We start from the raw sequence: 57,671 nt of genomic DNA on the forward strand, positions 1-57,671 counted from the left end.
CGTATACCAAGGTCGTCACCGTTTCGTTTCCTCTTACGATCGTTTCCATATTCACAACATGCGTGTCTCCCGCTGCGTCCGTGTAGATGAACTCATTGTTTGTTGTGTTGTACGTAACGTTTCCTTCCACGTTTCCTGCAATCTGCGTGATGAACTGTTTTACATCTGTGCTTTCAAAAATCGTCGAAGCGTTATGGATCACATCCCCGACAACATCAATTGTTGTAACCGTATTGTCCTCGCTTGTGTAAACATACTGCCCGTTGTTTGATGCGTCTTTATCCAGAGTCGTTACCGTTTCGTTTCCTCTTACGATCGTTTCCATATTCACAACATGCGTGTCGCCCGCTGCGTCCGTGTAGATGAACTCATTGTTTGTTGTGTTGTACGTAACGTTTCCTGCAACGTTTCCTGCAATCTCGGTGATGAACTGCTTCACTTCAGTGTTTTCGAAAATCGTCGAAGCGTTATGGATCACATCCCCGACAACATCAATTGTTGTAACCGTATTGTCCTCGCTTGTGTAAACATACTGCCCGTTGTTTGATGCGTCTTTATCCAGAGTCGTTACCGTTTCGTTTCCTCTTACGATCGTTTCCATATTCACAACATGCGTGTCGCCCGCTGCATCCGTGTAGATGAACTCATTGTTTGTTGTGTTGTACGTAACGTTTCCTGCAACGTTTCCTGCAATCTCGGTGATGAACTGCTTCACTTCAGTGTTTTCGAAAATCGTCGAAGCGTTATGGATCACATCCCCGACAACATCAATTGTTGTAACCGTATTGTCCTCGCTTGTGTAAACATACTGCCCGTTGTTTGATGCGTCTTTATCCAGAGTCGTTACCGTTTCGTTTCCTCTTACGATCGTTTCCATATTCACAACATGCGTGTCGCCCGCTGCGTCCGTGTAGATGAACTCATTGTTTGTTGTGTTGTACGTAACGTTTCCTGCAACGTTTCCTGCAATCTCGGTGATGAACTGCTTCACTTCAGTGTTTTCGAAAATCGTCGAAGCGTTATGGATCACATCCCCGACAACATCAATTGTTGTAACCGTATTGTCCTCGCTTGTGTAAACATACTGCCCGTTGTTTGATGCGTCTTTATCAAGAGTCGTTACCGTTTCGTTTCCTCTTACGATCGTTTCCATATTCACAACATGCGTGTCGCCCGCTGCGTCCGTGTAGATGAACTCATTGTTTGTTGTGTTGTACGTAACGTTTCCTTCCACGTTTCCTGCAATCTGCGTGATGAACTGTTTTACATCTGTGCTTTCGAAAATCGTCGAAGCGTTATGGATCACATCCCCGACAACATCAATTGTTGTAACCGTATTGTCCTCGCTTGTGTAAACATACTGCCCGTTGTTTGATGCGTCTTTATCCAGAGTCGTTACCGTTTCGTTTCCTCTTACGATCGTTTCCATATTCACAACATGCGTGTCTCCCGCTGCGTCCGTGTAGATGAACTCATTGTTTGTTGTGTTGTACGTAACGTTTCCTGCAACGTTTCCTGCAATCTGCGTGATGAACTGCTTCACTTCAGTGTTTTCGAAAATCGTCGAAGCGTTATGGATCACATCCCCGACAACATCAATTGTTGTAACCGTATTGTCCTCGCTTGTGTAAACATACTGCCCGTTGTTTGATGCGTCTTTATCCAGAGTCGTTACCGTTTCGTTTCCTCTTACGATCGTTTCCATATTCACAACATGCGTGTCGCCCGCTGCATCCGTGTAGATGAACTCATTGTTTGTTGTGTTGTACGTAACGTTTCCTGCAACGTTTCCTGCAATCTCGGTGATGAACTGCTTCACTTCAGTGTTTTCGAAAATCGTCGAAGCGTTATGGATCACATCCCCGACAACATCAATTGTTGTAACCGTATTGTCCTCGCTTGTGTAAACATACTGCCCGTTGTTTGATGCGTCTTTATCCAGAGTCGTTACCGTTTCGTTTCCTCTTACGATCGTTTCCATATTCACAACATGCGTGTCGCCCGCTGCATCCGTGTAGATGAACTCATTGTTTGTTGTGTTGTACGTAACGTTTCCTGCAACGTTTCCTGCAATCTGCGTGATGAACTGTTTTACATCTGTGCTTTCGAAAATCGTCGAAGCGTTATGGATCACATCCCCGACAACATCAATTGTTGTAACCGTATTGTCCTCGCTTGTGTAAACATACTGCCCGTTGTTTGATGCGTCTTTATCCAGAGTCGTTACCGTTTCGTTTCCTCTTACGATCGTTTCCATATTCACAACATGCGTATCGCCCGCTGCATCCGTGTAGATGAACTCATTGTTTGTTGTGTTGTACGTAACGTTTCCTTCCACGTTTCCTGCAATCTGCGTGATGAACTGTTTTACATCTGTGCTTTCGAAAATCGTCGAAGCGTTATGGATCACATCCCCGACAACATCAATTGTTGTAACCGTATTGTCCTCGCTTGTGTAAACATACTGCCCGTTGTTTGATGCGTCTTTATCCAGAGTCGTTACCGTTTCGTTTCCTCTTACGATCGTTTCCATATTCACAACATGCGTGTCGCCCGCTGCGTCCGTGTAGATGAACTCATTGTTTGTTGTGTTGTACGTAACGTTTCCTGCAACGTTTCCTGCAATCTCGGTGATGAACTGCTTCACTTCAGTGTTTTCGAAAATCGTCGAAGCGTTATGGATCACATCCCCGACAACATCAATTGTTGTAACCGTATTGTCCTCGCTTGTGTAAACATACTGCCCGTTGTTTGATGCGTCTTTATCCAGAGTCGTTACCGTTTCGTTTCCTCTTACGATCGTTTCCATATTCACAACATGCGTGTCTCCCGCTGCGTCCGTGTAGATGAACTCATTGTTTGTTGTGTTGTACGTAACGTTTCCTGCAACGTTTCCTGCAATCTCGGTGATGAACTGCTTCACTTCAGTGTTTTCGAAAATCGTCGAAGCGTTATGGATCACATCCCCGACAACATCAATTGTTGTAACCGTATTGTCCTCGCTTGTGTAAACATACTGCCCGTTGTTTGATGCGTCTTTATCCAGAGTCGTTACCGTTTCGTTTCCTCTTACGATCGTTTCCATATTCACAACATGCGTGTCGCCCGCTGCGTCCGTGTAGATGAACTCATTGTTTGTTGTGTTGTACGTAACGTTTCCTGCAACGTTTCCTGCAATCTCGGTGATGAACTGCTTCACTTCAGTGTTTTCGAAAATCGTCGAAGCGTTATGGATCACATCCCCGACAACATCAATTGTTGTAACCGTATTGTCCTCGCTTGTGTAAACATACTGCCCGTTGTTTGATGCGTCTTTATCCAGAGTCGTTACCGTTTCGTTTCCTCTTACGATCGTTTCCATATTCACAACATGCGTGTCGCCCGCTGCGTCCGTGTAGATGAACTCATTGTTTGTTGTGTTGTACGTAACGTTTCCTTCCACGTTTCCTGCAATCTGCGTGATGAACTGTTTTACATCTGTGCTTTCGAAAATCGTCGAAGCGTTATGGATCACATCCCCGACAACATCAATTGTTGTAACCGTATTGTCTTCGCTTGTGTAAACATACTTCCCGTTATTAGAAGGATCTTTATCTAAAGTAGTTATAACTTCATTTGCTTTTATGATATCAATAATATTAATAGTCTCAGTCTTTCCCGATGCATCAATATAGCTGAACTGATTAATCGTTGGATTAAAAATAACATTTCCATTACCAGCAGAAGCTTCTCCAGAAACAACAATTCTATTCCATTTATTATCATACCAGTAATAGTACCCTGGCTTAATATCTAATCCATTGTTTGTATTAAAAACCAGTAAACTTTCTACTACACCAGGAACCGTTCTATCATCTGTTGAACTTTTTAAAGAAATTCTAGGAATCAAAATACCTTTGTCTGTTGCAAAAACTTCTAACTGAGCAGATGGAGTAACTTCTTGTTTCCCTATTGCTACCTGTGAGTAAGCCGAATATCCACCTAAGACAAAAAGTAAAGGAAGTAATCTATTCTTCATAAGATTTAATCTATTAATGAGTTATTAAATTATTATTGATTTTGCATCTTCATTAAGATTCAAATCATCAATATTTTTAGTTTAATTCTGATCAACAAAGATTCTATGATTATAGTTTTTTTCTTACCACTAGAAGTTCTAATTGTTACATTTTAAGACATTTTTTTACCTGTATTTATACATAAAATATATTAAAACAATAAAAACTATATTTAATTACAAACTTTTCATGATTGTTTTTCACTTCATTTTTCACATTTTCAAAAACAAAAAAATCCGATTATAAATAATCGGATTTTTAGTTTATTCAAAGAAAAATTATTTCTTGTCTATTAATTTTTGTACTAGTGATTTCAACTCTTCAATCTCAGACTGCTGTTCTTTTATTGCATTAATTAATACGGGAACCATTTCAGCATAATTTACACCTAATGTTTTAGCTTCATCGTCTCCTACATTTACAGCTTCAGGCAATATAGTTTGTACTTGCTGTGCAGAAACTCCAATCTTTAATTTACTATCTGAATTATCTTTCCAGTTATAAGTAATTGGTTCTATTTTCACAACTTCAGCCAATCCATATTTTAAAGGTTTAATATTTTTCTTCAAACGAATATCAGAAGTTTGAATTGTACCATTTGTAGCATATACAGCTGCCCATTTTTTCGTGCTTATTCCTAAATTTTGATTCGTTCCATCAGGATATAAATTACCCGTTTCATCAAGTGTCATATATGATGATAACCCTGATGTTCCAAATTGAAGTCTACTCAACAGCGAAGTACCATCACCAACATACCTACTTCCAATACGACTATTTATTTTACCACCTACTCCTGCAGTTGTTCCTGTAAATTGAATCTCACCCATATAATCATTGTTAGCCATATTAGCAGATCCTGATTTATTATATTCCAATTCTAAACGATTATAAGTTCCATTAGATTGAAAAGAAACTGTGTTTTCTGCTACAGCAGAACTTGCCGCCTGAACTGTTAATTTAGATGGAATTACATTTGCTCCTATACCTGTGCCTACTCCAAAATATCCATTTTCATCAATAACTGCTCGTGTAACATTTGATGTCCAGAATTGAATATCACTTAAATTACTTGAACCACTATCAGTTCCTTTATAAGTTGCAATGATATTTGAACTTTTTAAGAACGAAGCGCCAGTAGGACTATAGCCAAAAGTTAACTGTCCCATTCTTGCACCTTTAGCAATTACACCTGGCACGGCAGGCCTTAAGTACATTTGAAGTGCAGAGTTATCTCCTATGCCTTCTAATATTACATCATTACCAATACCATTTGCACTTTTAAGATGTATTCCTGCATCTGGAGCAGTAGTTCCTAAACCTAACCTTCCAGCTGTTGTCAATCTCATATTTTCAACATTGTTTGTAATAAATGGAAGATCAAAAGAATTCTTCGTACCAATTGTCTTTAACGAAGGAACTGTATTACCATCTAATAACCAAGGTAAATCATCCGACCATCTTACTACACCTGGCTCATCTGTAATTAACATCGAAGGTTTGCTTACAGCTGGTACGATATTAATTTGTGTGTCAGTTAGAACAGCACCTTTTGAATTTTTAATTTCCAAAACATTAGGAGATGTAGTAGTAGTAAGATCTTTTGAGTTTATCCCAATTGTTAGATCACTATCAACAACCTTACCCGAGCCAGAAATTGTAATTGGACTTGTTCCTTTTAAATCTGCTTTTGTAACTGTTGCGTCTGAACCAGGTTCTCCAGGTTCTCCCTTATCTCCAGGCTTTCCTTTTAAAGCTGCAAGCTGCTCATCTGTGAAATCTGAATATTTGAAATCTTTTCCGTCTGTTCCGGGTGCTCCAGGCGCTCCGTCATTGCCAGGATTCCCTTTCAATCCCGCCAACTGGTCTGGAGTGAAATCTGAATACTTGAAATCTTTTCCGTCTGTTCCGGGTGCTCCAGGCGCTCCGTCATTGCCAGGATTTCCTTTCAGTCCCGCCAACTGGTCTGGAGTGAAATCTGAATACTTGAAATCTTTCCCGTCTGTTCCGGGTGCTCCAGGCGCTCCGTCATTGCCAGGATTCCCTTTCAGTCCCGCCAACTGGTCTGGAGTGAAATCTGAATACTTGAAATCTTTTCCGTCTGTTCCGGGTGCTCCAGGCGCTCCGTCATTGCCAGGATTCCCTTTCAGTCCCGCCAACTGGTCTGGAGTGAAATCTGAATACTTGAAATCTTTTCCGTCTGTTCCGGGTGCTCCAGGCGCTCCGTCATTGCCAGGATTCCCTTTCAGTCCCGCCAACTGGTCTGGAGTGAAATCTGAATACTTGAAATCTTTTCCGTCTGTTCCAGGTGCTCCAGGCGCTCCGTCATTGCCAGGATTCCCTTTCAGTCCCGCCAACTGGTCTGGAGTGAAATCTGAATACTTGAAATCTTTCCCGTCTGTTCCAGGTGCTCCAGGCGCTCCGTCATTGCCAGGATTTCCTTTCAATCCCGCCAACTGGTCTGGAGTGAAATCTGAATACTTGAAATCTTTCCCGTCTGTTCCGGGTGCTCCAGGCGCTCCGTCATTGCCAGGATTTCCTTTTAGTCCAGCCAACTGGTCTGGAGTGAAATCTGAATACTTGAAATCTTTTCCATCTCTTCCAGGTGCTCCAGGCGCTCCGTCATTGCCAGGATTTCCTTTCAGTCCCGCCAACTGGTCTGGAGTGAAATCTGAATACTTGAAATCTTTCCCGTCCAATCCATCTTTTCCTCTTACCTTGCCCGCATCAGATGTAAAGCCGTCATTATAGGTAATGATAAGTTTTCCGTCTGAATCAATCGTTGTACCCGTAATGCTTCTTCCGTCCAATCCATCTTTTCCGTCTTTTCCTTTTACCTTGCCCGCATCAGATGTAGAACCGTCATTATAGGTAATGATAAGATGTCCGTTTGCATCAACTGCTGTACCTGTGATGCTTTTTCCGTCTAACCCTTTTTCTCCATTATCCCCTCTGTCTCCTTTATCTCCTTTATCTCCTTTATCTCCTTTATCTCCTTTATCTCCTTTATCTCCTTTTACTTTTCCAGCATCTATGATTGTTCCATCAGAAAAAGTAATAATAAGATTTCCAGCAGGATTAATTATTGTATTTGAAATAGTTTTTCCTCCTTTACCAATTTCATCTGAAATCGCAATTCTACACCATCTGTCGATATACCAATAGTAATAACCTGGCTTCACATCTGCAATTGTTTCTGTGTTAAAAACCAAAAGGCTATTTACATTTTTTCCATCTTTAATAGTAGTACGATCAGTAGTGCTTGTTAATGGTATTTGAGGAATCAAAAGACCTTTGTCTGTTGCATAAACCTCTAACTGTGCAGAAGGGTTTGCTTCTTGCTTTCCTATTACAACTTGTGAATAAGCAGAATAACCACCTAACACAAATAATAAAGGAAGTAATTTATTTTTCATAACATTTAAATTATCAATTTGTTTTTTCCTTGTTTCAAAAAAGAGCACTAGTTTTCTTCTGTATTAGACAGAAAAACTAAATATTTAGTATTCAATAAAATACAAAAGTGTTAATGCTTATTTGAGGGTACAAAGTTCTTTCGAAATTGAAATTGAAAATGCCAGTAAAAGTTTTTAAACTTACATTATAAGGTATTTTTTTTAGATATACTGAAGACTAACAACTTAGCTAATTGAACAAAAAAAGGTGAGAAATGTATCTTTCTCACCTTTTTTAAAATTGTCAAAATATTAAACCAAAAATATTTAAGAATTTTCCAAAAACATTAAATAATAAACTCGGTATCTACAGCTGCAAATTTCTTATTACGACAATTATATAATTACCCTTATAAATTTTTAAAATAATAGTATAAGACTTTTTAGTTAATTATTAAATTCAGATAAGTTACTGGCTATCTACATAGAGATACCCAGCTTTTTCGATTTTTCTTCCATTGCTATCATATTCTAAAGTATAGAAATAAGTTCCGGTAGGAAGTTTATTTCCTCTGGCAACAGTAGCGCGTCCGTCTGAAAATCCCTGAAACGGATTCGTAACATTATCGTAACCATTTTTTTCGTAGATTATCACTCCATATCTATTGTAGATTCGTACAACATTATCAGGATAACAGTCAATTCCTTTAATAAAGAAGCTATCATTTAATCCGTCACCATTTGCTGATACTGCATTGTAAATTTCTTCTACGCACGATACATTTATTGTCTGGGTAAACGAAGTCTGGTTTCCGCAAAGATCTATTGCCGTCCAAGTCCTGATTAACGAATATCGGCTGCTGCAATCTCCATCCACCCTATCTTCGGTATATTGAACCGAAACAGTACTACAGTTATCTACAGCAGTAAAGGTTTGTGCTGGAGGAATTGTACCGCAGTCTGCCATTATAACTGGCTGGGGAAGTGCTTCTACGAAAGCAGGCGCTGTTGTATCTCGAACTAAAATTGTCTGGGTGCAGACAGCACTGTTTAAAACCGTATTTTCTCCCGCATCACGTACACCATTTTTATTTACATCATCATACTCTGTTATTGTATAAGTTCTGGTAACATTTGCATTGCAGCCTGTATCTGCGCTATTTGCAGCTGTTATTTCAACCACTCCGCATCTAGTATCTGCGATACGTCCGTCACCATTACCTAAAGCTTCAAACTGAGCCTCAGTCAAACTTGTAGCCGATGGAAGCTCATCATAACACTGTACTGAAGTCGGCTGAAAAGTAGGACAGATCACGCTGAAACTGCAGCAGTTTGGAGAGACTCCCGCTACGGTTACTGTATTACATTTTCCTGCATCTTGAAGAGCTACATTATAATTAGTGCCTGAACTAATTAATCCTGATGTCCAAGTATTTCCAGACCAGGTTCCTGGTGCTCCAGTACCAGTTGCTGTATAAGGTGCCTGACCGCTTACAGATAAAGTAATATTATATCCCGGCTGTGTTGCGGAGCAAGATGGCGATTCAGTTCCTATTAGAGCAATTTGACTAATAATTACGTTCTGATTAGCAGTAACACTGTTTCCATTTCCATCATTAAAAGTCCATACTACAACAGTTGTTCCTTGTGCTGTAATTGGGAAAGCTGTTGTTGTAGTTCCCGTAACGATTCCTGCACAATTATCTGTTGTCGTTGGAGCAATAGGTGTTACATTGCATTGTCCAGTTATATCGGCTAACACTGGTACTGCAGGTGGTGTTGTATCATTAATAACAATATTCTGATTTGCTGTTGAAATATTCCCGTTACCATCATCAAAACTCCATGTCACGACAGTTGTTCCCTGTGCTGTGATTGGGAAAACTGCTGTCGTTGTTCCTGTAATGGTTCCTGCGCAGTTATCCGTCGCTGTTGGAACTGTCAGAGAAGCAACTGAACATTCTGCTGTTACATCTGCCAATGTTGGAGCTAAAGGCGGCGTCACATCATCAATTATCACGTTCTGGTTCGCTGTTGAAATATTCCCGTTGCCGTCATCAAATGTCCATGTCACGACAGTTGTTCCCTGCACGGTAATAGGAAAAGCTGTTGTCGTTGTTCCAGTAATGATTCCTGCGCAGTTATCTGTCGCTGTTGGAGATGTCAGAGAAGCTACAGAACATTCTGCTGTTACATCTGCCAATGTTGGAGCTAAAGGCGGCGTCACATCATCAATTATCACGTTCTGGTTCGCTGTTGAAATATTTCCATTTCCGTCATCAAATGTCCATACAACTACTGTTGTTCCCTGTGCTGTGATAGGAAAAGCTGTTGCGGTTGTTCCAGTAATGATTCCCGCACAGTTATCTGTTGCTGTTGGAGCTGTCAGAGAAGCTACAGAACATTCTGCTGTAATATCTGCCAATGTTGGAGCTAAAGGCGCCGTCGCATCATCAATTATCACGTTCTGGTTCGCTGTTGAAATATTACCATTGCCGTCATCAAATGTCCATACAACTACTGTTGTTCCCTGTGCTGTGATAGGAAAAGCTGTTGCGGTTGTTCCAGTAATGATTCCCGCACAGTTATCTGTTGCTGTTGGAGCTGTCAGAGAAGCTACAGAACATTCTGCTGTTACATCTGCTAATGTTGGAGCTAAAGGTGGCGTCACATCATCAATTATCACATTTTGATTTGCAGTTGAAATATTACCATTGCCGTCATCAAATGTCCATACAACTACTGTTGTTCCTTGAGCTGTGATTGGGAAAACTGCTGTTGTAGTTCCCGTAATGATTCCTGCACAATTATCTGTTGTGGTTGGAGCAATTGGTGTTACAGAACATTCACCCGTAACATCAGCCAATACTGGTACAGTTGGTGGCGTTATATCTTGTATAATAACATTCTGATTCGCTGTTGAAATATTCCCATTGCCGTCATCAAATGTCCATACAACTACTATTGTTCCTTGAGTTGTGATTGGGAAAACTGTTGTTGTAGTTCCCGTAATGATTCCCGCACAATTATCTGTTGTGGTTGGAGCAATTGGAGTTGCAGAACATTCTCCCGAAACATCAGCCAATATTGGTACTGTAGGCGGCGTTATATCTTGTATAATAACATTCTGGTTCGCTGTTGAAATATTCCCATTACCGTCATCAAATGTCCATACAACTACTGTTGTTCCTTGAGTTGTGATTGGGAAAACTGATGTTGTAGTTCCCGTAATAATTCCCGCACAATTATCTGTTGCGGTTGGAGCAATTGGTGTTGAAGAACATTCTCCCGTAACATCAGCCAATATTGGTACTGTAGGCGGCGTTACATCTTGTATAATAACATTCTGGTTCGCTGTTGAAATATTTCCATTGCCGTCATCAAATGTCCATACAACTACTGTTGTTCCCTGAGCTACGATTGGAAAAACTGTTGTCGTTGTTCCTGTAATAGTTCCTGCGCAGTTATCCGTCGCTGTCGGAACTGTCAGAGAAGCAACTGAACATTCTGCTGTAACATCAGCTAACACTGGTACTGCAGGAGCTGTAATATCATTAATTATTACGTTTTGAATTACTGTTTGAGTATATCCGTTTCCATAATCAAAAGTCCACGTTACAGCGGTTGTTCCCTGTGCGGTGATTGGAAAAGCCGTTGGTGTAGTCGCCGTAATAGTTCCTGCACAAAAATCTGCAAGTGTCGGTGCTGCAGGTGTTGCAGAACATTCTGCCGTTACATCTGCAAGAGGCGACGGAAGCGTTGTCGGGTTTATGGTAATTGTTGTTGTCGTACTGTTTGAACAGGTTCCGTTACTGAATTCATAGGTTACAGTATAAGTTCCAGGAGTCGAAGCTCCCAGATCAATATCACCTGTGAGTTCCTCTATGCTTAATCCAGGATCTGAACTGTACTTTCCGCTGGTAATTCCTGTTTCCACAGATGATGCAGTTCCTCTGTTGCAATAAGGTCCGTTTGGATAGCTTACCGAAGCTGTCGGAAGCGCATTAATCGTGATATCTGCCGTAACGGTGTTTGAACAGCTTCCGTCGCTGAAAGCATAAGTAATGGTATGCAGACCTAAGCTGGAAGCTGCAAGATTAATTTCTCCTGTATTGGCATCAATTACAAGATTAGCATCTGAACTGTAAGTTCCGCCTGCCGTGCCGAGCTCTTCGGGAACTGCTGTTCCGCTCTGGCAGTAGGGCGTGCTCAAATAAGCGATTGCAGCCTGAGGAAGTTCATTTACAATCACTTCAACCGGCGCAATGCTGAAACAGCCATTGGCATCTGTTCCTTTTATATAATAGGTGTCACGCACATCAACTGCCGTTGGGTCTGCAACGGGAATCGTCGCCTGTGGGTCTGAATAATAAGCGTATGCAAGTCCAGAAGCGCTTCCCAACGTAACGGCAGGATCGGTAAGATTGACTGTGTTTGGAGTACAGACAGCCGCAGGAGCAGTAGTCACCAAAACTGGGCGTGAATTGACATTGATTGTCAGGTTTGAAACCACGCTGCTGTTGCAGGGCGCTCCCAAAGTTATTGTACAGGTGTAATTATTGGCGCCGACCGTAAGATCCGAATAATTGACCAGCGGGTCTTTCTCATTCTGATTGGATGCATTTATTCCGGGACCTGCCCATAAATAGGAAAGCGCGCCAAAGATATCCACGTCAAGCTGGACGGTTCCCGAAGTCATATCGCAGATTACCGCTAGAGTGTTCTGCCCGTCTGCTGTGGCATCGGGAGCTGCTGCAACACCGATCTGAACCGATTGGGTAATAACATTCTGACAGCCGTCTTTTATCCTGAAAAAATAAGTGTTGTCAGTAAGACCGCTGAAAGTATTGCCGCTTTGGTAAGCCCCAAAGGTTGCCCCGCCGTCGGTGCTTAATGCGTATTCCAGTACATTGTTTGGAGCTGGCGAATTGGTCGTTGCTGTAATCGTTAAAACTCCGTTTGTCGCACCAGAGGCGCACACATAACCGCCCGTGTTGGTTTTGTCTACTATAATGGCATTGTTCGCGTCATAGGTAACAGTCTGGGTTAGAACATCTGTCGTTCCTCCTTTTATTCTTAAACCAAAAACATATGTTCCGTAACTTAAGCCGTTAAAGGGAAGCGAGGCTGTTGCACTTGCCATATCTCTTTTCTCTCCGACACTCGATGGTCCTGAAATAATACGCACTTCATAAGCTGTTGGATCATCAAAACTGCCGTTCATCACATAATTGAATCCCCCACAAATTGGTGTTGTGGAATAACCTGAAAGACTGGCAACATATCCTGTAACGGTAACATTTAATGGAGCTGAACCACATGGACTTGTAATCTGTAAAGTATAATTACCTTTTGGCCAGTATCCTCCAGGATCAGTTGGATTTACTGATGGCAAATTTACACTTGATGATACATTAGTAATTTTAGTACCAATTGGCACTGCTGTCGGATTGCTAGTTGCAATTACTTCAACTGTAGCTGCTTGACCTGAAATAGTTGTAAAACTTACTGCTAGACGTCCATAACCTAATACATTAACATTAGGCTGTAGACCATTTGCAACCTGACCTATAATATAAGTTGAATTTAAAGGAAATGCTACAACATTACTATTCCATAAATCTGAAGTGTAACCTGCAGCGTCTACATAAGTAACATTATATCTAGCCCCAGGAGTAAAACCGCTAATAATATCGTTATTTCCAGTTGGAACTACTGCTGAAACCACATCAGCCGGATTAGTTTGATTGATAAAAGTCATAGTCATTGGAAAACAAGATAATCCAGAATTACGAATCGTTCTAAGATAAGCAGAACCTCCACAATTAATTGTAGCTAGACTAGAATAAGTTTTATTATAATTATTTAGAAGAGGAAAAGCTTTTTCATTCCCACAATTATCAACTAATACAATAGCTGAAGGTACGCTAGCTCCTTCTTCTGCTAAGATTGCATCTCTCGTAGCAACAGCTGGCGCAAGTGTAGCTCTAATAGATAATGGATAGCCAGAACCATCTATAACATTCCCTAAACCATAAAGTTTGTTTTGAAATCTTAATTTCCATGTAAAATTAGCAGCATCACTAGCTGAAACTACAATATTATTTGAAGTATAAACAAATCCTATTTCAATATTACTATAAATTGCTCCATCACAATTTGTAGAAGGATTTCTATAAAAATAAGCAGGACCGCCTAATTTAATATCATTAATGCTCACTGTCGGATTATTAACAGAAGTTGCGCCAGTTATTGTCTGTCCACAAGAATCTGTAACGCTGACAATATAACTATTTGCAGGAAGTGTGTTAAAAGTAAATGTATTGGCTGAAATTGATCCGCTGCTCTGCAAAATCGTTCCTGGCGCAGTCTGCGTAGCAATTGTATACGTAAAAGGCGCTTTTCCGTTAGTAACCGTTGAAGTCAAAACTGCGGTACCACCAACACAATTGGCAACTTTGGTTGGAGTTGTTACTGCCATTGCTGTGTAACCGTCTGTAACAGTAATATTAGAACTAGAATAAACAGTTCCGCCCGCTGTAGCCCTCGCGTTTACTACATATGTTCCAGAACTTAGTCCTGTAAAAACGGGATCATTTGTAAATTGTGTATTGTCCCCAGGAACTGGAGAAATGACTGCACCCGATCTCAAAAGCTGATACTGTGGTGTTGCTCCTAATCCTGTACTGCTAGAGGTTACAATACCGCTGTTTTGGCAGCCTGTATTACTGGCTGAAACAGAAACGGTTTGCGAAATCACCTTATTACTAATGAAAGTCAGGAATAGCAACGTTAAAATTAGAGTAATTTTTGTTCTCATATTTGTTTTTGTTTTATCCAACAATTGTTAAGGTGAAACAATAATCAACCTTCTGAAGATTAACTTTCAATAACAATTGTTTTTTTTAATTTTCTAAAAATAATACGATGTGGTTCTCATATTTTTCGGGCGCAAAAGTATAATATGAATACTTTTTAAGTTTCCCCTAAAAGTTTAAAAAACAACATAATAGAGCATTTTTAATCAGAAATACTCAATTATAATCGATTTTAGTTAATCTTAATTATTTTCAAAATTCCTTAAATTATAAAGGCTTGTAGAAGTTGCAGGATAAACTCTGGAATAGGTTTATCTGCTGAAAATTTTGATTTAGAAAGAAAGTGTTTTTCTAGCGTATATGAGTTTTACGAATATAAAGATACTGAATTTCAACACATTAACAATAAAAATTACAAAAAACTGATATTATTGTAAAATGGCTCTTCAAAAATTCAGATAATGGCAAAATGATACAAATAAAAAAAGCACTAGTAATAAAATTATTACTAGTGCTTTTAAATTACGATATTTAAGATATATCTATTTTATTCCTTTTTTAAGTTTCTCCAATGAAGATTCTTTTGACTGTTTAATCTGGCTAACAAAAATCTGGGCAATTTCTGTTGCTCCTTTTAGAGATAAATGTGTGTCGTCTGCTTTTTCTTTATCATAAAAAGCATTTTCTCCTGCTTTAAAATGCAGATGCAACTCTTTTGACTTTTCAGATCCATAAGATTGCTCAAGAAGTTCAGTATAATATTCCATATCAACAAAAGGCACATTGTACTCTTGAGCAACCAATCGGGTTTCTAAAGGGTAATCGCCGTGAGTGGGAACCAAAACTCCTTTCTCGTTAAAATTACGTCTTGAAATAGAAGTCAATAAAATTGGTATGGCTCCTTTTTCTCTGCTTTCTTTTACAAATTTTATTAAATTATATCTGTATGCCGTATGCGGATTAGTATAACGACTCGGATCTTCTATTTTCTCATCATTATGTCCAAATTCAATTAAAACATAATCTCCTTTTTTTAATTGTTTATATATAGAATCCCAACGTTTTTCGTTGATAAAACTTCGAGTGCTTCTGCCATTTACAGCTTTATTTATCACTACAATATTATCATTAAAAAACGACTGCAATACCTGCGCCCATCCATGTTCTGGATTTTTTTCTGGATCTTTTTTATTTGCCATCGTAGAGTCGCCAATACAATAAACTGATGTTTTTTGTGCGAAACAAAATGTGGTGATAAGAAATGTTAGTAGAATATATTTTTTCATTTTTTGGCTGTTTGTTGTTTGGTTGTTGTTTTTACCGCAAAGGTCGCTAAGTTTTTTTCTTTGTCGTCTTTGTCGAAAGCACACAAAGCTTTGTCGGTTATCTTTTTGTAGACGCACTGCGGTGCGTCTCTACAGAAAAAAACTTTGTCCCTTTGTTCCTCTGTAACTCTGAACCTCAAAAACTAAGGTTTCGAAACTGCCGTAGGCACGCTGGCTTTCTGTCCTATAAAAACATCCGTCATTAGAACATTTTCTGCATTTTCGTTTGATAATGCATTCTTTGCTTCTTTAATTTCAATATTTTTTAATGATATATTTTGAATCTTTTTATCTGCAAATCCTTGAATTACAATTCCAGATTCTGATGCTTTGTTACAAACTATATTAGAAAAATATACATTTGATATATCCGATTGATATCCTTTGCCTTCTCCGTGATAATTTGATGTGATATAAATGCAATCTTCAACTTGATCTAATTGGATATTTCGAACATATATATTTTTAATATATCCGCCTCGATCTGCATTGGTTTTTAAATAAATTCCTCTTTTTAAATAACCTGCCGTTTTGCAATTTTCTACAAAAACATTCTGAACTCCAGCCGACATTTCGCTGCCAATTACTACACCGTGAAGACCTTTAAAATTGCAATTTCTAATAATGATATTCTCACTTGGTGTTGCCTTATTTGCTCTTCCTTCATGATCTCTTCCTGCTTTTATCGCTACATTATCATCTCCATTATTAAAAGTTACATTTTCAATTAAAACATCTTTTGCATATTCTGGATCAATTCCGTCATTATTATGATTTAATGATTTATAGCTTATTCCGCGAATGGTTATACTTTGAGATTTTAATAAATGAAGACACCAGAATGGCGAATTTTCTACTCGGATATTTTCTACTAATATATTTTTACTGTTCAAAAACTGAATCATTTGCGGTCTTAAAAAATATCCCTCGCCAAATTTTCTTTCGTTTAACGGAACATTATTATGATTCATTTCACGGCTTCGATTTTTGCCCGCTCCTTCTTTCGCTTTAAATGTTTTCCAAGTTTTTCCTCCTTCCCCATCAATCGTTCCTTCGCCTGTAATGGCAATATTACTGCAATTATTAGCATAAATCAACGGACTGTAATTGTAAAGCATTGTTCCTTCCCAACTTGTTAAAACCAATGGAAGATAATCTTTGGGATTATCACCGAATTTGATTTTTGCACCTTTTTCTATTTTCAAATTTACATTGCTTACAAAATGAATGGGGCCGTTAATTTTATAAATTCCTTTTGAAACAATTATAGTTCCGCCATTATTCTTTTTACATAATGCCATTGCTTTGTCAAAAGCCTTTTTATTATCTGTAATTGAATCGCCTTTTGCTCCTAATTTTTGAATATTAATTTGATACGAAGGAAATACTGGTAGCTGAATTCTCTTTACAATAGAATCTACTTTAGATGAAGGAAAATCACTTTTTTGAGCAAACATTCCCAATGAAAGAAATAATAGAAGTAAATATTTTAGGTTCATATTTATTTAGTTTTCAGTCGCGGTTTTCAGTTTTCAGTGCATACTTTGACTGAAAACTGCAACTTATTTCGAATACCAATTGTCAACTTTATCTTTAAGAATGTTTTCTATAACATATTGTCCTGCTTCTTTTTTAGAAAGCTGATGCGACCATTTTACTCTTTTTGAAGGTTGAAACCCTTCGCCTGTACAATTGTATTCGGCATAAAAAGCGTTTTTTTCTGCTTCTGGTTTTGACCAGTTTTCCCAGCCTTCTGGCTTAATTTGTTTACCCATTTCGCAACTTATAAAAACCGTTTTAGCATAAATTCTCCAAGGTCTTCCCAAATAAACATCTTTAGCTTCTGGATTTGCCGTAAGCTTACAATTTTTAAAAACAAAACCAAAAGGAGTTCCTTCTGGCGTTGAAGCTGCCGTAATGTAAGAACTTTTTATACTGTGAATGTTACAATTCTCAAATAAAGCTGTAGCTCCTCCAAAAATAAAATCTGTTGTTCCTTCTATATAACAATCTTTGAAATATTGTTTTGAATTTTTTCCAGATAAATATAAAGTGTCTTGATTTCCTAATAAATTGCAGTTTGTAATTTTTGCGCGATTGCCTACAACCGACAACGCTATGGCTTGTCCCCGTTCTCCAGAAGTGTTTTTAATTGTCAAATTAGAAACCGTACAATCGTCTGCTTCAACCAAAAGCGTATAAGTGTAAAAAGTACTGTTTCTGCCCAAAGCTATTTTAGAAAAATTATCATCAAAAGCAATAATCGTATTTTCCTTGCTTTCGCCTTTTAGAATCACATTATTATTCCATTCTGGAATTCGAACTTTTTCGTTATAAATCCCATTTTTAATAAAAATAGTCACCTTTTCATAAGGAAAAGCTGGCGTTGCATAAACTGCATCTTGAATTTTAGTAAAATCTCCCGAACCGTCTTGAGCTACCGTAATATAATTAACAATTTTCTTTTCTGAAGATCCAACTTTAGTTCCGTTTTTAACTGCCCAATCTGGAAATCTTTTTAAAACTTCCTGTGGCGCTTCAGAATACCAAGAATAACCATTTCTTCTTTCTGAACCGATTTGATCCAAAGATTTTTTTCTGATTCCGTCACGGTCGCAAAAGAAAGGTTCGTTGGTTTCTAAATCCATAAATCTTGCCCAGATTGGTTTAGCATTTGTTGTTGGAATCATTTTTTTATCTACAATTTTCCCAGCGTCATTCAGGACTCTTTTTTCTTCTAAATTGGTAATTTTTGTCTTTTCAAACCATTCTACAGCGCTTTTTACAGCAGTAACAATTTCTCTTGAAGGTTTATCGATTGACATTAAAAGCAATACTATTTTTGCTGATTCATAACCGCTTAATGAAGCCAATTCAAAAGCTCTCGCGTTTGCCGGAAGTAAAGTAACTTCATCATGTTGAGCGCACCAAGCCGTTAAAACACCGTTTTGTTTGTATTGCGTTTTTAAAATACAATCAATTCCTTTATCAAAGGCTTTTTTACATTTTTCTACAATTTCTTTAGAAGGTTTAATACTGTAATAATCAGATTCGTCTGCAACGGATTTTATTACATTCATAATATTAACCATCGAATCGTCATTGTAGGTAATATGAGTATAATATCCTTTTTTTAACGGATAAAATTGTGGCCATCCGCCATTTATATATTGCGCTTCAAGCAGATAATTTAATCCTTTTAAAAATGATTCTTTGTAACGTTCATCTTTTGTTTGAGCGTACATTTTGGACATAAAAAGCATTTCCTGACAAGTTGCTCCATTATCTGTTGTAGTTTCAGCAGACGTTTTTTTGAGCGTAATTAAATCATTTTTTTGCTTTTCTGTCAATTCATCTTGCATCTGAATATTTTTTGGCCAGCCTCCAATATTTCTTTGGTAAAGCAAAACATTCTCTGCTATTTTTTTAGCTTCTGCAGAACCAAACCAAGCCGCATCATTTTTACGAATAATGTCTGGCCATCTTTTATAAGTATTTTGGGCGTTTATTGAAACACCTAAAAACAATAAAAGAACTAAAGCTGTTTTTTTTAATTGAATCATTTTATGTTTGTTTTTAGTCGGCAATTAATTTTGGATTTAAGAATGGGCTTTTTATTAAAAATTTATTTTAAAAAAGTTTTTTTTGTAAGAAAAATCATTTAAACATGCTTTTTAAGCTTTATAATATTACCGAAGATATCTAAATATCTATTTTTATTTTTTGTTGAAAATATCCAATCTATGAAAGCTGTTTTTTTCTTAAATAAAGAAAATTTTAGTTTTATGAATAATTACTTTGTTACCCTAAACCAATCTACCGCAACATTACCTGAATCATTTTTTACTATTTCTCCCAAAGCAAAAAGTCCGACTTTAGCACCAATCCATCTTCCTTCTCTAGCCTTGAAATCTTTTCCAATTGTTTGATAATTTTTATCATCTAAACTATATAAGAAATTGCAAATGCCTCCTTTATTGATCTTAACTCGCAAATAAATGGTATTTTGATCTATCAACACAGGTTTAGTTTCTGTTTCTAAAACAGTTTGATCAAACGTTCCTGTTTTTTGGTTGAGATATAATTTCCCGTTTTCATTTCTAAAATTCAGATAACTGTAATCTAATCCCATAATTATTAAACCTGTACTTTCTCCATTTAATCTTGCGTTAAAAGTCAATTTTGTAGTTGCTGTAAATTCTTCTGCTGGAAATTTTTGCAACAGCAAATTTGGAGCGTTAAAAATGTTTTTTGTAGTTGTATTACAAAACAAATTCAAATAGCCTAAACTAGTCGGAAATCCAAAATTGGTTTGTTTATTGGCTTGCCATTGCCATTGCAGTCCTAATTTTGGTTCGTTAAACTCATCTGAAGTTGCAGGAACTTCGATCGGATATTTTTTACCAACATTAGGTTTCTTATAAGTCGTAACTGGCTCTCCAATTCCGTTTTTATCAAAATCTTCTCCCATAACTGGCCAATCGTTTACCCACTTCATCGGTTGCAAATGAACAATCCGTCCATAAGCACCTTTATCCTGAAAATGAAAAAACCAGTCTTCTCCCGTTTGAGTAGTAACCCAAGCACCTTGATGTGGACCATTTATTTTTGTAGAACCTTGTTCGAGAACTTTTTTTGTTTCATAAGGTCCAAATACATTTTTAGATCTTAAAATTGTTTGCCATCCTGTCGGAACTCCACCTGCTGGCGCAAAAATATAATAGTAATTATTTCGTTTATAAAATTTTGGCCCTTCTATTGTTCCTTCACTTTCGTGTCCATCAATAACCATAACTTCATCATTGTTAACCAATGTTCCTTCAGGATTCATCGTGCAGACAACTAGCAAGCTTTTAATCTGAGCACGGCTTCCTGCAAAAGCATGAACCAAATAGGCTTTCCCATCATTATCCCACAGCGGACTAGGATCTATAAGTCCGACTCCTGATTTTACTAAAAGCGGTTCAGACCACGGTCCTTCTGCTTTTTTTGCTTTAATCATATAAATTCCATAATCAGGATCTGGGTAATAGATGTAGAATTCCTTATTATGATAATTAATACTTGGCGCCCAAACTCCATTTCCATGCTGTACTTTATTGTATGTTTCAAATGGTGGCTGTTTGGTTAAAGCGTAACTTATAATTTTCCAGTTTACCAAATCTTTTGAATGTAAAATTGGTAATCCTGGAATACAATTAAATGAAGAAGCTGTCATATAATAATCATCGCCTACGCGAACAACATCTGGATCTGAATAATCAGCATGAAGAATCGGATTCGTGTACGTTCCGTCTCCATTATCAGGCGCCCAAACTTGTGCGATATTTTTCTGGTAGAAAAAGACCGAGAAAAGCAAGAAGATTATTTTTATGTTTTTCATTTTTATTTTTTTTAACGCAACGTTTTTGTCATTTCGACCGAAGGGAGAAATCACATTAGGAACTCCATACGGAATGTTGCCAATCTTTGTAGAATTACGAGTGTGATTTCTCACTTCGGTCGAAATGACAAGATTGTATTTACTTTTCTCAATCAACTATCAACAATCAACCATTAACCATTAAAACTATCTGTTCAATTCCAAAGCTGCCAAAATGAATGGGCCTGTTGCTTTAGGATCGTTGTCTTTTTTTCTTTCGTTTACATAATATTCGTAAGAACCGTCACGGTAAGGATTTCCTCCTAAACCTGCAACTTGACAGCAATTTGTTAATGTAATTCCGCCATCCTCGTCTACTTTTTTGATTAACACTTTAGTCAATCCGTCAAAAGCTTTATTAGCTGCTTTTTTGAATTTAGCTGGCAAATATCCTTTGTTTGCTCCTTTTGCAAAAGCATAAGAAAACATTGCAGATCCAGAAGCTTCTAAATAATTTCCTTTATCAGCACCTCTGTCTGTAACTTGATACCATAAACCTGATGATTTATCTTGAAATTTCAATATTGCCTCAGAAGCGTTATTTAAATATTGAACCAATTCTTTTCTTTTTGGATGATCTTTTGGCATGTAATCTAAAACATCAACTAAAGCCATTACGTACCAGCCTAAAGATCTTGACCAGAAGTTTGGAGAATTTCCTGTTTCTTTATTTGCCCATGGCATTTGTTTACTTTCGTCCCAACCGTGATACAATAATCCTGTTTTTGGATCGGTTGCTTTTTGCTGAATCAACTCAAATTGTTTTGCGATATCATCAAAACTTTTTCCGTTTTCAAATTTAGCCGTGTATTCTGCGTAAAATGGTTCTCCCATATATAAACCATCTAACCACATTTGATTTGGATAAATTTGTTTGTGCCAGAATCCTCCGCTTTGTGTTCTTGGTTGTTCTGAAAGTTGTTTACGAATTAATTGTAATGCTTTTAAATATTTTTCTTCTTTAGAATAGGCATAAACATCAAAAAGCAAACGCCCTGGCAAAACCAAATCGATATTAAACTTATCAAATTCATAAGTATTGATACTTCCATCAGCTTGAACCAAATTATCTACATAACCTCTTACATAAGCTTTGTATCTCGGATCTGGATTTTTTTTATATAATTCTTCAATTGAATGCAAAACTAAAGCATGAACATAATCCCATTTTGGCTTTTTAGCGTCGTCTAGCATATACGATTCTGGATGACGTTTCATTAATGTTAAAGCCATTTTATCTGACCATTTAGCATTCTTTGCGATTACGATATCTTTCTTTGCAGGCTCTTGAGAAGTTACTTTACAACTTGTAATTGTCATAACGCAAATCATCAAAACCGACATCAAATAACTTTGCTTTCTACTGTTTTTCATTTCAAAATATATTTAAATTCTATTATTTATCTAATTCTATCGACGCTAATAAAAAGGCTCCAAGGCCAATTGCGCCATTTTCTTTTGTTTTAGAAGTAAGATAATATTGGTTTGTTCCATCGCGAAAAGGTTTTCCTCCTAAACCAACATTCGATGAAACATTTAAAATATTTACTTCTCCTTTTTTATCCACTTTTACAAATTCTTTCACAAAACTGTCAAATGATTTTTTGGCAGTTGATTTATAACTTGCCGATAAATATCCTTTGTTTGTCCCTTTTGCAAAAGCATAAATTATCATTCCAGAAGCCGAAGGTTCTACATAATTTCCGTACAATTCTGTTTTATCGGCAACTTGATACCACAATCCAGATTCGCTTTTGTATTGATTTACATTCTTTGCAATCTGATTCAAATACCCAACCAAAACTTTATATTTTGGATGTGATTTCGGAAAATAATCTAAAGTTTCAACCAACGCCACCATATACCAGCCAATTCCTCGTCCCCAAATTGTTGGCGAAGTTCCTGTTTGCTTATCTGCCCAGCCAATCTCTTTACTTTCGTCCCAAGCTTGATAAACTAAACCAGTTTTTTTGTCTACAATATGTTTTTGAACCAATTCAAATTGTTTTGCAATATCATCTAAACTTTTTCCTTTTTCATATTTCACCGTAAATTGTGTGTAGAAAGGTTCTGCCATATACAAACCGTCAATCCACATTTGGTTTGGGTAAATTTGTTTGTGCCAAAATCCACCGCTTGCTGTTCTTGGTTGCGTTTCTAATTGGTTTCTTAACTTGCCAATAATTTCTAAATAGCGAGAATCTTTGGTAATGTCATAAAGATTAAAAAGTAATTTTCCTGGATTTAAATAATCGATATTGTATTCTTTAAGATCGTATTTTTTAATATTTCCAGTGCTGTCGATCATTCCATCAACGTAATCCTTGATATAATTTAAGTATTTTTTATCGTTTGTTTTCTGATACAATTTTTCGAAACCAGACAACACAAAACCCATTTTATAATCCCATTTTGGTCTGTCATTTCCGTCTAGCTTCCATGCATTTGGGTATTTATTTAAAATTGAAAGAGCAGTTCGTTCTGACCATTTCAAATCATATGAAATAACCGAATTTTCAGAATCTGACTGATTTTGCGCATTTAGATTAGAACTAAAAATCAGCAGAAAAAGCAAAACAACTTTTGTAAAATTGACTGTTTTAGAAAGAGATTTACCCATAAAATATACTATTTGTCTTTTTAAATTAGCTTTTTGAATTTTGCTCTAATTTATTTAAAAATTTTATCTAAAAACTGTGTTGTGTAAGAAATTGTTTGCTTAAACCAAGGTTCGTAAAACCAAAAAGAATGTGGCGAATCTGGAATACTCTGCACTTCATTATAGATTTTATTTTCATTTAAAATTTTAATCATATCACTTCTACCCGCATGAAATCTTGGAATACTGCTGCAGATATACAAAACAGGCGGAGTATTTTTATCCGTATGACTTAATGCCGAAGCATTTTCCCAATTTTCTGGAATTTCATCCGATTTTCCTCCCAGCCAAAAAGCTGCCATATCTCCTTCTGATGATTCTGGATGTTTGAATGCCAAAACTCCGTCAACATCAATTATCGCATTTACTTTTGATGAAGATTTACTTATAAAAGAAGCATCTTCAAAAATCGGATCATTATTTGTTGTTCCGATTAATGCGCCATTTGTCCGCCCGAAGAACATCCTAAAACAGCAATTTTATTGACATCAACGCCAAATTTCGATGCATTATCTTTTATAAATTTAATAGCATTTTTAACGTCAATTACTCCAGTCGGATATTTAGCTTCTAGCGATAATCTGTATTCGATAGCAAAACAAGAATAACCTTTTGCAGCAATTTCTTTTCCAATAAACTGCATTTGACTTTTATTTCCTGATCTCCAGCCACCGCCATGAATCATAATTACAGCAGGATTTTTTTTCTTTTTTGTATTAATGAAAGCATCAAAATGCAAAACTCGATTTTGATCTTTATTATAAACTAAATCGAAACTTTCTTTAACTGCTGGATTTGGTTTTATTTCTGGAATTGTAATAAAAGGATATTTCTTAATTAATTTCGTAAAAGTACTTTTGATCGTATAAGATGTGTCAATCTGATATTGCTGGCTCTGAGCCACAACAACATTAAAAAACACTAACAAAATCAAAGCCGTTTTTCGCATCTCACTTTTACAATTTTCAGTTAAGAAAGGAGTTCAACCATTGTCAAACTCCTTTTTAACTCCTTCAAAAAACAATAATCTCAAAAATTATAAATTACTAATTACCAACAATTCGAGAAATATTATTACTTAACAGATTCTACTTTTTTATTATTTACGTAGGTATCTATGAACTTTATATTTTTTACATTTTTCAACAAATAGAGCGAATCTACTTTTTGAATTTTTACATTTTTTAGTGTAATATTTTCAACAGGAGATTCTTTGTAACCATCAGCCCAAACACTGTATTTTCCACCGTTTTTGACATTTACATTTTCTAAACTGACATTTCTGATTGTCGGAATAAAATTTCCTGTTTGAGATCCGTAAACATTGTAAAACATGTTCAGTTTTAAAACACATTCTTTAACAGTTCCAACTTCCAGATTTCGAACAAAAATATTTTCTATAATTCCGCCTCTTTTTGAGTTGGTTTTGATGCGAATAGCGCGATCAAGATTCGGACTGTCCATAACACAGTTTTCAACAAAAACATTATTTACGCCAGCAGAAATTTCACTTCCGATAACAACTCCACCGTGTCCGTCAATCATTTTGCAATTTTGAACAATAATATTTTTGCTTGGAATTGCCACACGTCTTCCGTCTGCGTCACGACCAGCTTTAATGGCAATACAATCGTCGCCAGTATTAAAAGTGCAGTTTTTAATTATAATGTTTTGAGAATATTCTGGATCGCAGCCATCGTTATTTGGACCGTGACTGTTTACCGTAACGCCATCAATAATCATGTTATTGGTTTTTATTGGATGCAAAATCCAAAAAGGCGAATTGATGATTTTTACATCTTTTATTAAAGCGGTATTACATTCAAAAAATTCAATAAAGTTAGGTCTTAAATAACGTCCATCTCCAAAAACGCGTTCTGAAACTGGAATTCCTTTTTCTGCCATATCAACCAAAACTTCACGATTTGTCGGATCATTTTGAGACGGAATTCCTTTTTTCCATCCGTAATTTTTTCCTCCAGACCAAATCCACCAATTAGAACTGTCTGCCTGACCGTTTAAAGTACCTTTTCCTGTAACTGCGATATTGGTTTTGTTTTTCGCATAAATAAGCGGAGAATAATTCATAACTTCTGTTCCTTCCCAAGAAGTATGAACAATTGGATAATCTTTCGGATTTAAACTGAACAGAATTTCAGCATTATCTTCTAAATGAAGGTTTACATTACTTTCTAAATGAATCGCTCCAGTTAAGTATTTACCATTTGGAACCAAAACCTGACCTCCGCCGTTTGCTGCACATTCTTTTATCGCTTTTTGAAAAGCTATTGTATTTAGCGTTTTCCCATCAGCAACAGCGCCAAAATCGTTTATATTGTAAATCTTATTCGAAAACTTAGTTTGTGGAATACTTTTAATGATCAAATCCATCTTTTTCCATGGATTATTCTCATCATTAGAAGAAATAGTAGCCGTTTTTTCTGCACAAGAAACAAATAGCACACTAATAGTTGCTATAAACAAAAATCTTTTAAATGTTATGTATTTATTTGCAATCATTTGCGCAGTATTATCTTGTTTAAAATGTAAAACAGTCTAAAATCATGTAATCGATTACACGAAAGTAGAAAAATTGTTCTATTGGAACAAATTAATTTAGAAAAAAATTATATATTTAATTTTTATTACAAATTTTAATTACATTTAACGCAAAAATTTAGATAAATTATTGTCATAATAATTCCTAAATCGTTTGATTTTTTAATTCTGGTAATCGATAACAATTTATATTACATAATAAAAAAAAATGTACTTTTGTCTAATACATAATCCGATAAACTTTTTTTTGAATGAGTGAAAAAGTAACTATTTACGATATTGCTGAAAAATTAAATATCACGGCTGCAACCGTTTCTAGAGCTTTAAATAATAATCCGAAGATTAAAGAAGCTACAAGAGAGTTAGTTATTAAGACTGCTGCTGCCATGAATTATAAGCAAAATAAATTGGCACTTGCATTGAAGAGCGGTCGAAGTAATAATATCGGAGTTATTGTACCTCGTATAGATAGCAACTTTTTCGCTTCTGTAATTAGAGGAATCGAAGAAGAGCTTTATCCTCATGGCTATCAAGTAATTATCTGCCAAACACATGAAAGCATTAAAAGAGAAAATGAAAATCTTCACACACTTGTAGATGCACAAGTAGACGGAATTATGATGTCGGTTACAGGAATTTCTAATGAAAATGACAGTGCTTTTAGAAATGTATTGGAAAAAAATGTTCCTCTAATATTTTTTGATAGAAGTAAACATATTGATGGAGTAAGTTCGGTAACAATCAATGACTTTAAAGGAGGTTATTTAGCTACCAAACATTTAATTGATGAAGGTTGCAGACATATTGCTCATTTATCTGGAGATCAATCTTTAGATATCTTTAAAAACAGGTTTTTAGGATACAAACAAGCTTTATTAGATAGCGGACTTACTTTTAACGAAGAACATGTTATTTACACCAAAAGTAGCGTAGATGCAGGTAAAGAAGCAGTAGATAAACTTTTACAATTAGAAACTCCACCAGATGCTATTTTTTCATCGTCTGATTTTGCTGCATTAGGAGCGATTCAAGAATTAAAAGAAAGAAATATCAGTATTCCTAATGAGTTTTGTGTTGCTGGTTTCAGTAACGAACCTTTTACAAAATTTATGGAATTATCAATTACCTCTGTAGATCAATCTCCTTTGGAAATGGGAAAAATGTCTGCCCGCGTTTTCTTAGAACAAGTAGACAAAACAGATACTATTAAAATAGAAAAAAAGGTGGTTCTTGCACCAGAATTACATATTCGCAAGTCTTCTACAAAAACTAGTTTTTAATATTATTTTCACCATATAAGTTATATAAGCTATCTCAAGGGGTAGCTTTTTTTATAAGCTTCGGAGAAGCGAAATATTTATAGAATCACAATAAATCACACAACAAAGCTCCAGAGGAGCGACATGTTTTTTCTGCAAACCTAATCAATCTATGTCGCTCCTCTGGAGCTTTATGTTGTAACCGCTTATTTTTTTTCTATAAATATTTCGCTTCTCTGAAGCTTTTTATATAAAAAAAGACGCACAGTTGTGCGTCTTCTATATAAATCTTTGTCACTTTCTTTCTTAGAACCTTAGTAACTTAGTACCTAAAAAACTAAAGTGACACTCCTCTTTTCCAAGGAATAAAATCGTTTTGATTTAAAACTGCCGCTTTGGTTTTAATTGTACCGCTGGCAATATCTATAATAAATTCAAGCATTTCATCAGACATTTCTTCGATAGATTTTTCACCTTTGATAATTCCACCTGTGTCAATATCGATAATATCAGACATCTTTGCCGCCAACTCAGAGTTAGAAGAAATTTTTACAACTGGCGCAATTGGATTTCCTGTAGGAGTTCCTAAACCTGTAGTAAATAATACCATATTAGCTCCAGATCCTACCATTGCAGTTGTACACTCAACATCATTTCCTGGAGTACATAACAATGTTAATCCTGGCTCGTTAATATACTCACCGTAATCATAAACACCTGCAATTGGAGAAGTTCCTCCTTTTTTAGCTGCACCAGCAGATTTCATAGCATCAGTAATCAAACCGTCTTTAATATTTCCTGGAGAAGGATTCATATCAAATCCTGAACCTGCATCAACAACTGTTTTTTCGTACCATTTCATCAAATTCAAGAAACGTTTTCCGTCTTCGTCATCAACACAACGGTTTACTAATTCCTGCTCTACTCCACATAATTCTGGGAACTCAGAAAGGATTGTTGTTCCTCCTAAAGCAGCCAATTTATCAGACAATACACCTAAAGTTGGGTTTGCAGAAATTCCAGAGAATCCGTCAGATCCACCGCACTCTAAACCAATTCTTAGTTTAGATAATGGCGCTGGTTCTCTCTTAATATCGTTTGCTTTTTTAATCGCTTCAAAAGTATCTTTAACTACGCTGCTCAACATCGTTTCGATTGTTCCGATAGATTGCTGATCGTAGATTAAAACAGGCTTTTTACTGTCTGGATTAATAGCATCTAAAGCTTCCTTGAAAATTGAAATCTGAAGATTCTGGCATCCTAAACTCAATACAGTTGCTCCAGCTACGTTTGGATTGTTTACATAACCTGCCAAAAGTTTAGCCAAACTGTGCGAATCCTGACGAATTCCACCACAACCACCTTGGTGCGTGATGAATTTTACCTGAATATTATTGAACAAATTAGCATCATTTGAAGCTTCTTGATTTCCTGCTCCCCCTGTTTCTGATTTTACCAAAGAACGCAATAATAATTGATAATCGTTTTCTTTTGGTTTCATCAATTCTTTCTCAAAAATATCTTTTAAGATTTCGATGTTTCTATTTTCGCAAAAAACTAATGGAAAAAATAACCAAACATTTTCTGTTCCAACTTGTCCATCTTCTCTATGATAGCCCTGCCACGTTCTATCTTTCCATTTATCTACATTTGGCGCAGTCCAGCCAATTGTTTCTGTTTTACCAGTAACTTTATCACTTTCGTGTTTAACGTTTGCAGTAGAAAGCAATCCTCCTTTTTCGATTCTTGCACTCGCTTTACCAACCAAAACACCATACATAATGATTCTGTCTCCTACATTAAAAGGAACCATTGCAATCTTATGTTTCATTTTCACATCAGACTCAACTGTAATTGATTGTCCTTCAAAATCAATCACTTCGCCAGCCGTCAGATTCACCAAAGCCACCGCTACATTATCAGTAGGATGAACTTTTATTAATTTTTTCTGCGTTGCCATAATTAACCTTTGTTCTTTGTTCTTTTTGTGTTTTCTTTTATTTTATTCTTTCTTGAAATTTAGCAAAACCTGCTTCAATTCCGTTTGAATCTATTTCTTCTAATGCAATTGTAATTGCTCTTGTAAGTCCTGGAATTTCAGTTAAATCTTGATCCCAGAATGATTTGTTTTGTAATGTTAAACGAGCGATTTTCTCGTAATCATCCGATTTCCATAGTCCGTTGAAAAAAGCTGTAATATCTTCACCATCTTTAACCGGTAAACTTTGCCCGTTCCAAGTTCCTTTGTAGAAACGAATTAAACTCGCTAATGAAAAAGTCAAATTAACAGGCAATTTTTTGTTAGTATTATAATATCCTAATAAACTAGGCAAAACTCTTACTTTGAATTTCGATACAGAATTTAATGCAATATCAGCAAGTGCATGTTTGATAAATGGATTTTTAAATCGGTCCATTACTTCCTCAGAATAGGCAGTAATCTCATTTTTGTCCATATCAAGAGTTTCACTAATTTCACTAATAACGCTGTTTACAAATTTCCCAGTAAAATCTCCGTTAACAGTTTCCATTACTAATTTATTACCATGCAAAAGTGAAAAAGGAACCATTGCCGTATGCGCACCGTTTAAAATACGAACTTTAATCATTTTAAAAGGACGTATATCATCAACGATTTTTACATTCAAATCTGTTTTGTGAAAAGGCAATTTTGCTTTTAGATCATCGCCACCTTCAATAGCCCAAAGGAAAAAAGGTTCAGCTGCAACAATTAAATTGTCTTCATAATCTAATTTATTATTGTATTCTTCAATTTCAGCTCTTGGATATCCAGGAACAATTCTGTCAACCAAAGTACTATGATAGGTACAAGCATCTGACACCCAAGTTTTAAATGCATCTTCTAATTTCCACAAATCAACATATTGTAAAATATATTTTTTAAGCGTCTCAGAGTTATAATCAATTAATTCACAAGGAATTATTGTAACTCCTTTAGAAGCATCTCCATTAAAATGTTTAAATCTTTCATATAATAAAACTGTCAATTTTGCAGGAAATGACACTGGTGGCTGCATATCTGGAGTATCACTTTCAATAAATTCAATTCCAGCTTCTGTAGTATTAGAAACAATAAACTGAAGTTCTTCTTCTTTAGCTAAAGCCAAATAATTTGTAAATTCAGTGTATGGGTTTATAGTTTTTACAATATTATTAATTAACACAATATCTTGAATCTTTTCACCTTTTTTAATTCCGTTCATAAACAAGGTATAAAGACCGTCCTGATCGTTAATCATATTTACCATACCGTCTTTCAAAGGTTGAACGACTGCAATACCTGCATTAAAATCAACTTCTTTATTCAGTTTGTCAAAAGCATAATCAACAAAGGCTCTTAAAAAGTTACCTTCTCCAAACTGAACTACCTTAATTGGCTGTAACTTTTCTAATCCTGTATTTATTCTATTTAATTTTTTCATTTTAAATTTTCTTTAATGCGTTATAAATAACCATCTATAAACCCTATTTCTTCATTTCTGCCTTTTAAATTGTAAATGAAACATTACACCCGATTGAGTAAAATAAAGCCGGCTGTGAGGAATGGCTAGCTAAATTTTTCAAGCGTAATGTTCAATTACAATCTCTAAAAATCTAAAAAAAACTTATAAAATAAGGAGTTTGGCATGATTACCCCTTAATCTTATTTTCTAATATCTTTTATAATGTCAAGAACTTGTTTCACTTTTGCAGATAAACCATCAAAGTCCTTATTTTCTAATATATCTTTTGAAATCAATTGCGAACCTAAACCAACGCAAGTTGCTCCAGCATTCAGCCATGAACTCAAACTTTCAACCGTTGGATAAACTCCGCCTGTCGGCATAATGTTTGTCCACGGGCACGGACCTTTTATTGCTTTAATGAATTCTGGACCGTAAGTATCAGCTGGAAATAATTTTACGATTTCACAGCCTAATTCTTCAGCTCTTGCAATTTCTGTCAAAGTTCCGCAGCCAGGAGACCAAAGTACTTTTCTGCGATTACAAGCAATTGCAATGTCTTCTCTAAAAACAGGTGTTACAATAAAATTCGCTCCCAAACTCATGTACAATGAAGCTGAAGCTGCATCCGTAATAGAACCAACTCCTAGAATCATTCCCGGAAGTTCTGCCAATGCATATCTGTTTAAAGCTCCAAAAACTTCATGTGCAAAATCGCCTCTACTGGTAAATTCCATCAATCTGGAACCTCCGTCGTAGCATGCTTTTAATACTTTTTTACTCAATTCGATATCAGAATGAAAAAACAACGGAACCATACCGTTATCCTTCATTGTCTGCGCAACCTCTATTCTTGAATATTTTGCCATTTTTTATTTAAAATTATCTTGATACTAATGCAGAACCATCGCCATCAATCATATTTTCAACTTCTTTTAATGTAACCAAGTTGTAATCTCCTGCAATTGTATGCTTTAAACAGCAAGCCGCAACTGCGAAATCTAATGCTCTTTGGTTATTATTTTGATATTCTAACAGTCCATAAATTAATCCGCCCATAAAAGCATCTCCACTTCCTACACGGTCTACAACTGGCGTAACTTCTTTTACTTTTGCGCTGTAAATTGCTTTTCCATCATATAAAATTCCACCGATTCTCTGGTGTGAAGCACTTACAGAATAGCGTAAAGTTGTTGCAGCAATCTGCAGATTCGGTATCAATTCAAACAATTTATCATATACAGCTGGAAGCGATTTCTCATCCTGATAATTCGGATTTACTTTCGGAATTCCCAACATGAAATACGCTGTATCAATATCTCCTAAAATCACATTGCTGTATTTTAGCATTTCTGGCATTACTTCGCTTGGCGTTTTGCCATATTGCCAAAGTTTTGATCTATAATTTAAATCGCAAGAAATTTTAATTCCTTTTTTATGAGCTACTTTAATAGCTTCTAAACAAGCTTCTGCTGCAGTTTGTGAAATTGCTGGCGTAATACCACTCCAGTGAAACCACTCTGCACCTTCTAAAACTTTTTCCCAATCAACTTGTCCTTTTTCTATTGTTGACATGGCACTATGCGCGCGATCGTAAACCACATTGCTTCCGCGTGTTCCGGCACCAGTTTCTAAGAAATAAATTCCTAAACGCTCTCCTCCATAAACTATGTTTTTAGATTCGACATTCATTTTTCTGATTTCTTTTAATGCAGAAAAACCAATTTCATTTTCAGGTAATCTTGAAACAAATTCAGCATTTACGCCATAATTTGCCAGAGAAACGCATACATTAAATTCACCACCGCCGTACGTAGCGCCAAATGCTGTAGATTGTGAAAAACGCAGATGTCTTTCTGTCGATAAACGAAGCATGATTTCTCCAAATGCAACTACTCTACTCATATTATCTTTTTTATATTTTACCATTAAGGCATTAAGAAAATTAAGCTTTACTTTATGTTTCCTTTGCCTTTAAAGGTTAAGTTTATTAAGCCAACTCGCTTAATTATCTTTATTATTTAAGTAACTATTTATTAAACCAAAAACTTAATTTTCTTAATACCTTAATGGTTCAAAATTTTTTAAAATTTGAAATATTCTTTAGCGTTATTATATGAAATATCAGAAACTAATTTTCCAATCCATTCCATATCATTTGGCAATTCTCCTCTTTTGATTTCATCTCCAAGAAGATTGCATAAAATACGTCTGAAATATTCGTGTCTTGGGAATGATAAGAAACTTCTAGAATCTGTTAGCATTCCAACAAAACAGCTAATTAATCCCATATTTGAAAGCGCATTTAACTGCTTTGTCATTCCGTCTTTTTGATCTAAGAACCACCATCCTGAACCAAATTGAACCTTTCCGCGAACGCTTCCGTCGTTGAAGTTTCCAATCATTGTTGCCATAACTTCGTTATCAGCTGGATTTAGGTTATAGATAATTGTTTTGCTCAATTTATCTTTGCTATCTAAAGCATTTAAGAAACCTGAAAGTTTTTGAGCCTGAGGATAATCTCCAATAGAATCCCATCCTGTATCTGGACCTAAAATTCTGTGCATACGAGCATTATTATTACGCAATGCACCTAAGTGAAACTGCTGTACCCATCCAAATTCGTGATACGTTTCGCATAAGAAAATCAAAACAGCACTTTGGAATTTTAAAGCTTCTTCTGGTGATATAATTCTGTTTTCTCTTTTCTTTTTGAAAATGGTAGCAATCTCAGATTCTGTAAATTCTTCAAAATAAATTTGATCTAAACCGTGATCGCTTAATTTACATCCGTTTGCATTAAAGAATTCAATTCTGTTTCTTAATGCAGCTTGCAAATCAGTAAAAGTGTTAATTGCAATACCGGACACATCCCCTAATGTGTCCAGATATGCATTATAACCATCATTAGCAATTAAGATGGCTTTATCAGGTCTGAAAGCCGTACTCATTTTGATTCCAGTCGAATTGTTTGCGAATTTCTTGTGATATTCTAAACTGTCAATTGGATCTTCTGTAGTACAAACTAATTCAGCGTTTACTTTTTTAAGAAGGTTTTGTGTGCTGTAAGCTGGAGAATTTACTTTCTCTGAAGTTTCGATGTAAATTTTCTCAGCCGATTTTTCATTCAATAAATCATAAATGTCAAAATAGCGCGCTAACTCTAAATGTGTCCAGTGATACAAAGGATTACGCATTGTGTACGGAACTGTTTTTGCCCAGTTTAAGAATTTATCTTTATCTGAACCATTTCCAGTTACAAACTGCTCGTTGATTCCTAATGTACGCATTGCACGCCATTTATAATGATCGCCATTGATCCATACATTCGTAATGTTATCAAAAATCTTATCCTCGGCAATAAACTGCGGATTTAAGTGATTGTGGTAATCAATAATTGGCTGGTTTTTAGAGTAATTGTGATATAACTCTTCAGCGTATTTATTTTCTAATAAAAAATTGTCGTGTATGAATGTATTTGCGCTCATTTCTTTTTAAATATAATTTGAGAATTATTCTTCGTTTGAAGGTTTTCCAATTGTTGCTAAGATTCCGCCGTCAACATATAAAATATGACCGTTTACAAAATCACTCGCTTTGGATGATAAAAATATTGCAGCTCCAGCTAAATCGCTTGGATCTCCCCATTTTGCCGCAGGAGTTCTGCTTATAATAAAATCGTTAAACGGATGTCCGTCAACTCTAATTGGTTTTGTTTGTTCTGTTGCAAAATAACCAGGTCCGATTCCGTTAATCTGAACATTGTATTTTGCCCATTCAGTTGCCATGTTTTTAGTCAGCATTTTTAAGCCTCCTTTTGCGGCAGCATAAGCAGAAACTGTATTTCTTCCAAGTTCACTCATCATCGAGCAAATGTTGATGATTTTCCCTTGACGTCTTTCGATCATTCCCTTTGCAACATGCTTAGAAACGATAAATGGACTTACTAAATCAATATCAACAACTTCTCTGAAATCTGAAACCTCCATATCAAGAAGCGGAATTCTTTTAATAATTCCTGCATTATTGATTAAGATATCGATTGGTCCAACTTCGCTTTCAATTTTTGCAACAGCTTCTTTTACTTGTTGTTCTTCTGTTACATTAAATTTATAACCTACAGCATTGATTCCTTCGCTTTTTAATTCTGCTACAGCATTGTCGATTTTTTCTTGAGAAGAATTTCCGTTTACTACAATTGTTGCACCAGCCTGACCCAATCCTTTTGCCATTGCCATTCCCAGTCCGTGCGTACTTCCTGTGATTAAGGCAACTTTTCCTTTTATATCAAATAAGTTTGTCATTTTCTTATCTTAAATCTGTGATTTTACAAACATCCATATCGCCGTAATCAAGGTTTTCACCTGCCATTCCCCAGATAAAAGTATAATTGCTAGTTCCTGAACCTGAGTGAATTGACCAAGGTGGAGAAATTACTGCTTGGTGATTGTTCATCCAGATATGTCTTGTTTCTTGAGGTTGTCCCATGAAGTGACAAACTGCTTGATTTTCTGGAATATCCAAATAAAAATAAACTTCCATTCTACGATCGTGAACGTGAGCTGGCATTGTATTCCAAACACTTCCTGGTTTCAATTCTGTCATTCCCATTTGTAATTGACAAGTTGTAACCACGCTTCCAATAATCATTTGGTTAACTGCACGGTGATTTGCCGTTTCCATTGTTCCCAACTGCAATTTATTAGCTTCAGCTAAACTTACTTTTTTAGTTGGATAAGTTGTGTGTGCTGGCGCAGAATTCAAATAGAATTTAGCCGGATTGTTTTTATCATCACTTTTAAAAACCACATCTTTATTTCCTGCTCCGATATACAAAGCATCTTTAAAACCTAACTCGTAAGAAGTTCCTTCAACTACAACAGAACCACTTCCTCCTACATTAATAATTCCAAGCTCTCTCCTTTCTAAAAAATAAGGCGCTTTTAAAGGATCAATTGTTTCAAGAGGTAAATCTCCTTTTACTGGAACTGCAGAACCTGCAATGTATCTATCGTAATGAGAATAAACCAACACTACTTCATCCTCTTGCATTAAGTCATCAATTAAGAATTCTTCTCTCAATTGTTGCGTATCATATTTTTTAACTGCTTCTGGACTTGACGCGTATCTTGAACTATATTTTGTCATAATTTTAAATTAATGTAATCGATTGCACAAAATTATATTTTTATATTTAAATAGCATAATTGAAACGAAAAAAATATTTCAATTCTGTCTATTTTTCTTTATAAATCAGTAATTGGAGCATATTTAGGAACTAGTGATTTCATTACAATCCAGCCAGTTAAGTAACAAACTGCACAAATTGAGAAAATGATAAAATATCCAGCTTCTATTCCTTTGAATCCCATAAAAACCATTTCAGATTCTTTTGCATAATCAAACAAAACTCCTGATCCTTTATTAATTAAAGTCGATCCTAAACCTCCTGCTAAACCTCCAATTCCTGTAATAGTTGCAATTGCTTTTTTAGGAAACATATCTCCAACAGTTGTAAAAATATTTGCAGACCAAGATTGGTGAGCGGCTCCTGCAATCCCAATAATGATTACTGGAACCCAATAACTAATGTATCCTAATGGTTGTGCAATTAATGCTAAAAGTGGAAAAAAGGCAAAAATTAACATTGCTCTCATTCTTCCTTCATAAGGATTCATTCCTTTTTTCTCAACAAAGTAAGTTGGAAGCCAACCTCCAATAATTGATAATAAAGTAATTAGATAAAGTATAAATAATGGAAATGCCGCTTCTGTAGAATCCATTCCGTAAACGGAACTTAAATAAGCTGGTGTCCAGAACAAGAAAAACCACCAAACACCGTCTGTCATAAATTTACCGAAAGCAAATGCCCAAGTTTGTTTGTATTTGAAACAGTCTGCTAAAGAAACTTTCGTAGTAGTTTCAGGAACGTAACCAACTAATTTACTATCTGCAATATCGTCTTGCTGAATATAAGCCAATTCTTCTGCTGTAACTTTAGAATGTCTTTCTGGTTTATCGTACATAAACATCCAAAATCCCATCCAAACAAAACCTAAAGCTCCGATAATGATAAAAGACATTTCCCAACCGAAAGATTTTGCAATAAATGGAATTGTAATTGGCGCTGCTAAAGCTCCAACTGTTGCTCCTGCATTGAAAATACTGGTGGCAAAAGCTCTATCTTTTTTAGGAAAATATTCTGCTGTAGTTTTAATTGCTGCCGGAAAGTTTCCTGCTTCTCCAACCGCTAAAACAAAACGAGCAAAAATAAATAAAGCAACACTTACATTGATTACCAATGCTGTATCACTTACTGTACTGATTATTTCTTTTGAACCATGAAATCCTACAAACCAATTTCCTGTAATAATTCCAGAAGTTGCGATTCCGCAAAATGCGTGAAGACAGGCACCAACAGACCAAATTCCGATTGCCCAAAGAAATCCTTTTTTAGTATCTAACCAATCTACAAATCTTCCTGCAAACAATAGCGAAACTGCGTAGAAAATAGAAAATAACGCGGTAATATTTCCGTAATCATTATTTGTCCAATGAAATTCTGGCGCAATAAAATCGCTCCAAGTTAAAGAAAGTACTTGTCTGTCAAGATAATTGATTGTTGTTGCAAAAAACAATAAGGCGCAAATACTCCAACGGTATTTTCCTGTGGTCTTAACGCTCTCATTTACTGCAACTGTTTCGGTTTGATTCATAGTTAGTGGGTATTATAGTTTTGTAATTTTTGGTAATCTTAATAAAACAATTGACTTCTGTTTAAAAATATTAAAATCAACAAATTAACACCTTCAAACAGAAACAATGTAATCGATTGCACAAATATAGTTTTTAATCTCTACAATCCAAATTAATTATATAAAAAATTATTTTAAGTATTTAAATTAATAAATTACATAAAAAAAAGAATACAAAATTACACATTAAACAATATATTTGTTAAAAGCTAACAGGTGAAATTCATCCTTTTTATGGGGTAAAATTGTACCGGAAAAGGTGTTTTAGGTGCATTTTTTTAATTAATTGAAATTGCCAAGATCAACTGTTACATTTTCTTCAGTTAAAATAAATAAAATATTGTAAAACAAATAATTAGCTATCAAATTGAAAAATAAAAAGTATGGATTTTACAAAAGAATAACATTAAGTTTTATTCTTTTCTCAGGGATATTTTGTTCAAATGCTCAAAATCAAGTAATTCCGCTTTGGAATAAAATTCCAGACGAAATAAAGGCGCCAGATTATAAAGAAAAGCCCGAAATTAAAGAAGGCAAAATGCAAAGTACAAGTCAGGTTTCTGTACCAACATTAAGCATTTTTATTCCAAAAGAAAGCAAACCGAACCAATCAGCAGTAATTATTTGTCCTGGTGGAGGTTATCAGCATTTAGCTTTTGATAAAGAAGGAGTAAAAGTAGCTGAATGGTTTAATAGCATCGGAATTGCTGCTTTTGTTTTGAAATATAGACTTCCAACAGATGCAACAATGAAAAACAAAAATGTTGGTCCGTTACAAGATGCGCAGGAAGCAATTCGTTACGTTAGACAAAATGCTTCAAAATGGAATATTGATCCAAAGAAAGTTGGTATTTTAGGATTTTCTGCTGGAGGACATTTGGCCGCAACTGCATCAACACATTATGATGACAAAGTCTATGAATCTGCTTATAAAGTAAGCGCTCGCCCCGATTTTTCTCTTTTGATTTATCCTGTTATTTCGATGGAAAATGAAATTACGCACAAAGGTTCGCAAACTAATTTGCTAGGAAATAATCCGTCACAAGAATTAATTGATTCATTTTCTAATGAAAAAAAAGTTACAGCACACACACCGCCAACTTTTTTGATACACACTACAGACGATACCGTTGTGATGCCTGAAAACAGCATAAATTATTATTTGGCTTTAAAGAAAAACAAAGTTACAGCAGAGTTACATTTATATGAAAAAGGCGGTCACGGTTTTGGATTAGGCGTAAATGACACAAGTAAATTTTGGACAAGAGATTGTGCAGAATGGCTTAAAGTTAATGGGTTTAATTAAGATAATTATCTCAACATAAAATAAAAAAACCACTCTAAAAAGAGTGGTTTTTAAAAAGATATGAAGAAGTCTGTTACTAACTCTATTTAAAAAAATAACCAACGGTTACTTGAAAAATTCTATTCTTCATATCACTTTTAATAATGTAATTTGTATTTGATGTTGCATCTTTAAATACATCATTATAAGACATATTATATCTTACGTCTGCATAAAACTTGTTCTGAAACTGATAACCCAATCCGAAATTCACAGACGCATCTACTCCATTTGAGTAATCTTTCAAATCAATTTTATCATGGTTATCATATCCTAAAAAGTTATCTTGATATTTGTTATTTGCTTTTAACAAAATTCCTACTTGAGGTCCTGCCTGCAAACTAAAACCTTTAGCCACATAATATTTCAGCATTATCGGAATATTCAAATAGTTTAAAGCGATAGTGCTTTTGTAATGCGAATTTTGAACTTCTGGATCTGAATAAGATAATTTCATTCCTTGCTGGCTAAATAGTAATTCTGGCTGCACAGAAAAACTTTTGGCTAATGGAATTTCTGCCATTAAACCTGCTGTAAATCCTGTTTTATCAGATGATTTCAGTTCATTTTCATCAAATGTAAGGCTCGAAATATTTAATCCTGCTTTTACACCAAGTTTAACCTTTTCGGTCTGTGCCATTGCGCCTGCACACATTAATAGTGCACAAATTATCAGCTTTGATTTTTTCATCGTATTTATTTGTTTTAAAGAAAGGCAGTTCTAAAAATTAAACTGCCATTTCTATCTTTAATTTGTTACTTTTTAATAATCTTAGCTGTATATTTTTTGCCTTGAACTGTACAATCCAAAATGTAAACTCCAGTTGTAAGCTGACTTACATTTACACTTGACGGAACGGCAGAATAGGTTTTACTCCAAACAGCATTTCCTTCCATAGAATAAATTTTCATTTGAGCTTCGCCTTCCACTTTATCAGCCAAGAAAATGTTTACATCATTTACAGCTGGATTTGGGAATACTCTGAAAGAATTCGTCAATTTTCCGATTAGAAGACCTTTAGAATCAATTGGAGCCGACATACTTGTACATCCGTGTGCATTTGTTACTTGAAGACTATAGCTTCCTTCCCAAATTGTCGAAACCATTTTTTCGGTTGCGTTTGGTAAAATTCTTCCGTTCAAATACCACTGATAACCTACAGCATCAGCAGAAGCCGTTATTTTATTTCCGTCTAAAACCTGAATTTCTGGAACTGTATTTTCAAGTACATTTATCGTTGTAGTGAAAATTTTACCTAATCCATTTTCATTGTAAACTGTTACGTAATATTCACCGCTTTCGGTTGTTTTGAAAGTTGGATCTGTAGAACCGTCAAACCATTCGTAAGCTGAATAATTTCCCGGATTTAAAACTACTTCAGGGCCACATAAATCGCCACTTTCTAACTCAGATTTGAAAGTATCGAATACAACTGTTACCTTCTCAGTAAGACTGCAACCGTTTCTCATTGTCGCTGTTACAATATAATCTCCTGCTTTATCAACGTCAATAGAATTGGTAGTTTCACCAGAATTCCATTTGTATGAAGCTGCTTCTAGTTCGTTAGCTAAAAAGTTTCTCTTCGCATCAAGATATACCGTTTTACCTGCATAAGCATGAACAACCGGAGTGTCAAATATTTTGAAATCTGGAGAAACTCCTTGATATATATAATTTTTGATAGTGTTATTATCTGCAATAATATCGCCCTCTAATTGAGCAGAGATTGTAAATATGTGAGAATCTCCACTGTCATCTAATTTAGGCTGTTTAATTAAAGTATATTCAATACTTTGTCCAACAGGAATTCCAGCTGCAATAGTTTCTGAAATCTTTTCTGAAGTATTAAGATATTCTAAATTTAATTGAATAGAATTTTCTTTAATAGCCATCTGACCTTCATTAGTCAGCCTCACTTTTACTGTGCTGTTACCGCAAATGTCTACTGGTGACAAGATTTTCAATGAAACATCAGAAACTTGCTCAGTAATCACTTTCAAATCATCCAAAATCATATATGAATATCCTTCTGACTTGGCGTGTCTAAGACGGAATAAAACTGATTTTCCAGCATATTTCGTAAGATTCACAGCTGCTCTTTGCCACTCTGTATCTGCAAAAGTTCCTTGTCTTTGATTTCTCCAGATTTCAGTCCATTCTCCGCCAGCAGATTTAATATCTAGAACTAAAGCATCGTTAACATTACTCTGCATTGCGTAATAAAATTCGACTGCGGTAGTATTTGCTGAAAGTTTATACATTGGCGAAATTAACTCTCCATAATAATAATTTCCTTCTAACTGACTGTATAACATTTTTCCATCTGCAACACCTGCATGATCTTTAAGCGGAATTGTCAAATAAGTATTATCTGGAGTTAGAACTGCTCTCCATGGATAATTTTCATCACTTTGATTAGAAATAAATCCTTTTGTTCCAAAAATTGATCCTTGTGTCAAACCATTAAAACTTTCTGAGCTTAATTCTGAAGCTTTTTCAATTACTTGGAAAGTTCCCTTAATACTTTGTGAACTTGGTGCACCTGCTGCGGTTGTTTTTACATTGATTTCGTAATTTCCAGCTGGTAATGCAGGAAGACCATTTAAAGTATAAACGATAGTTTGGCCAACCAGCATTTCATCATTTTTCTCCAAAACTACAGGATCTCCAATAACGGTTCCGTTTTGAGAAATTTGATACTCTACTTTCACTTTGTTTACCGGAGCATAAGATAAATTCTTTACACTTACAAAAAACTCGTGTGAAGGAGTATTTTCATAAACCGTTTCTGGAGCGCTAAAAGTTGATAATCTTAAAAAGTCTTTTTTGTCTCTAAGTTCGATATTATCTACCGCAAAACCGCTAGCAAATAATCCATTGTCATTATGAACAAATGCAACTTGTACACAAGATTTTCCAGCATAAGCAGTTAAATCTATTTCATATTCCCACCAAGCGCCATAATATGGCATTTTGAAAACTTCTTTCCATGTCTGACCTCCATCTGTACTTACTTTTACATATCCGTCAGAAAGATGTTGAGAATCTCCATATCCATCAAATGATAAATGTGCTTCTTTGTAATTTGTCAAATCAAATACTGGTGAAATTAGCATATCGTTTGCTTCATCACAGTTGCATTTGTCATCATTACTAGCCATAAATTTGGTATGATCTGCTAGAAACCAACCTGGAGATCCTAGATCTGGACGCGTTCCGTGTTTCCATCCAGCAGAACCTTTATTTTCAGCTGTTCTCCATCCTTTGTACTTATCGGCATCTTCAAAATCCATTTTGTATGGAAGTACAGAAATTTTCATGTCTTCATTCTTCCAATTATCGTACGCAAACACATAAGAGTTGTTGGCTTGTTTTACATCTGTTGTCATGTCTTCTGGAAAAACAGAAAATGTTACAGTATTTTCTCCTGTAGTCTGCAAATTAATACCAGAAACAGAATAAGTTAAAGTATCTTTAAACTTGGTGAAGTTTAAAGTTGTTTTCTCTGTTTTTGAAAAAACTTCTTTTTTTGCTGCATCAAGAATTTTAGTGGTAATATTTACTACTTGACTTGCTGTAGCAAAATTATTAGTTATTTGAGCTGTTACCACAGCATTATTGTTATTGATATCACATTTTCCTGCATCCATTTTTGCATTTAAAACCTCGATATCATAAGGTGCATCGCTAACTAAAATATTATCTACAAACGCTCCTAAAAATCCGTCATTATAATCATCTGTTTTGATGTGGAAACGAATTGCCACTTTTTTGCCTGCAAATTCATTTAAGCGAATTTGATAAGGATCTTTTTTCAAACTGTTATTTACTCCTGTAAACCATGGTCCTTCAAATGATTCATAATCATCATAATGTAAAATTTCAGGATAATTAACCGTTTCGATTTTTTTCCAGTTTTTACCTTTATCTTCAGAATATTCAACAATTAAACCGTCATATCCTTTGTGGAGCAGATAATACAAATCGAACTCGATATAAGGAGATACTGAATTTGTAAAGTCAAAGATTGGCGACTCTAAAACAAAATCAGCATTTAAGGCCACTTTATCAGTACTTCTTAAATCTACAGTTCCCCAATCATATTGTGATTTAGTCGCTCTAAACGATAAAGGATAATTTTGAAATAAAAACTTCTGATTTACATCGTTTAATGATTTTGTATTCCATCCTCCAGGAGTTCTTTCAAATCCTTCAGAATATGGTAATTGCGTAACAATACCGCTATAAGCAGCATTTAATATGCTGTTATTTGTTGTAACTGGATCTTGAGCCAATGTTACATAACCTTCGTAAGTATGCAAACCTGGTGCCGATAAATCAATAGAAGTATCAAACTTAACAGTCATTTCAGATTTGCCCTTAAAAGCTGTCTGTAATGTCACATCTTTCCAAATTGTCATGCTTCCTGCTTTGGTATTTGCATATCCAACTTTTAGAACCGTTCCTGCTGGAATGTCCTGACAGCCTAAATTATAAAATGTGATAGACGGAGTAAAACTTGCTGAAAGTGCATCTCCTGTATAATTAGGAAGATCTAATCCAGTTACTTTAATATTGAAATCTTTCTCTGCTGGAGCAACAGTTATGTTGGAAACAAAAGAAATTCCGTCTTTAGCGCCAAACTCTTCTATAGGTTTTACATCAAGTTTTATTTCGATATAATTTATAATAGTCGCCCCAACCTGATATGGAATTTTATCTTTAATTTCCATAACTCTTTCTTCACCAACTGCTAAGTCTTTACCAAAAGAAATCTTTCCGTCACTTGTATAAAAAGTGATTAATCTTCCTAGAGCATTTGCCATTGCTCTTAATTTGTAATTTAAAACCTCATCTGCTTTAATTACCGCTGTTCCTGTATTTCTAATGGTTACATAAAAAGGCTCATCTCCTTTTAATTGTCCGCAAGGAATAGAAGGATTTTCGACAGATACAAGTACGATTTGTTTATCTGAATAAGAAGGTCCAACTCCAATGGCATACCAAGCATTTGTAACCTGTTTATATTCTTCAGATCCTAAACCATATAAATCTTCTGTAGCCAATAAACTTGCCTGACGCATATCGCTAAAATTTGAAGAAGGCGACAAATATTCTGTAAGAGTAACGTAAGCTATTTTCTCTGCTTTAGCAAGACCAATAGATTTAACATTATAGCTATTGCCAAGATCATTTACTCCTTCTCCTCCTTCTACTAAAAGATAATACCAATAATTGGTAATTCCACTGTTCTGATGCACACCACCATTATCAATCTGGATGTTTCCAGGATTTGTCCAAAATTCTCCACCGTAAGTATCTGGCTGTCCAGCTGCTTTCGGATTAGCCATGCTTCTCAAACTTCCGTGAGAATATAACTCGTCACCTAGCATCCAGATATCATTTTTAGTATCTTTTCCAGCATAAAGTTCTATCGAAATTCCAAAAATATCACTGAAAGATTCGTTCATTGCTCCAGATTCTCCTTGATAGATTAATCCGGCAGAGAATTGTGTTATAGCATGAGTCATTTCGTGACCAGTAATTCCTAAACTTACAAAAGGCTGACCTACTCCATCTCCAAACTGCGCCCATCCTCCTGTCCAAGAAGCATTCTGAACATTGGTTCCTAAATGCGCCAATGCAAAAATTGTCATTCCATTATTATCAACACTATTGCGATCAAATTTTTCTTCGTAATAGTTCAAAGTCTTTTGAATTCCCCAATGAATATCAATTGCAGCTTCGTCATGATCTTTGTTGTATAAATCATTCCAGTTATTATCTTCATCGATAAATTCTGTAAGCACCTCATCTGATGCGTGTTCGGCATGATTCATATTCAAAGTATACATTGGCACTTTGTATTTTCCAACTAAATCTTCGAATCTATAACCATCTGAATATTGAGTTGTTCCAAAAGTTACATCTCCAGCAAATCTTGCTTTTCCTTTTCCTATTGCACTTCTTCCATCTGCAAAAGGTGATGCAGACGAACGTAAATCTCTACTTAAATCAATTTTCAAGATTACCTTTCCTGTATTTGCATCAACATACATAGTTTGGCTTGACTGAGGATTTGTTGCGAAAATGTCAAATTTCCAAGCCAAATGATATTCTGTCAATTCAGCCGAAAAATTTGGTCCAACATACACCAATTCTCCTTGTGGTTTTTTGCTGATTTTTTCATGAACTAAAGCCGATAATTTTTTGCTTTGCCAAACATATTCTTTAGCATTTACAGTATTTAAAGCGTTTTGTAATGCAGCCGATGCATTTACTTTATAATTACTGTTTGCAGGCAGTTTTTTACTGATGTATCCAAAAGCCTCAATTTTCTTTTTATTATCTCTAACTTTATAAATTGCTCCTTCTACAGGAACAGCATTATGCATTTGCTGATAGGTTGCCAAACTTCTGCCGTGTTTGTCTGAAACTGATTTTAGCTGCATTTTGTCTGCGTTCGACAATTCAAAATCTGCTTTTTTAACTTCGAATACATTTCTGATAGTCAAATTAGGCGATTTTGCAAAAGATCTCACTTTTGTACTGTCTGTACTTTGCACATTTTTAGCTGTCGAACCGCTTTGGTTTTTATCAAAAAGTTTCTGACTTGCTTTTGCGCGTTTATTAACAGCATCTGTTTCTTCCTGCGAAAGCGGAGTTCCTTTTACGCTTTTTTGAGCTAAAAGAATATTCGAATCATCATCCTGATTATTAATCTGATCCGTAGTTTTCTGAGAAACTTGATCCTTTTTTAGAAGTCCAACCGACGATCCTAATGCCGTCTGCGAATTCGATGTTTTGTTTTTTGGTAAAGGTGACTGAGCCATTCCGACGGAACAGACTAAGAAACCTAACAAAAGAAACAAATACCTGGGTTTAAAGTAAATTTGGTTCATTTTTTTAAAATTAAAATTAGTATTAAGGCTGCGAGTTAATAGAACAAGGGTTCGCAGAAAACCACAAAAGCAAGTTCTAAGAATCAATTCGGCGGTTGATTCTTAGAACTTGCTTTCGTTATTTTTTCTAGAATTTTTAAGAGTGCGCTCTTCTTTGTTTTTGTTTCTTCTAAAAGTTCTTCAAGACTTTTAGTTGGTTCTTCTTTTTTCTTCGAATTCATCAAACGTATTTCTTACAATAGTTTGGTAAAAGTAGACTGCCTCTTTAAGGCTCGAAAAAAAAGGACTAATGCAAAAACACTCTCATACAAAAAAGTGGTACCAAAAAAACACTCATTTTATTTTAAACTAAACAAAATCAAAAGATTATAAAAATATTTATTTTACATGTTCTCTGGTTTAAAAGAGTTTAAATAAGTAGAAAGATTTACTTTTTCGTTGGTTAAATCGAATTTTTTACGAAGTCTTGTGCGGGCATTTTCTATCGATTTAAAAGATTGTCCTGTAATTTGAGAAATTTCTTTTGTAGTTAAATCTAAATAAAGAAGCGCGCAAAGTCGGCGTTCTTTTGGAGTAAGAGTCGGATAATCGATTGTCAATTTATCGAAGAATGATTTATGAACTTGTTCGAAACTGATTTCAAATTCTTTCCAAATATCCGTATTCAAATCTTTTTCAAGGCGTTTTAAAACAATATCAATAGCTTGCTGCAATTCTTTATTTGCTGTTTTAAGTTTGATTTTTTTAAGGTCAGTCAGAATCTCATTAATATTATCTGTACGATGAATTTCGGACATTGCTTTTCCAACCAAAACCATATTTTTAGCTTCAAGGCTTTGTTTCAGTTCTTGTTCTTTTGCTTTTAGTTTTTCCTTTTCGAGCTGATTGCTAATATTTCGGTTTCGATAACGAATCAATAGTAGAATTAAAACCAATATTCCAACAACCAATATTAATCCAACAACATAATACTTAAACCTTGTTTTCTCTTCAACCAAAGTTCGAATCTGGCTGCGCACTTTATAATCTTGTTCAAGCCTTATTCTTTCTAGATTTACTGCTTTTTGTTCAATATTTATGCTATCGCTGATGTCATTGTATTTCTGAAAATAATGAACTGCATTTTTATAATCTTCTTTGCCTAAATAGGCTTGATAAAGTAATTTATTTAATCTTAAACCTGAAAAACCAAATAGATTATCTTTAGATAATTCTAACGCTTTTTTTGCATTCAGAATCGCTTCGTCTAATTTTTTTTCTTGAAAATTATATTCAGAAAGTGATTCGTAAGTAAAAGTTTTCAATGAATTATCGATAGAGGTATCCGTAAAAGAAAATGCTTTTTCAAAATAAAAATCAGCATTTTTCTTGTCTTTCTTTAAACCATAAGCTCTCGCTAAATTGGTATAAACGTAAACTTTTAAAGTATTGTCTTTTAATGTTTTTGAAATTGCATCGGCTTTATGATAATAATAAAGTGAAGAATCTAAATTTTTACTTAGATAAATTGTACCAATATTGTTTAAGATTTTAACAAGCTTATCCGATTCTTTTTTAGATTTCTGATAACGATATACATGCAAAAAATACTGAAGCGCTTTTTTTTCGTTATTACTTTTAGCATAAATAATAGCTAAATTATTTTCTACTCTTGCGGCTTCATCTACAATATTGTTGCTTTTATAAATTTCATAAGCCTTAAGATAATATTGCAAGGTAATATCGATAACGTCTTTTGTGTTGTAAATTTCTCCTGCTGCGGCATAAACTTTAGCCAAGTTCAAATCTGACTTTTCTGTTTTCTTTGCTTCCGTTTCGGCTAATTCTATATATTTTAATCCTCTTTCCCAATCAGAATCCTGAAGATTTTCGGCAATTTTTAATGCTAAATCAACTTTTTTCTCATGATTGTCAATAGTATTTAAACTGTCAATCAATTCTTTTGTTGAAGACTGAGAATGAATCGATAAAGAAAAAAGAATAAAAAATAAAGAAAATAATCGTGGTATCATTGGTAAAGATCTTAGGGAAAATCAAAATTAGATAAAAATTTTTCTAGGGAAGAAAAATAAAATCCCATTTCTAACGAGAAACGGGATTTTAAATTGTAATTAACTTTTGTATTATTGTTTAGGATCAACACTCAACGGAGGCAGCGATAATTCTTTGCTATTTAGCAATTGTTTAGCTTGCTCTATAGTTCTATATCTTCCAATTTCCATTGGTCCGCCATAAGAACCACTTTGTTGTGGTCTTGGAGGAATTGCTGCATACGTTTTCATGAGTTCCATAATTACTTGGTCAAAAATTACCATAGTCCAAGTTTTCTCCGTAAAACTGTTCATAAAAAGATCGTAACGTTCCTGCGGATCCTGCCATAAATCATAAATAGCGGGAACAGTTGCAATATAGGTTTGATCGCCTCTCCAACCCAATTGCTGTCCTGGCATATCGCTTCCTGCTTGCGCTCCGTTATCTCCTCTTGTATTAAATACGGCTTTCCATTTTCCTATACGAACCGCTCCTGGAGACAATTCATTTTCTGTGAAGTAAAACCATCTGTCACGAAGCGGTTTTCCTTTTTTAAATAAAACATTTGACATATCATAGCTATCAAAAACCATAGGTTTTCCTTCTCTATCATTTTTTGGAAGCTCTACTCCTGCAAGTGCTGCAAATGTTGCCATCAAATCTAAACCTCCAACAATATCGTGGCTTACGCTTCCTGCTTCAATTTGTCCTGGCCACCAAGCAATTGCTGGTACACGGCTTCCTCCTTCTCTATCAGTTCCTTTTGAACCTCTAAAAGGAGTATATCCTGCATCTGGATGCACATCTTGCCAAGTTCCATTATCTACAGTATAAATTACAATAGTATTTTCTGCAATACCAAGCTGACGAATTTTATCCATAATACGTCCTACGTTATAATCCATTTCTACAACGGCGTCACCATATTTACTTTTTGCAGGAGATTTTCCAACAAATTGTTTGGAAGGTAAATTCGGCTGATGGTTTTTAGCAAAATTGATGCACATAAAAAACGGATCTTTTGATTTACCATATTCATCAAGCTGTTTCAAATTATTATCTACCATATTTATGTCTAATTCAGCAATATTTTCTTCAGTAACAGGACCTATATCTCTTGCTGGTTTACCAGCTTCTCCCTCCAAAATTCCTTTTGTAGATTTTTTTATAAATGCTGTAATTTCAGGAGACATATCTGGATTCCATGAAGGAAAACAATAGGTATAGGCATTTAAATGATATAATACGACATTCTGCATTTTATCAAAACCATGAGCAATCGGCATTGCATAATCGGCTTCGCCTAAATGCCATTTACCAGAAAAATAGGTCTTGTAATTTGCTTTTTTTAGCACAGAAGCCAATGTCCATTCTGCAGCTGGAAGTCCGCCGCCTTGTCCCTGAAAAGCAACTGTTGTCATACCGCTTCGATTCGGAATACGGCCTGTAATCATAGCTGCTCTTCCTGGCGTACAGCTTGGCTGTCCATAAAAAGACCAAAACTGCATTCCTTCTTTCGCCATTTTATCTAGATTTGGAGTTGGCATTCCACGCCCGACACCGCCTCCGTAAACACCTAAATCACCCCAACCAGTATCGTCAGAAATAACCATAATAATGTTGGGCTTCTTTTTGGTTTGTCCGTTTATAATTCCAATAGAAATAAAACAGAGCAAACTAGTAAAAATTACTTGTAAGTGACTTTTTCTCATGATTTTAAAGTTTAATTATATTGCTATTTTGTTTGTTTTCTTATTAATCTGCACCGCCATCAACACTGTCAAAAGTTTCCCTTTCTTTTGGTCTGATACTGTATTTTAAAGACAACATTGGACCGTAATAAACATCAAATTGGTCTCCGTTTGTACGGAGTTGCATTTGCCCAATTATACCTGCCAAAAAGTGAAGGTTGGGCGTAATTCCTGCACTATAATAAACTGAAAGTCTGAAAATATCAAAGTGTTCTTCAGCATAATCTTTTGATGCGAACTTTAACATAAGCTCTGTGTAATACCCTAAATTTGGCGCTAGAAACAATGGTTTTTCTTTAGTTTGGCGAAGAAAATGATTTACACCAAACCTTGCTCGTAATCTTGGAATTGTCTGTGGCACGCCATTTCTATCATCAAAAAATTTAGTTTCAAAACGGACTTGTTCAAAAATAGATCCCTTTGGCATTGCTTGAGTATAAGTTCCCATTACAATTAATCTGTTCTCGAGTGTTTTATAATTGCCCATTTCTTCTACGGCATATTTTTGATTATGCGCATATCCGAGCCACAATTTCATATTCTTAAAACCAGAATATACAATCCAAGGTCTTACTACCACACGCTGCGTATATTCAAACGGATTTGTGGAATTATAAGCTCCTTGCGTAACTAACTGAAAATCGACCTGACCGCTCAAATTCCATTTATCATATATCGGAAAAGCAATATCGCCTTCTGAAATAGAAGCAGGAATAAAACCCATAGTATAGGGAGCATCTAATTGGGCGTATATAAAAGATTGGCAGATAATGCAGAACAAAATAGTAATCGTCTTCTTAATTTTACTCATAGCTTTTCTAATTAAAATCTTCAGTACTATTTCATTTCATTTTTATTCTATTCTGTAGTTAATAGCTTTTTCATTAAAATATGACATTAAAGTCAAATACTAATTCCGACTGATTGTCAAACAATTATCGAGTACTAAATTAATTCTAATCGTTTGAAGAAAATTTTTAAACATGTTGCAAGTTATAATTTGCAACAAAGTTTTAAAGTTTATAATAGAAGAAAAATATGCGCCAAAAAGACTTTAAATCCAGTTCTAAAAAATCTTTTTTACAATTACCAGTAATTGGCTTACAATATTCCGTAATCTGCAAACTATTAAAAGTGTATTTGCTTTCAAACTTTGTATTCAATAAAACTTTAAGAAATGAAAAAGATTAAATTAGGAAATCAAGGATTAATTATTCCTCCAATAGGTTTGGGATGTATGGGAATGACAGGTTTTGAAGAGGCCAATATGTATGGTGCAGCAGATGAAAATGAAGCTATAAAAACAATTCATCTTTCGCTAGAAATGGGAGGCAATTTTTTGGATACAGCAGATTTATACGGTCCGCTAAAAAACGAACAGCTTATAGCAAAAGCTATTGGAAAAGAACGTAACAAATATATTTTGGCTACAAAATTTGGTTGGGAAATTGACGATGCTGGAAAAGTAACTTGGGCGATAAACGGAAGCAAAAAGTATATCAAAAAAGCGGTAGAACGTTCTCTTAAAAATTTGAATACCGATTATATTGATCTTTATTACATGCACCGTCTTGACAAAAATACTCCAATTGAAGAAACGGTTGATGCGATGAGCGATCTTGTTAAAGAAGGCAAAGTGAAATATTTAGGTCTTTCTGAAGTGTCTTCTGAAACAATTAAAAAAGCACATAAAATTCACCCTATTACCGCTGTTCAAAGTGAATATTCTTTGTTTGAAAGAACCGCAGAAGAAAGAGGCGTGCTAAAAACGCTTAAAGAATTGGAGATTGGGTTTGTTGCTTATTCTCCTTTAGGACGAGGTTTTTTATCAGGACAAATTCGTTCAATTGATGATCTTCCAGAAAATGATTTCCGCAGAGCTATTCCTCGTTTTCAGGAAAATTATTTTCATAAGAATATTGAATTGGTTAAAGCAATTGAAAACATGGCAGAAGAAAAAAACATCACTTCATCTCAACTTGCTCTCGCATGGATTATTAGCAAAGGAATTGTGCCTATTCCAGGAACTAAACGCAGAAGTTATCTCGAGCAAAATATAAAAGCTACTGCCGTAGAATTAAGTCCAGAAGATCTGCTAAAACTTGAAAGTATTGTACCTTTGGGAACTGATACTGGAGCTCCGTATGACGAATTCAGTATGGGACTTCTAGACTAACTTAAAATAAGCGTTTATGAATACTATTGCATCTGTTTCTGCCTTTCATCGCCTGCTTTCTCTTCCAGAACCCAAACATCCAATGGTAAGCGTTATAAATTTATCGGAAAGCATTTTTTTGGAAGATGAAATCTGGAAAGGATTTACAAATAAATTTTACTGTGTCGCTTTAAAAAGAGACGCAAAAGGAAAAGTTAGATATGGTCAAGGGCATTACGATTATGATAAAGGAGTATTAAGTTTTACTGCACCTAATCAGGTGCAGTATTTAGATTTTCATAATATGGAATGTGGAGCTGGATATCTGCTGATATTTCATGAAGATTTTATTTTAAAACATCCTTTAGCGCAAAAAATACACGATTTTGGATTTTTCTCATATGCTGTAAATGAAGCGTTGCATTTATCAGAACAAGAAGAAAAATATCTGATAGAAATTCTCGACAGAATTGACAGAGAATGCCAGCATATCGATCATCATACACAAGATATTATTCTATCGCAGATTGATCTTCTTCTAAACTATTCGAGCCGATTTTATGAAAGACAATTTATAACCCGAAAAAACAACAGTCACACTTTGCTTTCTAAATTTGAAAGATTTATAAATGATTATTATAATGAAAGCATAAAAGAAAAAGGTCTTTTAAGCGTTGGTTTAGCTGCTGAAGCGATGAATCTTTCTCCAAATTACCTCAGCGATTTTCTTAAAATACATACCGGTCGCAACGCGAGTGAACATATTTATGAAAAATTGATAAATAAAGCCAAAGAAAAACTATCCGTAACCGAATTGTCTGTTAGTGAAATTGCTTACACTCTTGGTTTTGAGCATCCGCAATCGTTTAGCACGCTTTTTAAGAAAAGAACACAAATGGCTCCTTTAGAATTTCGAGAAAAAATTAGGAACAATTAAAATCTGAAAAGGCTTAAATCTACATTAGTAACGATTTTTATATAAGTTTTTGCAAGTTCTATTTTTTTTATATTTTTGTATCGATCATTACAAAATAAAATTCAAAATGAGAGGAAGACCAACCCTACATGAAGATTCAAATATTATAAAAAAAGCTCAGGAGATTTTTTGGAAGAAAGGTTACAACGCAACCTCGCTAAGCGATTTACGAAAAGCTACGGGCGCAGGTGCGGGAAGTTTTTATAATACTTTTAAGAGAGGCAAAAAAGAAGTTTTTGAAAAAGCCATTCAAGAAAGAAGACTGGCTTTTGATCTTTTTAAGGAAGAATTAAATAGAAGTAAATATCCATTAGAATTAATCAAAGACTTTTTTAAAAGCATTGCAGACGCAGATAAAAATGAACATCTTAAAGGCTGTATCATTGCTAATACTGTAGTTGAAATGACTTATATTGATGAAGATCTTGAAGCAATTTCTGTACAGATATTAAAAGAAGTTGAAGAAATGTTTACCGAAGTTATTAGAGATGAACAGAAAAAGGAAAATATAAAAACGCACACTTCTCCAGAAATTCTTGGAAAATATCTTATAACATTTTGGTGCGGACTCAATACACTCCGCAGAATGTATCCTGACAAAAAGGTATTAAGAGAACAAATCGAAATGCAATTAGCTGTTATCAGCTAATTTTTTTGAACATTTATGTATCAATCATTACAAAATTAAACAAACAAAATGAATTTAAAATTAGAAGGAAAAAAAGCTTTCATCAGCGGATCAACACAAGGAATTGGTTTTGCAATTGCACAACATTTACTAGCAGAAAATGCAGAAGTTATTATTAATGGAAGAAATAGAGAAAAAACTAAGTTGGCTGTTCAGAAATTATTAGCTGAATTTCCTAACGCAAAAATTTCTGGGTTTGCAGCTGACTTTGGAAAAAAAGACGAAGTTGAGGAATTAGTACAAAAACTAAATGATATTGACATTCTAATTAATAACGTTGGCATTTTCGAATTAAAAAATTTTGAAGAGCTAGAAGATGAAGATTGGTACAAATTTTTCGAAATCAATGTTATGAGTTCGATTCGGCTTTCAAAGAAACTTTTACCTTCAATGTTAAACAAAAAAACAGGAAGAATAATTTTTATCTCTAGTGAATCTGGATTAAATATTCCGGGAAACATGATTCACTATGGAATCACAAAAGCAGCAATGTCAGCTGTTAGCAATGGTTTATCAAAACTTACGAAAGGCACAGAAGTTACGGTAAACACCATTCTTGGCGGTCCAACTTACTCGGACGGCGTGGCTGCAACTATAGAACAAATTGCCGCAATGCAAAACCTTAAAGTAGAACAAATGAAAAGCCTCATCGTACAACAAACCAATCCAGATTCCTTACTGCAACGATTTATAAATCCATCAGAAATTGCTTCATTAGCAGTTTATCTTTCTAGTCCGTTATCAATAGCAACTAATGGAGCTACTTTAAGAGCCGATGGAGGTGTTTTAAAAACGATCTAAAATTTTACTTTTATCATCATTAAAATCAAGAAAGCCAGAAAAATTATTTTCTGGCTTTTTTAATTTTTAATTTGAAGTATCTTTTAAAAACCTAATTAATCCTTTCATGTGGGTTTCTTGGTCGTCATACATACTCATATGGTGCTATCTGTTAAGTAGTTTTTTTAAATCAGCGCTTTTGTTCTCAAAAGGACTTTCTTTTTTTGCATTCAGTTAGAAAAAAGCATTTCGAAATAAGGTCATAAACTATACTTTTAAGTTATTTGAAATTCTAATTTTAAGTATTTATTTGATATTATAGATTTCATTACAAGATATTTAAATAATTCCCTCTGCATTTTTTAATTTATAAAAAACTTTCTTCGTTTGCTATGAATTCTAATTTTGCCAAAATAATTGCCAGTTTGTTTTCTATTAAATCTTTTCCGTCGCGCCATTCTTTCTTAATAGATTCTCTTTTAGCGCGAAGTATAAATTCTCCTGTAAAAACGTATTCAGATGTTTCTCTTTTCCCTTCAATGGTAATTCTTTTTAATGCTTCTCTTAAATCAATTTCGATTTCGATTCCATTAGTAAAAAGAATACAATCAGAACCGCTTTTATTTTTTTTTAATTGATGACCGCGATATTCTAAAAGCTTTATAAACGCATCCATAAATAATAAAGCTCTATTTATGCTCTTTTCGGATACATTTAAACTTAAAATCTCAAGAAAATCATTATCGTTTTCCTTTAAATTTTTAAAATAATCTTCTGTAGCAGAAACGATTTTAGAAGGATTCTCAAGCTTTGGTTTCACTATCAATAAATCCGTTAGATTTTTCCTTATTTGATTAACCGAATCAAGCAACGGACTAGATTTTGATGTGGGCCTAGATTGCATTTCATATCTTTTCTTTAGAATATAAATTTGATTGCTCCCACTATAATCTATTGAAAGTTTTGGTGTTTTTGATCTTTTGTATTCTGGTTTATTCCAATGGCGGTTATTGGGTAAAGAAATTTGCATTTTACTGCAAGCATTTTTTATTCCCATAGTGGAAATTTCATAATGCTTTGCAATTTGAATAAGTGGAAATTTCCAAACCAAGTTATACAGTTCTATCCGTGTAAAACTAACTTTGTCCATATTTAAATAATGATCAACTGAAATAAAAAACACCATTTCTGTTTTTGTCCAGAAATGGTGAATTATAATAAATAACTATTCTACTCCGCCTCCTAAAGCTCGGTAGAGATTTATTGCTGCATTGAGTTTTTCTAACTTTATTGTTACAACGTCTAAATCATTTTGAAGTGAACTGTTTTGAGCAGTGATAACTTCTAAGTAATTTGCCATTCCGCTTTTATAAAGAAGAGAAGCATCTGCAGTTGCTTTGTCTAAAGACGTTGCTTTTTCTTTTGCTAAAACAATTCTTTCGTCTGCATATTTTAGTCTTGACATGGCATCATTAACTTCTCCAACAGCAGTAATAAAAGATTGTTTAAACTGAACCGCCGCTTTTTCTTGTTCTAAAACAGCAACTTCATAAGCGGTTCTTAAGGCTTTTTTTCTAAAAATTGGCTGTGCTAAATTGGCAGCAATAGTTTTAGTTAAAGATCCAGGAAAATTGAACCAAGTATCAAACTCAAATGAATTTACTCCAATAGACGGATTTAAACTTAAAGTTGGATACATTGCCGCTTTTGATAATCCTGTTTTTGCTGTTGCAGACATTACAGCATATTCGCTTGCTTTTACGTCTGGTCTTCGGCTTAAAAGTGAAACTGGAATTCCTGTCGGGAAAACAACCGAAATTTCTGCGGCGTCAATATTTCCTGCTCTTTCAATTTTGTCTGGATATTCTCCGCATAAAATCTGCAAAGCATTTTCTTGAACAGCAATATTTGCTTTCGCTAAAGGCACTAATAATTCAGCCGTTTTTTTCTGAGCTTCGGTCTGATTTACCGCTAAAGAACTTATAGAACCTGAATTGTATTGCAATTTCATCATATCTAAAGTACTGGTACTTAATTCGATGTTTTTCTCTGCAATTTTCAGCTGTTCATCTAAACCTAAAAGATTGTAATACGATTGTGCAACTTGAACAATAATTCTGGTTTTTAAAGCCGATAGATTTTCTTTCTGACCAAAATAAGCCGCTTTTGCATCTCTTTTCTGCATGACAGCTTTTCCCCAAATATCAGCTTCCCAAGACAATTTTAGCGTGGCGCTGTAATCGTCCATGTAATCTTTGCTTGTAAACTGCGAACTCAAAGATCCGTTTAATGAATTTTTTGAAAGATACGAACGGCTCGCGCCTGCGTCAAAATCAAGTGTGGGAAGTAAGGACAGCTTGGCTTGTTTGTAAGCAAGATCAAGCTGTTCCATACTTTTCATTGCAATAAGCACCTCATTATTTTTAACGAGGGCTTTTTCAATTAAATTAACCAACAAAGGATCTTTATAATAGTTTTTCCACGGAAGCAAAACCGTATCTCCAGTTACAGCGATTTCTTCACGGTATTTTTCTGGAGCATTTAAATCTGTACGGGCATATTTTTTTCCTACTACGCACGAAGTCATAATCGTTGCGGTAAGTAAAACAATTCCGATTTTATATAGTGTTTTCATTATTATTCTTTTATGGTTTGAACTTGTACTGCAATCTTCTTTCCTGATACTTTTTCCTGTAAATATTGGAATACAATGAAAAGCAACGGAATCACAAAAATTCCCAATACAACACCGCTAAACATTCCCACAGCGGCACTCACACTTATTGATCGGTTTCCGACTGCTGTTCCTCCAGAAGCGAACATTAACGGAATCATACCTACAATAAAAGCAAGCGAAGTCATTATAATTGGTCGTAACCTTGATCGTGCTCCTTCAATTGCCGCTTCTATTATTGATGATCCGCCGAGACGTCTTTGTAAAGCAAATTCTACAATCAAAATCGCGTTTTTCGCCAAAAGTCCGACGAGCATAATTAATCCGACCTGAACATAAATATTGTTATCTAGACCAACCGCTTTAATTCCTGCGAAAGCTCCTAAAATTCCTGTTGGAATAGAAAGCAATACTGCAAGTGGCAATAAATAACTTTCGTATTGAGCAGCAAGCAGAAAGAATACAAACAATAGACATAACCCAAAAATGGCAACAGTCTGGCTTCCTCCTGCTTTTTCCTCAAGACTTAAACCTGTCCATTCGTAACTGTAATCTGCTGGAAGTTTGTCTAAAACTTTTTCTAGATTCCCCATAATCTGACCGTTACTATAACCTGGCAATGCCATTGCTGTAATATTTACCGAATTATAAAGG

At 35.0% G+C, this 57,671-nt stretch carries 32 protein-coding genes and 1 pseudogene (2 of these 33 cut by a window edge); 6 read left to right on the forward strand and 27 right to left on the reverse strand.

Annotation, left to right across the window (positions count from 1 at the left end):
• The 11 genes and pseudogenes from NYQ10_RS18240 to NYQ10_RS18295 all read right to left on the reverse strand — a co-directional run.
• Window positions 1-4,018: the 5' portion of a beta strand repeat-containing protein gene (locus NYQ10_RS18240; protein WP_289877650.1), read on the reverse strand. Its footprint begins 401 nt before the window's first position; only the first 4,018 of its 4,419 coding nucleotides appear in the window; its start codon is at window positions 4,016-4,018; its stop codon lies beyond the left edge, outside the window.
• Between the two features lie 318 nt (window positions 4,019-4,336).
• Window positions 4,337-7,474: a tail fiber domain-containing protein gene (locus tag NYQ10_RS18245; RefSeq protein ID WP_289877651.1), complete on the reverse strand. Its 3,138-nt coding sequence runs from the start codon at window positions 7,472-7,474 to the stop codon at window positions 4,337-4,339.
• A gap of 448 nt (window positions 7,475-7,922) precedes the next feature.
• Window positions 7,923-14,273 (reverse strand): gliding motility-associated C-terminal domain-containing protein, encoded by a 6,351-nt coding sequence (locus NYQ10_RS18250; RefSeq protein ID WP_289877652.1) that lies wholly within the window; start codon window positions 14,271-14,273, stop codon window positions 7,923-7,925.
• A 540-nt stretch (window positions 14,274-14,813) separates the two neighbouring features.
• On the reverse strand, window positions 14,814-15,557 hold the full coding sequence (locus tag NYQ10_RS18255) for a rhamnogalacturonan acetylesterase (protein WP_289877653.1): 744 nt from the start codon (window positions 15,555-15,557) through the stop codon (window positions 14,814-14,816).
• A 182-nt stretch (window positions 15,558-15,739) separates the two neighbouring features.
• Entirely contained in the window at window positions 15,740-17,095 is a 1,356-nt protein-coding gene (locus NYQ10_RS18260; RefSeq protein WP_289877654.1) for a glycoside hydrolase family 28 protein, read from the reverse strand.
• A gap of 63 nt (window positions 17,096-17,158) precedes the next feature.
• Complete coding sequence (gene pelA, locus NYQ10_RS18265) at window positions 17,159-19,159, reverse strand: pectate lyase (protein WP_289877655.1); 2,001 nt, start codon at window positions 19,157-19,159, stop codon at window positions 17,159-17,161.
• Between the two features lie 230 nt (window positions 19,160-19,389).
• A complete protein-coding gene (locus NYQ10_RS18270) occupies window positions 19,390-20,979 on the reverse strand; it encodes a glycoside hydrolase family 43 protein (RefSeq protein ID WP_289877656.1) in 1,590 nt (529 codons plus the stop codon).
• A 186-nt stretch (window positions 20,980-21,165) separates the two neighbouring features.
• Window positions 21,166-22,392, reverse strand: a complete 1,227-nt coding sequence (locus NYQ10_RS18275; RefSeq protein WP_289877657.1) for a glycoside hydrolase family 88/105 protein — start codon at window positions 22,390-22,392, stop codon at window positions 21,166-21,168.
• Window positions 22,393-22,414: 22 nt separating this feature from the next.
• The gene (locus NYQ10_RS18280; RefSeq protein WP_289877658.1) at window positions 22,415-23,638 is read right to left on the reverse strand and encodes a glycoside hydrolase family 88/105 protein; all 1,224 of its coding nucleotides are present in this window, start codon (window positions 23,636-23,638) and stop codon (window positions 22,415-22,417) included.
• Window positions 23,639-23,688: 50 nt separating this feature from the next.
• Window positions 23,689-24,626, reverse strand: a pseudogene (locus NYQ10_RS22555) (alpha/beta hydrolase fold domain-containing protein).
• A 125-nt stretch (window positions 24,627-24,751) separates the two neighbouring features.
• Window positions 24,752-26,197 (reverse strand): glycoside hydrolase family 28 protein, encoded by a 1,446-nt coding sequence (locus NYQ10_RS18295; RefSeq protein ID WP_289877661.1) that lies wholly within the window; start codon window positions 26,195-26,197, stop codon window positions 24,752-24,754.
• A gap of 290 nt (window positions 26,198-26,487) precedes the next feature.
• Between NYQ10_RS18295 and NYQ10_RS18300 the strand changes: the two genes are divergently transcribed.
• A complete protein-coding gene (locus NYQ10_RS18300) occupies window positions 26,488-27,516 on the forward strand; it encodes a LacI family DNA-binding transcriptional regulator (RefSeq protein WP_276173119.1) in 1,029 nt (342 codons plus the stop codon).
• Window positions 27,517-27,832: 316 nt separating this feature from the next.
• Here NYQ10_RS18300 and NYQ10_RS18305 read toward each other — a convergent pair whose 3' ends face one another.
• The 8 genes from NYQ10_RS18305 to NYQ10_RS18340 all read right to left on the reverse strand — a co-directional run bounded on the left by NYQ10_RS18305 (window position 27,833) and on the right by NYQ10_RS18340 (window position 37,675).
• Window positions 27,833-29,455 (reverse strand): UxaA family hydrolase, encoded by a 1,623-nt coding sequence (locus NYQ10_RS18305; protein WP_289877663.1) that lies wholly within the window; start codon window positions 29,453-29,455, stop codon window positions 27,833-27,835.
• Between the two features lie 37 nt (window positions 29,456-29,492).
• Window positions 29,493-30,938 carry a tagaturonate reductase gene (locus tag NYQ10_RS18310; protein ID WP_289877664.1) on the reverse strand — a complete coding sequence of 482 codons (1,446 nt, stop codon included), beginning with the start codon at window positions 30,936-30,938 and terminating at the stop codon, window positions 29,493-29,495.
• Between the two features lie 221 nt (window positions 30,939-31,159).
• Window positions 31,160-31,828 (reverse strand): bifunctional 4-hydroxy-2-oxoglutarate aldolase/2-dehydro-3-deoxy-phosphogluconate aldolase, encoded by a 669-nt coding sequence (locus NYQ10_RS18315; protein WP_289877665.1) that lies wholly within the window; start codon window positions 31,826-31,828, stop codon window positions 31,160-31,162.
• Window positions 31,829-31,841: 13 nt separating this feature from the next.
• On the reverse strand, window positions 31,842-32,864 hold the full coding sequence (locus NYQ10_RS18320; RefSeq protein WP_289877666.1) for a sugar kinase: 1,023 nt from the start codon (window positions 32,862-32,864) through the stop codon (window positions 31,842-31,844).
• Between the two features lie 179 nt (window positions 32,865-33,043).
• On the reverse strand, window positions 33,044-34,447 hold the full coding sequence (gene uxaC, locus NYQ10_RS18325; protein WP_289877667.1) for a glucuronate isomerase: 1,404 nt from the start codon (window positions 34,445-34,447) through the stop codon (window positions 33,044-33,046).
• Window positions 34,448-34,471: 24 nt separating this feature from the next.
• Entirely contained in the window at window positions 34,472-35,263 is a 792-nt protein-coding gene (locus tag NYQ10_RS18330) for a gluconate 5-dehydrogenase (protein WP_184161922.1), read from the reverse strand.
• A gap of 4 nt (window positions 35,264-35,267) precedes the next feature.
• Entirely contained in the window at window positions 35,268-36,107 is an 840-nt protein-coding gene (gene kduI, locus NYQ10_RS18335) for a 5-dehydro-4-deoxy-D-glucuronate isomerase (protein ID WP_289877668.1), read from the reverse strand.
• Between the two features lie 98 nt (window positions 36,108-36,205).
• Window positions 36,206-37,675, reverse strand: coding sequence for an MFS transporter (locus NYQ10_RS18340; RefSeq protein ID WP_276173112.1), 1,470 nt, complete (start codon window positions 37,673-37,675; stop codon window positions 36,206-36,208).
• A 406-nt stretch (window positions 37,676-38,081) separates the two neighbouring features.
• Here NYQ10_RS18340 and NYQ10_RS18345 point away from each other — a divergent pair, with 406 nt between their 5' ends.
• On the forward strand, window positions 38,082-39,020 hold the full coding sequence (locus NYQ10_RS18345; RefSeq protein ID WP_289877669.1) for an alpha/beta hydrolase: 939 nt from the start codon (window positions 38,082-38,084) through the stop codon (window positions 39,018-39,020).
• Window positions 39,021-39,102: 82 nt separating this feature from the next.
• Here the strand turns inward: NYQ10_RS18345 and NYQ10_RS18350 are convergent, their stop codons facing one another.
• The 5 genes from NYQ10_RS18350 to NYQ10_RS18370 all read right to left on the reverse strand — a co-directional run bounded on the left by NYQ10_RS18350 (window position 39,103) and on the right by NYQ10_RS18370 (window position 50,555).
• Entirely contained in the window at window positions 39,103-39,750 is a 648-nt protein-coding gene (locus tag NYQ10_RS18350) for a porin family protein (RefSeq protein WP_289877670.1), read from the reverse strand.
• Between the two features lie 65 nt (window positions 39,751-39,815).
• Complete coding sequence (locus NYQ10_RS18355; protein WP_289877671.1) at window positions 39,816-45,932, reverse strand: M4 family metallopeptidase; 6,117 nt, start codon at window positions 45,930-45,932, stop codon at window positions 39,816-39,818.
• A 413-nt stretch (window positions 45,933-46,345) separates the two neighbouring features.
• Complete coding sequence (locus tag NYQ10_RS18360; protein ID WP_289877672.1) at window positions 46,346-47,974, reverse strand: tetratricopeptide repeat protein; 1,629 nt, start codon at window positions 47,972-47,974, stop codon at window positions 46,346-46,348.
• A gap of 111 nt (window positions 47,975-48,085) precedes the next feature.
• A complete protein-coding gene (locus NYQ10_RS18365; protein WP_289877673.1) occupies window positions 48,086-49,705 on the reverse strand; it encodes an arylsulfatase in 1,620 nt (539 codons plus the stop codon).
• 43 nt (window positions 49,706-49,748) lie between these two features.
• Window positions 49,749-50,555, reverse strand: coding sequence for a DUF2490 domain-containing protein (locus tag NYQ10_RS18370; protein ID WP_289877674.1), 807 nt, complete (start codon window positions 50,553-50,555; stop codon window positions 49,749-49,751).
• A gap of 366 nt (window positions 50,556-50,921) precedes the next feature.
• Here NYQ10_RS18370 and NYQ10_RS18375 point away from each other — a divergent pair, with 366 nt between their 5' ends.
• The 4 genes from NYQ10_RS18375 to NYQ10_RS18390 all read left to right on the forward strand — a co-directional run bounded on the left by NYQ10_RS18375 (window position 50,922) and on the right by NYQ10_RS18390 (window position 54,364).
• Window positions 50,922-51,920 (forward strand): aldo/keto reductase, encoded by a 999-nt coding sequence (locus NYQ10_RS18375; protein WP_289877676.1) that lies wholly within the window; start codon window positions 50,922-50,924, stop codon window positions 51,918-51,920.
• Between the two features lie 16 nt (window positions 51,921-51,936).
• On the forward strand, window positions 51,937-52,836 hold the full coding sequence (locus NYQ10_RS18380; RefSeq protein WP_289877677.1) for a helix-turn-helix domain-containing protein: 900 nt from the start codon (window positions 51,937-51,939) through the stop codon (window positions 52,834-52,836).
• 106 nt (window positions 52,837-52,942) lie between these two features.
• Window positions 52,943-53,524 carry a TetR/AcrR family transcriptional regulator gene (locus tag NYQ10_RS18385; protein WP_289877678.1) on the forward strand — a complete coding sequence of 194 codons (582 nt, stop codon included), beginning with the start codon at window positions 52,943-52,945 and terminating at the stop codon, window positions 53,522-53,524.
• A gap of 48 nt (window positions 53,525-53,572) precedes the next feature.
• Window positions 53,573-54,364: an SDR family NAD(P)-dependent oxidoreductase gene (locus tag NYQ10_RS18390; RefSeq protein WP_289877679.1), complete on the forward strand. Its 792-nt coding sequence runs from the start codon at window positions 53,573-53,575 to the stop codon at window positions 54,362-54,364.
• Between the two features lie 346 nt (window positions 54,365-54,710).
• On the opposite strand, the gene NYQ10_RS18395 is transcribed toward NYQ10_RS18390, so the two are convergent.
• The 3 genes from NYQ10_RS18395 to NYQ10_RS18405 all read right to left on the reverse strand — a co-directional run.
• Window positions 54,711-55,400: a hypothetical protein gene (locus NYQ10_RS18395; RefSeq protein ID WP_289877680.1), complete on the reverse strand. Its 690-nt coding sequence runs from the start codon at window positions 55,398-55,400 to the stop codon at window positions 54,711-54,713.
• A 168-nt stretch (window positions 55,401-55,568) separates the two neighbouring features.
• Window positions 55,569-56,978 (reverse strand): efflux transporter outer membrane subunit, encoded by a 1,410-nt coding sequence (locus NYQ10_RS18400; RefSeq protein WP_289877681.1) that lies wholly within the window; start codon window positions 56,976-56,978, stop codon window positions 55,569-55,571.
• 2 nt (window positions 56,979-56,980) lie between these two features.
• Window positions 56,981-57,671: the final stretch of an efflux RND transporter permease subunit gene (locus NYQ10_RS18405; protein ID WP_289877682.1), read on the reverse strand. The gene runs 2,465 nt beyond the window's last position; the window shows 691 of its 3,156 coding nt (coding positions 2,466-3,156); its start codon lies off the right edge, out of view; its stop codon occupies window positions 56,981-56,983.

This window comes from Flavobacterium johnsoniae, assembly GCF_030388325.1.
Taxonomy (GTDB): Bacteria; Bacteroidota; Bacteroidia; order Flavobacteriales; family Flavobacteriaceae; genus Flavobacterium; species Flavobacterium johnsoniae_C.

Bases quoted from the DNA above. Each gene is read 5' to 3' on its own strand.
- NYQ10_RS18375 (WP_289877676.1), top strand. From the start codon at position 50,922: ATGAAAAAGATTAAATTAGGAAATCAAGGATTAATTATTCCTCCAATA.
- NYQ10_RS18315 (WP_289877665.1), bottom strand. From the start codon at position 31,828: ATGGCAAAATATTCAAGAATAGAGGTTGCGCAGACAATGAAGGATAAC.
- NYQ10_RS18245 (WP_289877651.1), bottom strand. From the start codon at position 7,474: ATGAAAAATAAATTACTTCCTTTATTATTTGTGTTAGGTGGTTATTCT.
- NYQ10_RS18340 (WP_276173112.1), bottom strand. From the start codon at position 37,675: ATGAATCAAACCGAAACAGTTGCAGTAAATGAGAGCGTTAAGACCACA.
- NYQ10_RS18275 (WP_289877657.1), bottom strand. From the start codon at position 22,392: ATGAAAAACAGTAGAAAGCAAAGTTATTTGATGTCGGTTTTGATGATT.
- NYQ10_RS18350 (WP_289877670.1), bottom strand. From the start codon at position 39,750: ATGAAAAAATCAAAGCTGATAATTTGTGCACTATTAATGTGTGCAGGC.
- NYQ10_RS18255 (WP_289877653.1), bottom strand. From the start codon at position 15,557: ATGAAAAAATATATTCTACTAACATTTCTTATCACCACATTTTGTTTC.
- NYQ10_RS18260 (WP_289877654.1), bottom strand. From the start codon at position 17,095: ATGAACCTAAAATATTTACTTCTATTATTTCTTTCATTGGGAATGTTT.
- NYQ10_RS18280 (WP_289877658.1), bottom strand. From the start codon at position 23,638: ATGGGTAAATCTCTTTCTAAAACAGTCAATTTTACAAAAGTTGTTTTG.
- NYQ10_RS18310 (WP_289877664.1), bottom strand. From the start codon at position 30,938: ATGAAAAAATTAAATAGAATAAATACAGGATTAGAAAAGTTACAGCCA.
- NYQ10_RS18395 (WP_289877680.1), bottom strand. From the start codon at position 55,400: ATGGGAATAAAAAATGCTTGCAGTAAAATGCAAATTTCTTTACCCAAT.
- NYQ10_RS18390 (WP_289877679.1), top strand. From the start codon at position 53,573: ATGAATTTAAAATTAGAAGGAAAAAAAGCTTTCATCAGCGGATCAACA.
- kduI (WP_289877668.1), bottom strand. From the start codon at position 36,107: ATGACAAAATATAGTTCAAGATACGCGTCAAGTCCAGAAGCAGTTAAA.
- pelA (WP_289877655.1), bottom strand. From the start codon at position 19,159: ATGATTCAATTAAAAAAAACAGCTTTAGTTCTTTTATTGTTTTTAGGT.
- NYQ10_RS18270 (WP_289877656.1), bottom strand. From the start codon at position 20,979: ATGAAAAACATAAAAATAATCTTCTTGCTTTTCTCGGTCTTTTTCTAC.
- NYQ10_RS18380 (WP_289877677.1), top strand. From the start codon at position 51,937: ATGAATACTATTGCATCTGTTTCTGCCTTTCATCGCCTGCTTTCTCTT.
- NYQ10_RS18360 (WP_289877672.1), bottom strand. From the start codon at position 47,974: ATGATACCACGATTATTTTCTTTATTTTTTATTCTTTTTTCTTTATCG.
- NYQ10_RS18385 (WP_289877678.1), top strand. From the start codon at position 52,943: ATGAGAGGAAGACCAACCCTACATGAAGATTCAAATATTATAAAAAAA.
- NYQ10_RS18365 (WP_289877673.1), bottom strand. From the start codon at position 49,705: ATGAGAAAAAGTCACTTACAAGTAATTTTTACTAGTTTGCTCTGTTTT.
- NYQ10_RS18300 (WP_276173119.1), top strand. From the start codon at position 26,488: ATGAGTGAAAAAGTAACTATTTACGATATTGCTGAAAAATTAAATATC.
- NYQ10_RS18305 (WP_289877663.1), bottom strand. From the start codon at position 29,455: ATGGCAACGCAGAAAAAATTAATAAAAGTTCATCCTACTGATAATGTA.
- uxaC (WP_289877667.1), bottom strand. From the start codon at position 34,447: ATGAGCGCAAATACATTCATACACGACAATTTTTTATTAGAAAATAAA.
- NYQ10_RS18400 (WP_289877681.1), bottom strand. From the start codon at position 56,978: ATGAAAACACTATATAAAATCGGAATTGTTTTACTTACCGCAACGATT.
- NYQ10_RS18250 (WP_289877652.1), bottom strand. From the start codon at position 14,273: ATGAGAACAAAAATTACTCTAATTTTAACGTTGCTATTCCTGACTTTC.
- NYQ10_RS18295 (WP_289877661.1), bottom strand. From the start codon at position 26,197: ATGATTGCAAATAAATACATAACATTTAAAAGATTTTTGTTTATAGCA.
- NYQ10_RS18320 (WP_289877666.1), bottom strand. From the start codon at position 32,864: ATGAGTAGAGTAGTTGCATTTGGAGAAATCATGCTTCGTTTATCGACA.
- NYQ10_RS18330 (WP_184161922.1), bottom strand. From the start codon at position 35,263: ATGACAAACTTATTTGATATAAAAGGAAAAGTTGCCTTAATCACAGGA.
- NYQ10_RS18370 (WP_289877674.1), bottom strand. From the start codon at position 50,555: ATGAGTAAAATTAAGAAGACGATTACTATTTTGTTCTGCATTATCTGC.